The organism is Cyclobacterium roseum, from assembly GCF_010119225.1.
GTDB classification, from domain to species: Bacteria; Bacteroidota; Bacteroidia; order Cytophagales; family Cyclobacteriaceae; genus Cyclobacterium; species Cyclobacterium roseum.
In genome coordinates, this window is the sequence record NZ_WNKF01000012.1 from 1 (window position 1) to 57,671 (window position 57,671).

The window sequence follows — 57,671 nt, forward strand, 5'->3', positions numbered from 1 at the left end:
ATTTTTGGTGCATTCCTAATTACCATTTTTGGTGCATATTCAATTACCGACTACATTGTGTTGAAGACATGACTTTACCTCCTCTTGAGGCACAATTCCAACTGCTTGATGCTTCAGGTAATCCCACTATTTCGTTTAGAGAAGGGGAGGATATACTATTTGACTACCGAATTTTCAATTCAGGAAATAAGGATGTTACATGGGAAGGCACCAATGATGGACATTTACCCATATTTCAAAAATGATAAGCTAATTTTTATATTAACATTACAATAATATTATAATTTTTTCCAATATCTTTATTCTGGATTAGTATAGGATTTGTAGTGTCTGTCCTTTTTTTATCAGGAAGCGGTGTAATCCCAAGAAAATTATGCTATTTGAAGACTAAGGCATAGCCAGTTTGTGATGAAGTAGATAATAGCAAAGAACCTGTTTATTTTAAAGTGGCTCCACCAAGTTGCGGATAATTCATTGTATTATCTGGGTTTAATCATAAAATGACTTAATTATGTTTCTAAATCAATTCTTACTGACCAGATCTCATAATTTTAAAGAAAAATGGAACCAATTAAATTGGAAAAAGGAATCTATTGGAAATGGGGATTTTACCCTTTTTTGCCATCCAACCATCAACCTGGTTAAAAACTCCACGGGGAATCCAAGTTTATTTTTAATTGGGTCTCTATATGATTGGGAATTCCCTGAATTAACTGACCAAGAAATCATCGACGAATTGTCAAAAGGTTCAGCGTCAACATTGTTTGATAGGGTTTCAAAATATACCGGAGAGTTTATCATTATTTTTTCTTCGGATGAATCATTATTTATTTTTCATGATGCGACTGGTCAAAGAGAAATCTATTATGATTTATCGTTTGATAATGTTGCCTCACAAGTTACCTTGCTTGCTCAGGGAATGGAATTGATTCCTCATGACGATAAACATGCGATTGAATTTTTTAATTCAGAAGTATTTAAGAAACGAAAGCTTCTCCTTGGCGATTCGACACATGTTAAGAATGTTAAACATTTTAATTGTAACCATTTTATTGATCTTAAAAGAGGAAAGGTTACAAGATTTTATCCCAATAAATATTTGCCTGAAAGGTCTGTTAATGATGCAGGGAGGAAAGCAGCGACCATGATTAAAGGCTATTTAAAAGCAATCTCTAATAGACACGAAAAAATTGCCTTGGCAGTCACCGGAGGCTATGACAGTAGAATATTATTTTTAGCAAGTTTAGAGATTCCTGAAGAAAAATGCACCTATTACGTCTTGAAGCGTTTAAACATGCCTGATAATCATCATGATATTGTCCTATCCGGTAAATTAACTCGTGCTTACGGTAAAAAACGCGTCATTATAGATGCTTCTAAAATTCCAAAAATGAAGGATATACTAGATGTGCAAAAAAGCCTGGATTTTCCTCCAAGTGAAGTTTTAGAAGATGCTTTTAAAGGCCAGGTGTACATCAATGGTAATGTCTTTGAAATCGCAAGAAGCGTTTTTGGATATGCAGAAAATGTTACCGCTGAGGATTTGACTTTTATTACAGGGTATGGGAAATTAAAATTCCCTACGTTAGTATACAAGGAATGGCTAAAGAATACGTCGGAGTTTAAAAAGTTAGGTTATGATGTGATGGATTTCCTGTATTGGGAAGATCGGATGGGAATTTGGCTTAGCAAGGGTCGGACCGAACAATTGGCATTAAATAAAGCAATTAAATCTCCATACAATTCAAGACAACTCGTTGAAATTTTACTTTCTGTTAATAAAAAGCATAGAGGTTTGCACCATAATGTATTACAGAAAAAAATTATTGCCATTTTGTCAGAAAATAATAAGGAAATAACAAAATTACCCATTAATCCTACCCGACTAACAAAGTTTTATACACTATTATTCAAAATGAATTTATACAATACATTTAGGTATGTTGGGGTAAAGTTACGATTGCTAGGTGAATTCTAGAAATATAAATAACTTTTTTAAAATTTGTAATTTTAAATCTGGATTCGACGAATTTGAAAAATTACGGTATAATGGGTGAATCGTAGGATTGCGAACCCATATAGATAGAATTATGTATTGGGTTTGTAGTGCCAGTTCGGACTTCATGCGGGATAGGCTGTGATTACATGAACCAGTCTGTTTGGAGATTGGGCCACAGCAGCGCTATGGTGGAATCTTAAGCAGCTATGGCGTAGCGGATTTTGTCCGCCGTGGTAAGTTAGAAATCAAGGCATCAACACATCTTACCTACGACAGGATAAGGCACCTGGTGTACAATCCAGCGCCATTGGGATGTTCGATTAAAACCTACCATCAATCCATCAGATGATCAGCCTCCACTTTTTTTGCTGCCCCTACCGAAGCCCGACTCCGCTCAGGCACCCAAGGCAAGGCATCCAACCAGCAGTGGACCTTAATTGAAGTCAACGACGGTACCCTGTGTAAAATACCCGAGAATAAACGTCGAGCGTGGCAATGGTGAAAAATTTATACCCGGTGCAATTTATACGGATACACCCCATCGGCATTCCACTGGCAGACATACAGGTTTTTGTCCCGGTCCAGGCAAACATCGTGACAATGCCGGAATACCGGTTGTTCCTGTAGCATGAGTGTCAATTTTCCATTTTCATACTGAGGCTCGGTACCTCCCGGATTGGAGATTACCCGGTTTTCCTTGTCCAGAATGGTGACAAAGCCGCGGTTCAGTTGCATGTTATAATTGCCCTCCGTCATGCCAAAGCAGACCCCGGAATACAGGTTTTCTCCGTCCAGCACCGGCCGGCTGATAAAGGCTCCCGGCAGGTAATGCTCTTCCAAATACTCCCCGGACAGGGTAAATCGTTTGAAGGTATTTTTGATGCGGGCAGAAACCAGTAGCGTGGGATCACCGGGAGCCCGGTAATCGATGGCTACCCCGTGTGCCTGTTTGAATTTATCGGGTTGCAGAAAACTGTCGCCTCCAAATTTCCGAATAAAATTGCCCGTCGCATCAAATTGCAAGATAAATTGCGCCCCGTAACCATCCGCCACGTAGATGTCACCGTTAGGACCGATGGCGGTTTCCGTTGGTCGGTAAGGCATTTTTTCATCGTAGGAACCGATTGCTGCCGGATGCGGCAGTTCCAGGAGCACCCGGCCCTCCAGGCTGCACTTGACTACCTTTCCCTGGCCCGTGTCGGTGATGAACAAAAACTGTTCGCCTCCTTCATCGGACAAGGTCAATCCATGGGCACCCGGAAAATCCAAGGTCCAGCTATCCACTAATCTTCCCGAAGGCTCGTAGATCAGGATGTTGTTTTGGGGATGATCGGTTAGGAGGATCAACCGATTTTTCTGATCCAGCACCATCTCGTGACAGTTTTTGACCGGGAAGCGGCTGGATTCGGCCCGACTCCAGTTTTTTTCTACCCGGTACCGGAAATTGCCGTGCCCCAATACTTCTTCCTCCAGTTTGGGACGGCCGGGGAGGATATGAAACAGGGGTAGCCCCGAAGCCATCAACGTGGTGCTTCCTGCGATTGTTTGCTGAATGAATTTTCTTCGGCTGCGCATCGTATATGGGTTAGGCCAGGATATCATTTACCACCTGGCCGTGAACGTCCGTCAGCCGGAAGCGCCTGCCCTGGTGTTTGAAGGTAAGCTTTTCGTGGTCAATCCCCAGCAGGTGAAGCAGGGTGGCTTGAAAATCATGCACGTGAACGGGGTTTTGGGCCACGTTATAACTGAATTCGTCTGTTTCCCCATAGACCATGCCTTTTTTTACCCCGGCTCCGGCCATCCACATGGTAAAACATCCCGGATGGTGGTCCCGTCCGTAGTTGTCGGCTGTAAGCCTGCCCTGGGAAAAACTGGTACGCCCAAACTCTCCTCCCCAGACCACCAGGGTGTCTTCCAGCAATCCCCGTTGTTTGAGGTCCTGGATCAAGCCCGCCGTAGCCTGATCGGTGCTGAGCGCCTGCCTTTTGATGCCTTTGGGTAAGTTGCCGTGCTGATCCCAGCCCATGTGGTACAATTGAATAAATTTTACGTCCCGCTCAGCCAGCCGCCTTGCCTGAAGGCAATTGGAGGCGTAGGTGCCAGGGATCCGGGCATCTTCTCCGTACAATTCGTAGATGTAATCTGGTTCGTTTGAGGTGTCCACCGCATCCGGAACGGAGTTCTGCATTTTGTAGGCCATTTCGTATTGGCTGATTTTGGATTGGATTTCCGGGTCTTGCCAGATATCAAATTGCTGCTCGTTCAACTGCCGGATATGGTCCAGGGCTCTTCTTCGGTCATGGTCCTGTACGCCATGGGGATTGTTGAGGTACAGCACCGGGTCTTTGCCCGAGCGGAATTGGATGCCCTGATGGTGGGAAGGCAGGAATCCATTGCTCCAGGCAGTAGAATTCAGCGGTTGGGCGCCCGAACTCTTGGATAGCAGCACCACAAAGTTGGGCAGGTTTTCGTTATCACTGCCCAGTCCGTAGCTCAGCCAGGATCCGATGGAAGGCCTGCCGCTTAGCTGAGAGCCCGTCTGCATAAACATGACGGCGGGTTCGTGGTTGATGGCTTCGGTAATCATGGATTTGACGATGCAGAGCTCGTCCACTACCTGTGATGTGTAGGGAAACAAGTCGCTTACCCAAGCTCCGGATTGGCCGTATTGCTTGAAATCATAGATCGACTTCACCAGGGGGAAGGTGGATTGATCGGCCACCATGCCCGAATTTCGCTGGGTACCCTGTACAGACGGGGGGATTTCTTTCCCATGCCATTTGGCCAGGGAGGGCTTGTAATCAAAGGTTTCCAGCTGCGAGGGTCCACCCGATTGAAAAAGGTAGATCACGCGTTTAGCCTTGGCGGGAAAATGGGTACCCGACAGGATGCCTCCTGGTCCGGAAGTACCCAGGCTGCCGGCCAGGGAACCCGTTTGCCCCAAGAGACTGGAAAGGGCGATGGATCCAAAGCCCAGGGAAGCTTTTTTTAAGAATCCCCTTCTGCTTTCTCCAAATTCGGTATGATCGTATCGACTCATTTTCTTCGTGTTTATCTGATGGTGTATCCGTCCGTGGTATTCATGATGCCGTTGATAACGGTAGCCAGGGCTGCCACCTGAACGGGATCCAGGTTCGGTTTGGTGGGATGGCTCCCCGTGCTTAAATAGGCCAGCGCCTCGTTTTTATTTTGGGAAAACCGTTCGGTCTCCTCGGTATAAAACTGTTGTAAAATCTCTTTTTCTTTGGGCTTCGGCTGTCGGCCGGTACTCAATTGGAATGCGTTTTCCAGTCGCTGTTCCGGTCCATATTTTGTAATCAGCTTTTCTGCCGTCACCCGGGCTGCTTCCACAAACTGAGGATCATTAAGCAGCACTAAGGCTTGCAGAGGTGTGCTGGTTTCGGTGCGCTTTACGGTGCATTCGGCTCGGTCTCCCACATCAAAAATCATCATGGAAGGAGGACCGGAAGTTCGCTTCCAGATGGTGTAAAGGCTTCTTCGGTACAGCCCTTCCCCCGGTTCCTGCAGGTAGCGGTAGCGCCAGGACTTGGTGCTGATTTCGTCCCATAGCCCTTCCGGCTGGTAGGGGTAGGCACTTTCACCTCCAATTTTGGGGGCCAGAAGCCCGCTTATGGCCAGGGCATTGTCCCGGATCATCTCTGCCGTCATGCGAAAGCTGGGCCCCCGGGCCAACAAAACGTTTTCAGGATCTTTCTCCTGCAATTCAGGACTGGTTCCGGAGGATTGCCGGTAAGTAGCCGACATCGCTATCAACTTGTGCATTTTTTTGATGTCCCAGCCGGATTCACGGAAAGTCACCGCCAGCCAGTCCAACAGCTCGGGATGGCTGGGCAGGCTGCCCTGGCTGCCAAAATCATCCGAGGTTTTTACCAGTCCATTACCGAAATGCATCTGCCAGAGGCGGTTGACAAATACCCTTGCGGTCAGCGGATTTTTCGAATCGACCAGCCATTGGGCCAGGCCCAGCCGGTTTTGCGGGTAGTCGGTCGTTTCCCCGGGGATGACCGACTCCGGAACGTTGGGGTAGACCTGTTGGGTGGGGGCACTGTACAGGCCCCGGTCCAGGATATAAGTGGGTCTGGGTTCGGGAAGATCTCCCATCACCATGATTTCCGGGATGTCGTTGGTGTGCTGGGCCCGTTGCTTCCGGTATTCCCATAGCGATTTTCGAAGCTTTTTGGCCTGCTCGTTGGTAGATTTGAAAACATGCTGACGGATCAGTTTCCGGTCAGATTCATTCTGAGGGTTTTCGATCAGCATTTTTGCTTTTTCCGGGTCGTTGGCAAATTGCACTTCCAGCGCGGTCAACTCCCGCTTGTAAATCTTCAACTGATCCAGACCACCGTTAAGAAAGGTTTTCATCTTGTCCCGCACACCCAGTACAAAGCCTCTAAAGCCATAGGTATGGATATCCGGTTCAAACAGGATGGACTTGTAAATGTGATCCGCTTCCACTTCTACCGGCACTTTTTCTCCATTCAGGTAAATGCCGATACCGGAAGCCTTTCCCATGCCATCGTAGGTAATGCTGATATTGGACCATTCTTTTGGCGGGATGGGGTCCCGGGTTTTTACCTGCAGGGCATTGGTGGGCCAGCTGTAGGCTATGATGAAATTGAGGCGGTTGTCTTCCAGGAACAGCGAGTAACCTTTCAGCCCCAGTCGGATATCCTCGCAGTGGGTAAATAAGACGGCTTCTTTATAAACGGTATCCGGGAAGACGGAGAGGGAAACGGAAAAGGGATCTGTTTGGTCAAACCAGCCTACTTTTTCGGGAAGGGAAAGGGTGGTAAAATCGTTGATAAAGATGCCCTTACCGCGTATCCCTTCCGCAATATCGGGTTCGCGTATCAGTGCCGGTCCGGAGTTTCCGGACCAGCCGGGATTTTTAAAGGACTTGCCACCTGGCTGGGGCGTTAATTTATCAAAATCGTGGGAAGCCACCAGGCCCTGGGTTTGCAGCTGCTTTAGCCCCGCATGCAGGGCTTCGGGACTTGACTGCCGGTCATCCGGTTCCGTTTCAGCTAATTCCTGCAGTTCGGATTCCGTCGTGTGAATTTGCTTGTCCAGGTAGTCCAAAAGTTTATCCTGCTCTTCATTGGTCAGTAGCAGGGAAGGACCGGGTACCTGTCCCGGGCCGTAGACGGCTGTTCCCAGTTCGTTGGTGCTATTGAAATAGGCGGAAAACTCGAAATAATCCTTCTGGCTGATGGGATCGTATTTGTGGTCGTGACACCGGGCGCACTCCATGCTCAATCCCAGAATGGCTTTCCCAACGGTATTGGTGCGGTCGGCCACGTACTCTGCCCGGTATTCTTCAAAGACGATGCCTGCTTCGGAATTTCGTTTATGCAGCCGGTTAAAGGCAGTGGCGAGTATGCTCTCCTGGCTTGGATTTTCGATCAGGTCTCCCGCAATTTGCCAGGTAATAAATTGATCGTAGGGCATGTTTTGGTTAAATGCCTCGATCACCCAATCGCGGTAGGGGCTGAAATCCCGGTGTTTGTCATCCAGGTAGCCGTCTGAATCGGCATAGCGGGCCACGTCCATCCAGTCGGCCGCCATGCGTTCCCCGTAGGCTGGGGAGGCGAGCAGCCGGTCCACCAGTTTTTCGTAGGCATCTTCGGAAGTATCCGAAACAAACTGCCGGATCTCCTCCAGGCTGGGGGGAAGCCCGGTCAGGTCAAAGCTCAGGCGACGGATCAACATCTCTTTACTTGCCTCAGGAGCGGCTTGCAAACCGGAGGCCTGAAGCTTTTCGGCCACAAAAGCGTCGATTTCATTCCGTGCCCAATCATCGGTTTCGAGGTTTGGCTGGTTCGCTATTTCCGGTGGGATAAAGGACCAGTGGGGTTTGTACTCGGCACCCTGCTCAACCCACTTGGTGAGGATGGCAATTTCCTCCGTGCTGAGGCTGAGGTTGGAATCCGGTGGAGGCATGACGAGTTCCTTGTCCTCCGATAAGATACGGTTTACCAGCTCGCTTTTGCCCGGTTTACCGGGCACGATGGCATGATTACGTGTGTTGCTTTTTAGTGCGGAAAAGGCAAATTCCTCCCGGTCCAGCCGGAGATCGGCTTCCTGATTGGCTGCGTCCGGACCATGACAGGCAAAGCATTTGTCGGAAAGGATGGGCTTGACGTGGTAATTGAAGTCGATGGCTTCGGGCAGCTCCTGGTATGCCTCCTGGATTTTCTCCGGTTTTTCCCAGCCGCAACCGACCCAGCCCAGGGACAAAGCGATGAGCGGTAAAAGATGTTTGAAGCGGCGAGTTTTCATGGCTATTGGGAATTTGAATACGATTTTTGACTTTTGGGTATTTTCCAAATATACTTGGAAAAATCCGGGCAATGCAAGGCAAAAAACCGTTTTGTTAACTGTTAAAGTTATTGATTATCTTTAAGAAATAAAAGAAAAGTACGGGATGGAGAAGGCTGTTTTTCTGGAACTTACGGAAAAGATCATCAAGAGTAAGGGTTTTGGGCGATCCACTACCTATGCCAATTTGTTGCGGTTTCTGGTTCGTTGTTCCCTGGATGAGGATGCGCCCAAAGAGACGATTATTGCGGCCGAAGTGTTTGGTAAGCCGGATTTTGATCCTTCGGAAAGTACCCTCATACGGGTATATGTGTACAAATTGCGGGAAAAATTGCGCAATTATTACGCTGCGGAGGGTAGTGGGGATCCGTACCGGCTGCGCATACCCAAGGGAAGCTATGGTATCGTGTTTGAGAAGGCGAAGCATCAAACCAGACTTTTGCGCCACGTTCAGAAGAAAACCGTTCGGATCGGCCTGATCGGGGGGATTCTTACCAGCCTGTTGCTGCTGGCCTGGTTTCAGCTGGGGCGGGGCGAGGATGGCTCTCTACGGGAAAGTACCTGGTCTGATTTGGTCAACAATGGTTTTCCGACGGCGGTATTTTTGGGGGACTTGTTTATCTTCCTGGAGGAGGACAGTCTCGCCGGAATGAGCCGAACCATCCGTGATCCCGATATCAACGGCCTGTCTGATTTTGCTTTTTTTCGGAAGGATGATCGCCGGGAGGGTGTGCAAACCACCGCCTTGTCCTATGGCCTGCTCATTCGGGGCAGCTTGCAATGGATCAAGGACCTTACCCGTCTATTTGATGGAGCCGGGCATTTTTTTTCCATCCGGACCATTTCCCGTTTCAACCCCAAGGAATTGCAGGATCAGAATTTTGTGGTGGTGGGCATGCTCAAAACCCTGGGCCTATTTAAAGATTATTTTAGGTATTCGCATTTTGCCTTCGACGAGGAAGGGGAATCATTGATTCTGGAAGGGAAGGATGGTGGCGAAAGGCAGGTTTTTTCTCCCGCCGGGGATCCGGATGGCTACCATACCGATTACGGATTTATGGCCAAATTTCCGGGGCCCAACCAGAATACCGTTTACCTATTCGGTGGACTTTGGGATACCGGAGCGACGCAAAGCTTAAAGAATTTCACCGATGCGGCACTGCGGCAATCCATTGAAGCTGAAATCGCTGTGCGGTTGGGGGAAGTACCTCCGTATTTTGAAGTGCTGTTTGAAGTATCAGGAATTGACCGCACCGAGCTCAGCACCCAATTGATTCATGTATTTCCACTGGAAGAACCGGCTTCTTTCTGGGTGGATCCGGGGGGTGACATCCTAAACCGTTGAGGTCTTTGAGACCTCGACGGTTTTTTTCGAGCACGTTTTGCGAAAAGACCTTCGGGGCTGGGGAAACCCCAAAGGTCAGGATCTTTTTTTCTAAGCAAAGTGTAACTATAAAAATAAATTCAAGAACTCTTTGTGAAATACATTTTATATTCTATGTTTGTAGAAGTAACTCTAAAAATATAGAAAATGAACCTTTCAAATGCCGAAGAGCAACTTATGAATTTGATATGGGAAAAAGACAGGGCGTTTATGAAGGATATACTCGCCTCCTACCCGGAACCCAAACCTGCCAGCACAACCGTTGCTACCTTACTCAAAAGATTGCAGGAAAAAGGGGCCCTACGCTTTGAGGTATTTGGCAACTCCCGGGCTTACTTTCCTCTGGTAGACAAGAATAACTATTTTTCTAAAAAAGTGAATACCATGATCAAAAAATTTTTCAATGATTCACCGGCCCAATTTGCTTCGTTTCTTACAACAGGGACAGCATTGGACACAAAAGAACTGGAGGAACTAAAAAAAATTATTGAGGAACAACTTAAATCCCAAAAGCCATGATCACATTTATGCTAAAGGCTACGATTGCTTTGCTTATCTTTTATGCCTTTTATCGACTTTTTTTGATGAAGGAGCGCATGTTTGGCTTCAACCGTTTTTTCCTGATTTTTGCGCTCTGTTTTTCCCTGATGGTGCCTTTTCTTCAGGTACCCTTTAGCTTTCACATCGGGGAGGATTTATTTCCGGAAAAGGTACCTGCTGCATTCAGCAATGAAATAAGTTCAGGAAACGATACCTCCCCACCACAAAGATGGCAACAGGGTAAAGTGGAAGCTCCCCTTCCTGCACAATCGGATACTGTTGTCCCCTGGAATACCCTACTAATGGGGATTTATTTGTCTGGCCTTTTCTTTTTTTTAGTCCGGTTTATTATTCAGTTGGTACAGCTAATGCGGATGATTCGCAATAATCTTACCCTGAAAGCAAATGATTGTACCTACGTATTATTGAGGGAAAATACCCTGCCTTTTACCTTTTTACATTTTCTATTTGTCGATAATGCATCCTTCCAGCATAAGACCATAGAAAAAGAGATTTTATTTCATGAATTGACCCATATTCGGCAGCGGCACAGTTGGGACATATTGTTTGTGGAGGTGCTAAAAGTTGTCTTTTGGTTTAACCCGGTTTTTTTGCTTTACAAAAAAGCGATGCAGCTGAATCATGAATTTCTGGCCGATGCAGCTGTAATTGCCGAATTCCGCAACAAAGCGGCCTACCAGTGGCTTTTATTCCATAAGATTTCAGGGAACGAGGCTACTTTATCGATCAGTAGTCCGTTCAATTTCTCCGGCACCAAAAGAAGGTTAATCATGATGGGCCAATCCAGCTCCTACCTTAAGACCATGATGTTCAAATCAATCAGTGTTATTGTGGCAGGATTCCTGTTGGTTTTTTTGTCCTCCGGCCAAAGCTCCTTTGAAAGGACCCAACAAAACCATACAGTAAACGATTATGAGCAAATTCTTGCCAGCGCATTCAAGGAAGGAAATCCCTTTGAATTGGAATTGAATAAACTGGACCTTCCGGCCCTTCGAAGTGCTTACCTCTCCATGGATGAGCAGGAGAAACAGAAAAGTACATCATTTCCCTTTTTTGATGCCCTGGCATTTGAGAAACTGGAGGCCTTGCAGCAAGCCTATCCGGAAGTGAAAACGAATATTTATTTTGTAAGGCCACCCGATAAAATGAAGATTCAGGATGATGTTTTTGAGCGATGGAAAAAGACAAGGAAAATTTCATTCACCATTGATAACAGGGAAATTGAAAAAGCTGAAATAGAAAACTATCAGCCTGCTGATTTTGCTAAGTTTACCGTACGGGAAACCGAAGCGGGGGGTTTGTTTAAAAAATCCACCTACAGTGTAACCTTGATGACCCATGACTATTATGATGAGAAATACTATCAATCAAGGAAAACAGTCCATTCTATTGAAGCTGAATATCCCAACGATTTCAGGGTCCAGGTTGATTATTGGCTAAAGCAGGCTGCTAAAATAGAAGGGAAACTTCCCCGTTTCATACCTCCGAATTTTGAAGCATCCATTTTTCATGAGTTGAGGGTTATTGATCCTGTCCAATTGTATAAGGAAATCAAAAAGCCAACCAAATATGATTCATCAAAAAGTTTTCCAATTGCCATATTCGCCGGGGAGGGGAAGCCTATATTGTTTATGAAATTACCCACCATTTGATCAGGCAATCCAAATGGATGGGCCTGTTGTTTGGTGTTTTTTCAAATGCGGTGTTCCAATAAGATCTATGACCATTGAGGTCTTTGAGACCTCGATGGTTTTTTTCGTATACGTTCTTCGGAAAGACGGGGTTTGGGAAACCCCAAAGGTAAATGCCTTTCCATATTCCCCTTACCAGGAAATATCCATCCGGACAAAGCCCATTTCATCCTCGATATTTTCGAAAAGCCATAGCTTACCGTCTTTGGCAAAATAAAAAGGAGGATACTTTTTCATTGTGGTAAGTTGCCCTTCACTAAGAAGATTGAAATCCTTGTCCAAAACGGTCAGGAAAACAGTTGCTCCACTGGTTTCCCGCATAAAGCTCCCTTCAGGAATGGGTTTCGAGTCATCGAACTCCATCCGAAAAGCCAGGCGATAGTATACCTGCTTTTTTTCGTCCCAAACCGGAGCGGCAAAGTTGATGTCAGATTGGATTTTCTCATGAATGACCCGCATTTCGTTTTGACTACTGACCTCTGCCGGATAATCTCCGCTCTTTTCCGGAGGGAGGAGTTCACTGGCATAGCTTACCAGGCGGAATTCTTCCGCCTCTGGATCCAGTACATAAAGCTCATGCCCTACCCCGGTTCCGAAAATAAGCTTACCGTTTTCTACCTTTCCAAACCGGTAGGTGCCCAGCCCCATTCTCGTTTCCCCGTCATTGGGCATGATTTCAAATTTGGAGGCTTTTTCAATTTCCGGCGTCGCAAAGCTGGTGATTTGGTTCTGCTCCCGGTCAATTAAAACCAGTTTGGCGGTTTTCTTTTCCCAGTTGGTCACCATACCCGCAAAGCGCTCAGCTTTTCCATCAATACTCAGTGGGGCCAGGATATTATCGCGCTCCTCCAGCTTTTCGTCATCCGCACCCATTTTAGCGAACTCAAACTGCTCCAGCTTTTTGCCCTGATCATTTATGATATTGTCCTGCCCATAGCTGCAAAATAAAAAGCGGTCTTCCCCTATGAGCTCAAGGCTTCGAAAGTAGGCTCCCAACCCATTGGGTCCTTCTTTATCCAGGGTGATTTTGCTGACAAATTTCAGCTCATCCAGATCGATTTTTTCGATGCTGTATTCCTGGTAATTGAAGTTGTAGAGGTATTTTTTGTCCGGAGTCAGCTTGGCCTGCCCCAGGCCCCAATTCAAAAAAAGGATCTCATCGCCCGGATGAATCATGACCGTGTCCAGTTGAACGTCAAATTCCTGGCCAGATCCGGATTCATTGCCAGAAGATTGGCAGGCAGCGAGGGCCAGAGAAAGGCCCAAAATGAAGGAGTTTTTCATCGGTCGTTTAATTTGAGACTAAAAAATTAGCCGATAAATTTTAAATTTCCTAAGAAATCAAGGGGATTTTTAATCCTCCCCGAGATTTTTAGTAAAAGTAAGCAGCAGCATGTTGTCCTCATCCCTTAACTCCAGCGTATCCCCCTCCAGCCGGTAGTACCGCACCTGTTCCAAATAGGCGAAAAAGAAATTTTCCGCTTGCATTTCGTCCTGACAGTATTTTTGGGTCCTGCCAATCTTTCCCAGTTCCAGTCCATTTCCGGTTTTAAGCTCATATACGCCGAAAAAGTTATTGCAGCCTCCAAACCCGTGCAGACGGCTGCTCTCTTCCTCCAGAAAAACGAAGATCTCCCCGGGATTCCAGTCTTCATCCGGAAATTTCTCCATATCGGTGAGCACCCAATTGGCATCCAGCAAGGGGTGGTTGGTTTTGGCTACTACCTTTTTCAACACATAGTTGGCTGCCAGCGCTCCGGTAATCCGGTTGCCTTCACTGTCCAGGTGAAAAAGTTGGTTTTCTCCTACCAGGTATTGATTGGGCGCATCTGTAATGCCGGTAAGGCTGATGGTGTTGCCGGCTGAATTCCATTCAAAACGCCCTTCCTGCCGGTATTCCTCCCCACTCTTTCCCAGATACCGGGTGGTTTTCACGTATTTTCCTTCCCGGTCCAGGCTGATGGAGGTAGTGATCCCCTCGCAGTCCGCGCAGGGAAGGGTACCTTCGTAGGTTCCCTCCCAGTCCAGGGAGTTGGCACTGGTATCCCCAGTGACAGGAGCCTGTTGGGTTTTACAACCTGCCACCCAGCCCAAGCCCGCCAAAAGAAGTAAAAAAAAGAATTTTTTCATAAGTTCATCTGATATAATTGACAACTGAATTTACGAATTAGTTATAAATTAAGATGTATTTTTAGGAAAAAATGTCGGGGTCCAGCTTCGAGATCAAGAATCCAGGCCCTGGGTTTTATTGACCAGGTCCCAAAGGGCAATGCCCATGGAGACGGAAATATTTAAGGAATGTTTGGTGCCCAATTGCGGGATTTCCAACACCTCATCTGCATGCTCCAGGACTTCCTCTTCCACACCAAATACCTCATTACCAAAAACCAGGGCATAGGCTTGACCGGGTTTGGGTTGAAAATGATTGAGCGGGGTGCTATGAGATGCTTGCTCCAGCACGCAAATTTGATAACCATCCTTCCTGAGTTCCCTTACCAGTTCCACGGTGTTTTCCCGGTATTCCCAGGATACCGATTCAGTGGCACCCAGGGCGGTTTTGTGTATTTCCCGGTGGGGAGGGGTGCCGGTAATACCACAGAGGAAAATTTTTTCCACTAAAAAAGCATCTGCGGTTCGAAAGGCCGAGCCCACGTTATTCAGACTGCGAACATTGTCCAGTATCAGTACAATGGGATTTTTTGTGGCTTTCTTGAATGCCTCGACCGATAGCCGGTTAAGTTCATCCATGCTTCGTTTTCTCATGTTCGGATGGGGTTTGGGCTGCAAAGGTAGGGCTTATCCGAAATAGTAGAAAGTCCTAATTTCGGAGCGGTATTTTTGTTTATGGGAAGGATCAAGTAAATTCAGGGTTTATTTAAACAAGACACATTCACATGGCGAAAGCAGCGGTGAAGGAAACCCCTTTAATGAAACAGTACAACGCCATCAAGGCGAAGCATCCCGGAGCGATTTTGCTTTTTCGGGTAGGGGATTTTTATGAAACCTTCGGGGAAGATGCCATCAAAGCGAGCAAAATCCTGGATATTGTGTTGACCAAACGGGCAAACGGATCTGCTTCCCATATAGAATTGGCGGGATTTCCGCACCATTCCCTGGAGGCTTATTTGCCTAAATTGGTCCGGGCCGGCAACCGGGTGGCCATTTGCGATCAGCTCGAAGATCCCCGGGAGGTAAAGGGTATCGTGAAAAGAGGAGTGACCGAACTGGTTACTCCTGGCCTGGCATATAACGATAACGTTCTTGATAAGCGACGGAATAATTTTTTAGCCAGCATTCATTTCGCCGGGGAGCAGTTGGGAATTGCCTTTCTGGACCTTTCCACGGGCGAATTTATGTGTGCCGAGGGAAAGCAATCCTACATCGAAAAGCTGCTGCAAAGTTTTAACCCCTCCGAGGTGATCCATTCCAAGGCCTCCAGAAGCCTTGCCGGAGACCTCCTGAAAAACGATTTTACCACCTTCCACTGTGAGGATTGGGTGTATCAGCAGGATTACACCTATGAAAAACTCATCCGTCATTTTGGCACCAACAACCTGAAGGGCTTTGGAATCGAAAGCCAGGTATTGGGTACCATTGCAGCCGGGGCCATTCTGTATTACCTGGAAGAAACCGAGCACAAGGAAGTAAAACACATTGCTTCCATCTCCCGCATAGCGGAAGAAAAATACGTCTGGCTGGATAAATTTACCATTCGCAACCTGGAGCTAATTTATCCTCAACAGGACGGGGGGGTGCCGCTGATTCAGATTCTGGACAAAACCCATACCCCTATGGGCAGCCGGATGCTGAAACAATGGATGGTATTGCCCCTGAAGGAAAAGGAGCCCATTGAAGAACGGCAGCAGGTGGTGCGATTTTTTTACCAAAAACCGGAGCTCAGGGAGGAATTGTTTTCCCACCTGAAGCAAATCGGAGACCTGGAGCGGCTTATCTCCAAAGTAGCGGTAGGTAGGATCAATCCCCGGGAAATGAACCACCTTCGTAAGGCCTTGAAGAGCACCCTCCCGATCAAGGAATTGCTTTCCGGTCAGAAGAACGGGCCTTTGCAAAAACTGGCAGACCGGCTGAATACCTGCGCCTACTTGCTGGAAAAAATCGAGCGGGAGCTGCTGGAGGATGCCCCCATGCTGACCCATCAGGGAGGCATCATCAAAAACGGTGTCGATCCGGACTTGGACGAATACCGCAAGCTGGCTACCTCGGGTAAGGATTACCTGGTTCAGATCCAGCAGCGGGAAGTCAAAAAAACCGGCATTTCTTCCCTGAAGGTAGCGTTTAACAAGGTTTTTGGCTATTACCTGGAGGTGAGCAACACGCACAAAGACAAGGTGCCGGCAGAATGGATCCGCAAGCAGACCCTGGTCAATGCGGAACGCTACATTACCGAAGAGCTCAAAACCTACGAAGAAAAGATCCTGCATGCGGAAGAAAGGCTGCTGGTGCTGGAACAAAAGTATTTCCAGCTATTGGTGCAGGATGCGGGGGATTATGTGGTCCAGATTCAGCAAAATGCGCGGGTGCTGGCCTCCCTGGACTGCCTGTTGAGTTTTGCAGAAGTGGCCTCCGAGAATAACTACTGTGCGCCTAAAATTACCGATTCGGATACCATTGAGATTCGGGATGGGCGGCATCCGGTGATCGAAAAGCAGTTGGGTATCGGGGAGGATTACGTGCCCAACGATACCTTTCTGGATCATTCCACGCAGCAGGTGATCATTATTACCGGCCCGAATATGGCTGGAAAATCGGCATTGCTACGGCAGACGGCCCTGATCGTGCTGATGGCTCAGATGGGAAGTTTTGTACCGGCGACTTTTGCTCGGATCGGTATGGTGGATAAGGTTTTTACCCGGGTGGGGGCCTCCGATAACCTGTCCAAGGGAGAGTCTACCTTTATGGTGGAAATGACCGAGACGGCCAGTATTCTGAATAACTTATCCGATCGAAGCCTGGTATTGATGGACGAAATCGGAAGGGGAACGTCCACCTACGATGGCATTTCCATCGCCTGGTCCATTGTCGAATACCTGCACAACCATCCCAAGTGCCGGGCTAAGACCCTTTTTGCCACCCATTACCATGAATTGAACCAACTGGCCACGGATTTCCCGAAGGTAAAGAACTTCAACGTTTCGGTAAAAGAGGTAGGAAACAAGGTCGTCTTTATGCGCAAGCTGGAAAAGGGGGGTAGCGAACACAGTTTTGGTATTCACGTGGCGCAGATGGCGGGCATGCCCAATCCGGTGGTATTGCGGGCGGCCGAAATTATGAAATACCTGGAAAAGGACAAGAAATTGCAGCAGCACCAGGACAACATCCGGGACATGCCGAAGAACAATTACCAATTGAGTCTGTTTGAAATGGATCCGAAATTTAAGGAGGCCAAAGAGCTATTGGATGCGCTGGACATCAATACCATTTCTCCGGTGGAGGCCTTGTTGAAATTGAATGAGGTAAAGAAAATGCTGGAATAAATGTACCCGCTTTAGTTTCAGTGGAGTAGGGGTGTGGGAGCAAAAATTTGCACCGGAATATTGGAGATTAGAAATTATGGCGTAAATTTGCCCTCAGATTCACGGAAAACTTAACCATTTTGTGAATGATATCATCAGCGAAAGTAGCTCAGCTGGTAGAGCACGACCTTGCCAAGGTCGGGGTCGCGAGTTCGAATCTCGTCTTTCGCTCCAAGAAAAGCCCTGATGCAGGGCTTTCTTCTTTTGCGGGTTCTGGTAAGGGTAAAATCCCGGATTTTACCTAACTTTGGACTTGTTGTTGCCGGGATGGTGGAATAGGTAGACACGCAAGACTTAAAATCTTGTGGCCATTAGGCCGTGCGGGTTCGATTCCCGCTCCTGGTACACTGATTATCACTTAGTTAAGGCTTCTCAATAATGGGAAGCTTTTTTTGTTTTTTTATTGGTACAACAAAAACTCACAGAAGGGATTTTTCGTTTTTGGCTCAGACCAGAATAAAATCTATTTCTTATTTTAGGTCTATTGAAGTCATCCGAATCACCGTCAGAGCCGACGACCTTGGATTCTGCAAAAGATGCCAAGATCGCCGCATGTTCAAAAGGGCTCCAAGTACTCCCAATACAATTTTCCCATACATCACCGGCAGGATTATACCTTCATTTACCGGATTTTTCTCTAACACATACACCCGTATCATCATTAATTGAAGACTGCTCATTTCATGCATCCAGCATGCTGTTTTCCAATAGGGATCGTACCAGGTTGACTCGTGACAAAACCAAACCCCGTCTTAAAATCAAAAAATCACGTACAACCCTAAAGGCTAAACATGACGCAACACTAAAAGCTTGCTGGTTTAGAAATTAAATCAATATAGAATGTTTCAAAACAACAAATGGATCAAAAAAAAGAATTTGGTAAAGAATCGATAGAAAAAGTTGATATATCCCCTGACCTCCTCCGGACTTCACTAGGAACTTTTTCAGGTGTGATTGGAACAGGATCTGGGTCGGAACCAGTAGTATAACAGCTGCTTGTAAGCGCTATGGCGATACCCAAAAAGAAGTCGACATCCCATCTCTTTTTTTGCCTGCGTCCATTTCTTTCTTATTGCAGCAGATGGATAAAGTAGTACAATCCGTGTAGGTGGTCGATGTGGTCGGGAGCGGTATTGCCGGCAAAGGCGAGAATATTTAGTTTTCCTTGGGCCGATTCCCCTACCTGCTGCATGCCCAGTGGCCCTTCTTTCAGAACAGGCTTGCGGGGGATTCCGGTGGCCACCAGCAGAAAGTCGGCGCATTCGGTGGTGCTTACAAAGGTGCCCGGAAAAATGCTGCTATGGGTAAAAACAAAGGATTTTTTACCGGATAGTGCGTCTTTCGCCAGTTTTTCAAAGGCGGCCAGATCCTGCTCCTGTATGCGTCCGCCCATGGAGAGTGGTGTTTGGGCCGGAATATAGCTGGCGTGTAAACCGTCCAGCAGCAAGACACCGTCAATGTTTTCGTAATTGCTGGTTTTCAGGATGGAGCGAATGGCCCCGTACCCGGCGCTGAAGCCGGAAAGGTAGAGCTTCCTAATGGGCTGCTGCAGGTGTTGCCGGACGGCCTGAAGCAGGGAGTCAAAACGCTCGGTATCGGTCAGCGGTCCGCTATAGGCACTTGATCCATTCCCCAGGTTTACCGCCACGGCTACCCAACCTTCGTTTTCAGCCAGCGCATGGGCCACCACGCTTTCGTCCCCGTGAAAATGAATCAACAGGTTTACCGAATCCCGGGAAGTAGCATTTCCCATCAAAAGCAGCGGGTCTTTTTCAAAAATGCCCGGTAGGGAGATTTTCTTCCCTTCAAAGCCCGATCCGTCCACCCGCTCATGCGGGCGGATATGTTCCTCCATGGGGGAGGGATTTTGTGCCATCATGCTGTTCTTATTGGTGACCTTACAGGAAAGGCAGCATACGAGGCCAGAAAGCAATAGCATTCGACGCATGGGTTTTAGTAAATTCCTTAGCAAAATAGCTAAAAAAACCGCCAGGTGTTCAACATCTACCGAGTATTTCACGCCGTTGGGTGAGGCTAGGTTATTCCCGAAGTCGTTTGGGTAGTTTTTTCGAAAGGTCCTCGGGGTAGGTTGCGGACTTGCACCCGCTGGAATATTCTGGTATCTTCGATACTAGATGCCCATACTGGGCACACACTTCACCTTGCATACAGCCTGCCTTCCGCAGGCGGGCAGAACCGAATAAATATAAAAATCAGTATCTTTAGGAATGTGAAAAGCCTCAAGACCTTATACCCTGTTTTCATTCTTTTAACAACTCTTGGCATTTTAACCGGTTGCGATTTCAATAGTCCCGGTCCGGATGACCATGAAGAACAACAGAACGAACCCTATGAAGGGTTGATCCCGGATTTTCAGGGTCCGACCTATTCTGACGATTATACCCCTATTTCGTCATGGAGTGATCGTTTCATCTGGAACCTGGCAAATGTTCATGACCCAACCGTGATAAAGGATGACGACTATTTTTATATGTATCAAACAAATGCCTCCTATGGAAATGTTCATGAGGCTGGTGGGAATTATCCCGTCCGGCGTTCCACAGATCTGGTTAATTGGGAGTATCTTGGTGCTGTCTTTGATTCCGATCCTGCCTGGGTAAAAAATGCCCTGAATACCATCAGGGCTACTATGGACCCGCCATTACCACCCCTTGAGAATCCGGAATACGGGTTTTGGGCTCCGCACATCACAAAAGTTGGAAATACCTTCAGGCTGTACTACTGTGTAGTGGTTCTTAACCCGATTTTGGGAAATGACGGAAATGAATATTGGACAGAACGTGCCTTTATCGGCCTTGCCGAATCTACCGATCTCGCTAGCAATAATTGGGAGGATAAAGGAATGGTGATCCACTCGATGGCTGATGGTGAAGAAACGTATGCGCGTGATGGGGGTTCCGACTGGAGCGGGTATTTTAAGTTCAATGCGATCGATCCCTCCTACGTAGTTACTCCGGAAGGTGAACATTGGCTCATTTACGGTTCCTGGCATTCAGGGTTGGCAGCAGTAGAGGTGGACCCTGTCACGGGCAAGCCCAAGGAGCTGAATACCCTTCCCGATTTTGGCGTCCGAATAGCCGGCCGAGGTCGTGTACATTCTAACAGGTGGCAGGCACTTGAAGCGCCTGAAATCATCTATAATGAGGATACAGGGTATTATTACCTGTTTCTGTCCTACGATGAGTTAGCAGAGGCGTATAATACACGCGTGGCCCGGTCAGAAAATATAACCGGCCCTTATTTTGGTTTGGATGGCGGAAATGTCACAGAGGGAGCGGAAGCCTATCCTATACTCACACATCCCTATAAATTTGCAGGCAGTTATGGATGGGTTGGAATTTCACACCCCTCCATTTTTCAGGATCCGGATTCTGGAAAATGGTTCTATGCATCGCAAGGGCGTTTACCCCCGGATATTGCAGGAATTAATGTTTCTAATGCCGTTATGATGGGGCATGTGCGGGAAATATACTGGACGGAAGATGGCTGGCCTTTGGTTGCTCCCGAACGGTATGCGGATGTTCCGGATGTTACCCTAACGGAAGCGGATCTCATTGGTAAATGGGAAGAAATAACCCTCCGATATGAATACCAGGTTATGCAGCTTTCTGAAAAGATCACCCTACATGAAGATTATTCAGTAACGGGGCACCTGAATGGAACCTGGTCTTTTGATGAGGGCTCCCAAACGCTCACGTTAAATGGCACGAAACTATTGGTTGACAGTGCCTGGGACTGGGAAGCATCTCCGAGACGTACCACGGTTACGTATGCAGGCATCTCATCGGAAGGTTTTTCGATCTGGGGTAAGAAAGTTGGAAACCAATAGGAATACATGTGGATTTGCAAATTTTGAATGGTAAATGAATCTGGATGAGGGGGGAGCCGGTGCTATTGCATTGTCCCCGGATACTAAAAATCCGATCCCGATGGAAAGGCATTGCCACTTGCTTCGCTCCAGGCTGCCCCGATAGCATCAAGGTTATCCCCGTGCTTAAGGATACCGAGAGAAATCGGCAAAATGCTTCGGTACGGGTTTCACCCGTTGGAACGGTCAAGTTTTTGACCTATATTCACCATTGAAGGCACACACATTGTACATAATAAATAGGTGAAATATCCGTAAATCCAAGGGGTTTAGCTCGTATCAAACGCTGTGCTTAACAGAAGGTTTGGTGCTACGTAATCGCCTGATTTCGTATACTACTCGTTAGCGGAAATGTATGCTTAGCACCCTAAAATGAACCGTAAATATGAATAAGAAAAGAAGAAATTTCCTACGTAGTGCGGCATTTGCACCGATTTTAGTAGGTTCTAGCAGCCTCTTCGCAAGCCCATTAATGAATACCCCAGCCCCGTCCAGATTACAATATAGCATCAATGCGTATACGTTCAATTCCTTGCTAAGAAGCGGTGAAATGACCTTTTTTGATATGATGGCGTTTGCCTCTACGCTTGGTTTGAATGCAGTTGACTTAACAGGCTATTATTTTTCTGATTATCCTGAAATACCAGCCGATAAAACATTGTTTCAGTTAAAGAAGAAAGCATTACAATTAGGATTAAATATTTCATGGACAGGGGTAAGGAATAACTTTGTAAATCCGGATAAAACTTCAAGAGAATCGGATATTGAATTGATAAAAAATTGGTTGCAAGTATCATCAAAACTTGGAGCTTCCATTATGCGCATTTTTGCAGGCAATGGAGAACACGAAGGGTATTCCAGAGAGGAGGTGAAAGAATGGATGGTGTCAGACTTTAAGGTGTGTGCCAGATACGCTGAGGAAACAGGTGTTATGGCAGGCATGCAGCACCATAATGATTTTTTATACGAAGCGGATGAAATTATCGATATTTTAAAAAGAGTAGACTCGGATTGGTTTGGATTAATTTTGGATATTGGTAGTTTAAGAAGAGGCGATCCGTATAAAGAAATTGAAAAATTGGCACCGTATGCAAATTACTGGTTTATTAAAGAATTGGTTTATGTGGATGGGGTTGCGGAACCTGTTAATATGGAAAAAATTGCAAAAATATTAAAAGAAGTAAACTATACCGGTTACATTTCTTTCGAAAGCTTGACCGACGGCGACCCCAAACAAATTGTAACTTCTATGTTTAATGATTTTAGAACAGCGTATGAAAAGCGCTGAAATGAAACCAATTACCACCAATAGAACTATTGTTTTAAATCATGGAATTTGAGAAATACCGCTAATGGTGTAGACGGGCTGGCCAGATTCCTCTAACGGGGAGCGCCACTTACACCACCGAGGGTGCGGGTCTCGTAGCCTCCCAGGCCCCGGCCCTTCGCTAAAGGGATCATTTCTTTACGCTCAGTCCCAGTCACCGATGACCACCCTCCGGCCCCCTCCTGTTTTCAGGAGGGGGCCGGAGGGTGGTAATTTGAAGTCGCTCTTTCTTTTTTTTAATACGTTGATTTTTAAATGGTTAAAAGTAAATACCGTCATCCCGATTTCTGCGTTTTTTAAATGTTAAGTCTCGGAATGATGACGGTTCAACCTTTCCTCCCATTGACAACATAAAGTTGCATCCATGTACCTTCCAAATTTTAAGATGTACTTCGGTTAAAGTATTTCGAAATAAACGAACTACATTTCGAATGTTTCGTATATTTGCTGTAACAAAGCAAATTGACATGAACAGTATTGACGACATAGAAAGACCTACTAAAGAGGAACAAAAAGCAGCCATCAAATCCTATAATGCTTTAGCTGCGGCATTGAATCAAGTTCATACCGAATACCCTGAAATTGAGATAGAAGAGACTAAGGAAAGAATAAAGATTCCTGTGAAAGCTTTACAACTTTTAGTTAAAATTCTAAAAGAAACCAGCCAGGGTAAACCGGTATCTATCGTTCCAATTGCGACAGAAATTACTACTCAAGCAGCTGCGGAACTTATAGGGTGCTCAAGACCACATATGGTAAAATTACTTGAAAGCGGGGAAATCAATTTTACAAAAATCGGCAAGCACAGAAGAATCAAATATCAAGACTTAATAGAGTATAAAAGAAAAATGAAGGCCAAACAACGCAAGTTGCTTATAGAAATAATGAAGGCTGACGAAGAATCAGGGTTATATGATTCATAGTGTCAGATTTACTTGTGTTCTTGATACCAATGTGATTTATCCGATTGATATCAGGGATCTTTTATTTTGGTTTGCTTCCTACGATCTTTTCACTCCAAAATGGAGTAGGCAAATATTCAGGGAATGGGAAAACGTAATGAAACGAAAGGGCATTCCCGACGAAGAGATTAAAAAGAGAGTAAGCAAAGCCCAGCTTGCTTTCCCGGATGCATTGGTTGATAATTATGAACCACTTGTCAATTCATTAGAATTACCCGACGAAAAGGACAGACATGTATTGGCAGCGGCAATTAAGACCAATGCGAATATTATCGTTACGAATAATATTAAGGATTTTCCTGCATCATACCTGGCAAGTTTTGGATTAACAGCAAAGACAGCAGACGATTTTATAACGGACACCATTGATTTAAATACTGACCTTGCATTGGAAGCTTTTAGAGCATTGGTATTGAATAGAACTAACCCCAATTTAGATGAATTTGAAATATTGGATCGATTTCGTAATAATGGGCTGATTGATTCAGCCAATTATTTGCATGCTTTAGTTTAGGAAAAGGAAATGACGAAAGTACCGGCGTAGGTGTTGGCCTAGTATAGGGCAGTTCAATGGATTGAATATTTTTCAGGTTTTATCAGCTCTTAAATGTATACAAACAAATCAGACAGGTTTAGTCAAGGGCGGCCTGTGTTGCGCCTGCGGCAGGCCGTTATGACGGGTTCTGGCTGGCTGTTACCTTTGCATGGGAGATGAAAAAACCTATGCCACATTAAAGTTTCCGGTCACATTTATTTTTTCATGCTGGTACAGCAACCTTAAAAACCCCGGATGATCCCGGGGCAGGGGATAGAAAATGGCGAATGGGTTATATGCGAGCCGCCAGCGAGTCCGAATGGAGCCGTTCATCATCAATGAAGTTACCCACGCTCCTTGACCACTCTCCATTGATAGTAGTTATTATGAAAGCCCTCTTTGTAATTTCTACAAGTATTGCGTACATACCTTTTCGTATCGGAAACAAACAATAAAGCTTATGCTTTTCGCTTTGGTTATTGGTGGTTTCTATTCCTTTGAAATCAAAAATAACTGGTACCGAACTCCGAAGCCAGCCAGACGGAAAAATATCTTCTAGATAGTCAATTAAAAAAAATTCCGGATTTGCTGTATCTCTAAATTCTTTTTTCCCTTTAAGGAACCGAGGGTAGTCTCGTTTTAAGCGGGTGCCATCAACAACCCAAACCATATTGCGGTAAAACTTTTCTCGGGTCTCCCGCTCCTTTGGGTCTGTAGGGGAGTGTTGAAACTCAATCACAAGACCGTGAGCACTTCGAATATCCGCAATATGTTTTTCGCCTGTAGTTTCGTTTCGTCTAGTAACGAGACTTCCTGCCACTCATCAGGGTAATTATTTTTCCATGAGCGATGCTACTCGGTTTCCTGCTCCCACCAGGGATCGCAGTTTCGAGATGCTTTATGTGTCCAATGATTAATTTTCCGTTCCCCGCATTTTGCAATTAATTCTGCACCGCAACTGGGGCAAATTCCTTTAAACCCTTTAGTAGCTTCAGCTTTTGTACCATTTACTATTGCAAACTTCATTGTTTCTTTTTGATTGGAGCCAGTAACAGATAAAAAATCCAGGCAAACCAGGATATAAAAATCACAGCTAATACCCAAGCTAATTTTTCGCTTCCAGTGGTTTTACTGGAGCTGATTACGATTATTATTGGGAATAGCCAGATTAATCCAATTATAACTAAAAACATCAATCCACCTAGGCCGGAATTTTCCATCTCTTGTCGTTTTTAAAATTTAGGTTCCCTCACCAGCTTTCTTGTCCATTCATTTTTTTACCCGTAGATTGTTTGGTGTTTTCTAAACTTTGTTTTTAAAAGTACTACGTCTATCCAAAAATAGCAAGGTCAGACCTTTGAATTGATTGACTTTAATACCGAACCCTAAAAAAAATGCACATCAATACCAGGGCATATTAAGACCATAAGCCGTCAAGCAAAGCAAAGGCCGTCTGAAATCTCTCAGAGCCCTCAAGCCTTGCTTCTTAGCAATCAGGGCTACTGTAAGGAGGATTCTATATTATAGCTAGTGGGTAGGGCCAATGTAAACACTCATTACTTGATTAGATTCCAAGGGGCGGCTGCAAACAAAAAAAGCTACAGAAATTAATCTGTAGCTCTCTTTAGTTTTTAAAATGATGACAGATAATAAAAAATAATACTCTTTACCCGTACAACATTTTGCATAACTTACAGATATTCAGTTACGTCTGCTCCTCCTCTTGGGCTCGAACCAAGGACCCTCTGATTAACAGTCAGATGCTCTAACCAACTGAGCTAAGGAGGAATAGTTGCCATTTAAGGGCTTTTCCCTAAACGAGATGCAAACATAACAGCTTACTTATTTTTTTCCAAATATGGGCCCAAGGATTTTTCAGTAATTTTATCTCCTTTCATTCTTTCGCTTCAATACCAGATACTTAAATTCCAGACCAGGTAACCCATAAATGACGAAATTCCAATTCAGCCATTTCACACCTCATTTCTTTTAATTTTTAAATCCCAGCCCTTTTTTTTACATGAAAAAAGTATAAATTTGCGAGTCCATTGAAGGAAGGAATGTCCAAGAAAGCATTTCTTCTTCAATCTTGGAGAAATTTCATTTCAAATCTCGGGGTTTAGCGCAGCTCGGTAGCGTGTCCCGACTTGGGTCGGGAAGGTCGTTGGTTCAAATCTGGGATGGAAATTGAAATAATGAAAAGTTAAATAAAATCTCGGGGTGTAGCGCAGTCCGGTAGCGTATCCTGACTGAGGTCAGGAGGGTCGTGGATTCAAAACCCGGACTGAAATTGAAATAAAGAATAGTAATTAATAGATCTCGGGGTGTAGCGCAGTCCGGTAGCGTACTTGCATGGGGTGCAAGGGGTCGTGGGTTCAAATCCCGCCACCCCGACGAGAGTTAGGCCAGGCTGGATTCCCAGTCTGGCTTTTTTATGGAAAATTTTGTATACATACTGTACTCCGCTTCGCTGGATCGTTTCTACGTAGGCCAGACCCAGGATCTTGAAGCGCGGCTTCAGCGTCATAACTCCGGCCGGAACAAGTCCACCAAAGCAGGTGTCCCCTGGGAAATGGTTCATTTTGAAACCTGCGTGGACAGAACTGAAGCGGTCAGAAAAGAAACAAAGATCAAGAACCTTGGGAGTAAACGATACCTTCAAATGATCGGTAAAGATTTCAACCCTCAGCTGCCAGGTAGCGTGTCCTGACATTAGTCAATAAGGTCATCGGTTCAAATAGAGCGGACCCTGACCCAAGTCAGGGCACCCCGACGGGAATAAACCCTAATTATCTAAATATTAGATAGTTAGGGTTTTTTGTTTTGGTTATGGGGCTATTTGTGGGGCCATTTCATTGAGAATTTTTTTTAATTTAAAAATTATTTCTCTCTATATGCTTGACCAGGGGCCAGCTACCTTTTTGTCAATGAAGGGTGGTCTTCAAATGGTCAGGTTCTTTCACTTTAGGTTTTTAAAGTCAACTTTAGGACCTCATCAAATATTTTATGGGAAATATTATTTTGATCATCGGCCATTTTTAAATCAGGGCATTATTTACTTTTTCAAAATGACTGGGAAAATGAGGTTCCAGTGAGACCCGAACCAGGGAACAGACAAAAAATTGCCAAGGGTTTCACTTGAAAAATCCTGTGTTTTAGTCTGGCGAAGTGCAAATGTCCAATTCTTCTTTCGAATTATTCTTTCAAAATTTTGTTATCTTTGTGTGGATACAATGAAAAGTTCAGCGTCAAATAGTAAAGCCAAATCCCCTGTCGGAAAGAATGGAAAAGTTCGTCTTGCGGATTATTTTCCTAAGGCCTTATTTTGGGAGGTTGATTTAAATGAACTTGATTACAAGAAGGATGCTGATTTTGTCATTTCCAGGGTGTTGGATTGGGGGGATTATAAAAACGCTTGGGATAATTTAGAATTACTTTACCCTAAAGACTTGATTCAATATTACTGCGTGCATCAAGCACAGATTTTTGGCAATGAAAACATTGAGAAGCTGGCCAACAAATTTGGTCTAAAACCAGAGCAGTTTCCCAGATATGTCAAGTAAACCATGACTGTTCCCAAAGGTGTATCTGACTCTCTTTTTTCCCATATTAAATATTTAATGGAGTTGGAATGCTTTTTAGGGTTTAACCTTGGTGGTGGTACAAGCCTTGCAATTAAATATAATCACCGGGTCTCTACGGATATTGATCTATTTTCAGCAGATGTAGTTGGAACCAAGTCAATGCTTTTAATTGCAGAAACTATTAAAGGCAGCCTCAATCCTGCCTTTATTAATGTTCTAAATGAAAGCCAAGATAATTTATGTTTTATTAGGTCGATTCTACCACCAGATGAGACCAAAGTAGAGATCATCCAAAACCTCAAAAATATATTTCCCTACGAATCAATGCAAGGGATCCGGTTGATTCAAGATGACGACATTGGAGCACTTAAATTGCTATCTGCTGCAGGTAGGGGCGTTCAAAAGGACTTTTATGATTTACATTTACTTACAGAGATGAAACCCCTTTCCCACTATTACGAGCACCTGATCAGTTTCTACACCAAAAACAAAAACGCTCCGGCCAATATTTTTGACAATATTGGATCAATGGGGTCAAGGGTCGGTTTTGACCTGACTAAAGACCTTAGTCCATTGTGTAACTTCAATCATGCAGGTGATAAAAAGAATTCAAGCAACCGAATAATATTCACGGAAAATTCCCCGATCAACATTCCTTGGCCTGTGCTTCGTGACACGTGGAAAGCCAAAGTTACCAAATTGGCGAATGAAAAAGGAATTAGGTTTAAAGAGACCCCAAAATCAAACAAACCAAAATTTCCTGGAGGCTGGATAAATTAAAGTCTCTTTTTTTCAATGCTTCCGGTAGTTTGGTTACCACGCTATCCCCATCATTGTGGTTTCTTTCCTTCAAGATCTAAACTTAAAAATCCGAGTTGCGAGGTTTTTTCTCTCCCCTCCCTTTTCCAAATGGATGGAAAAGGGAGGGGCAAGTTCGTTTTTGGCAGGAAAAATCCGGTAGGTTTTTTGTCAGACAAAAACACAACTTGCAAGGAGCGCGCACAATAAATGGGTGGTACATCCAAGGGGCTGATTTGTCCCTGGATGTATACTATTCAGGACAGTTATATTGTTTATATATTGTTTTTCCCTACTCTGAATCGATATTATGTTGGTCAGACCAAAGACCCGGATGATAGGATCCTGAGGCATAACTCCGGCCGGAACAAGTCCACCAAAGGAGGAATTCCCTGGAAAACCGTGCATTCTGAACCAGGCAAAAACCGTGCGGATGCCATAGTTATGGAGAAGCAAATCAAAAACCAGGGCTTTGAGAAAGTAATAGCGAATACTCAGATGTCCCGAGTAAAGTAATTCAATGGGTTTCTTTTAATTTGTCAGAAATGAAAACTTTGATCAGGCTTTGTCGGGTAATACCTGATTTTTGGGCAGCACGATCCAGTTTCTGAACCATCCATTCAGGGAAATCAACACTCACCCGACGGGCTTTTAACCTAGGTTTCCTTGATTTTTTATCGAAAACAGAGGTCAGGCTTGTCTATCCATCAAGCATTATTTTACCCTATTTAACTGTTGCATTCCGCAACGTCAGACCAACCGTATGCGGACCCGCATTACGAATAGGAGAAAGGGATGCTATCTGAGGTAACATGAAGCCAATGGGAAAGCAGGCCCCGGTAGAATTATCCGCCAATTTCAAGGGTGGTTTACTTTTTTTTATTCCTAAAATAGTACCTTGCCTTGTGCATAATAAATTCCTGGTTGGAATTTTTTTGGCGCGCTATTCTTGTAACCAAACCAATACGGAACGATCAAATTGAAAATGGCATTCAAAGCAATTTTATTCACAGTGTTTGCAGGGGTTTGCTTTCAATCCCTGGCACAGGTCATAGAGATCAAACCCTACCTGCAGGATGTTGAGCCGAATGCTGCAATTGTCATGTGGCAAACATCCGAGGGAGAAGAAAGTATCGTGGAATGGGGTACTAGTCCCAATCTAAGCGAAGAAGCTACTGGTACTTCCGAAGCCATCAATTATGACGAGGTACGGGTTCATACCGTCAAAATTACCGGCTTGGAACGGTTTACCGAATACTATTACCGGGTACGTACCGGAAATGCGCGTTCAGATATTTTTCAATTCAAAACGCCTCCTTTTTCTAGTGACGGTAAGGATTTTAAGCTGGTTGCCATGAGCGACATGCAGTATGACCACAATCAACCTGATAAATTTAGTGAAGTGTTGAACGACGGGGTGATCGGATATCTTGAAAAAGAGTTTGGCGGATCCCTGCCCGATAACCTGGCCATGGTGCTGATACCGGGAGATCTGGTAGAAAATGGGGCTAAATTTTTTCAGTGGAAAGACCATTTTTTTAACCCGGCAGAAAAATTATTTGCCCAAGTGCCGGTATATCCTGTACCCGGAAACCATGAGCGCAATTCCGTATACTACTTTAAGTATTTTAGTTTGCCTGAGAATGGCACCCCTGCCTATGCAGAACATTGGTGGTATAAAGATTACGGAAACACCCGGGTCATTGGTTTGGACTCAAACGATGGGTATAGGGATTTGCGGGAACAATTGGATTGGCTAAAAGAATTATTAGCTGACACAGAAAAAGACGATAAAATTGATTTCGTTTTTGCGCAATTGCATCATCCGTTTAAGTCTGAACTTTGGATTCCGGGCGAAGAAGATTTTACCGGGCGGATCGTTAAGGAATTGGAACAATTTTCGACCAAAACGGGAAAGCCCAGTATTCACTTTTTTGGACACACGCACGGATATTCCAGGGGACAATCCAGGGACCACAAACACCTTTGGATCAATGTGGCCTCGGCAGGGGGGGCCATCGATAACTGGGGCGAATTTGAAGGCAGGGATTACGATGAGTTTACCGTTACGCAAGATGAGTACGGATTTGTGATGGTGTCCATAGACGGCGATCGAAAGGACCCAAAATTCACCATAAAACGAATCAGCCGTGGCAATACCATGGAGCACCGGGAGAACGAATTGAGAGATAGCATAACTGTATGGAGAAAAGAACGCAAACCGAATACCCCCGAAGCCATTTCGCCGACGGGAGCAGGGGTTTCTATCAGGGGGACCGTGTTGAAAGCCGGGCAATTCACCAGCGATTATTCGGGTACCTTTCACGCAGCTTCACATTGGCAAGTGTCAACATCCATGGGTTTCGAAACATTGGATTTTGAGAGCTGGCAACAATACCAGAACTGGTATTACAAAGAAAATCGGCAAAAGGACGATGATTTAACGGATGAAAAAACGGAGCGGCTAGCTCCGAATACTACGTATTATTGGCGGGTTCGTTACCGCGATCAAAACCTGAATTGGAGTAGTTGGTCAGACGTTAGGACCTTTCAGACAGACGACAAATAACCATTGTTCCGTTGCTTTCGCTCGCATAGCTATGCCGCAGCCGCATGCAGCTCCTTAATTTCACGGACCGTGGTTACCAAAAGGGTAAAGGAGTTGACCCGTCCTGCCTGTACACAAATTAGTCGGTTTTTCCCAAGTGGCGCTATTTCCCGAAGTTCCGTATGGGGTTTCGGTGCAAGGAATTCCTGCTTCGTTTATTCCTTGACGCCTTTGAAAGCTGCCAATCCCCAAAAAAGGCTGTTTTTGCGGAGGACAGTAATTCCGGAAAGAGTTAGCGCGTAGGATTGGTAGATGGATATAAATTTATTTGGTGGTAAGATTCACCTTATGGTTTATTGTTTTGATTAAAGGTTCAAAATAATATTTAGTAGAATAGATTTCTATCCACAAAATTTTTTATGGCATAGACATTGTCCTTTTCAGGGATGACAAACCAAAAATCGCTGCTACCATGCCCAAAACCGTGAATATCACCTGCGGATAGGAGCTGATTGGTGCTCATGCGCAACAAATTGGGATATTAAGCAAACAGTCAACTCTTTACAAGCACCTACCGATAGCTACGAACGTAAAAACAAGCATGACCACGAAAAAAATTAATGAGCTCATTAAATTAAACGATGAACTGGAAAATTATTTCAGGAATACCATCATCCCCCAACTCTTTGTGGATGCGGACCTGAGGTTGCGGAAATTCACTCCTCCGGCCATGAAACAATTTAATTTTTCCCAGGAGGATCTCGGGAAATCCCTGGAAGACCTGAATGATAACATCCGCTATTCTACCATTGTTGAAAATGTGACCATGGTCATTGACTCCGGCGAAATCTATGAGAAGGAGATTCAAACATCTGACTTCAATTGGTACCAGATGAATATTATACCTTATCTGGTTGATAAAACAAATAAGTCCAATGGGGTTATCATTACCTTTGTGGACATTACGGATCGAATCAGGGTATTGAAAGACCTGGAACGACTTATTGCTACCCATGAAACCTTTATATATTCGGTCTCACATGATCTGAAAGGCCCCCTTTCCAATATTGAAGGACTTGTAAACGACTTGATCAATACTGCGGGTCCGACCACGGAATGGAACGAGGAGGCCCTGGAGGACCATAAATTAACCAACTCCTTACTTTTGGAATCCATCGCTTCCATGAGAAATGTGATCAACGAACTCTCCGAAATTATTAAGATTGAAAGTAATTTTAAGGAAAAAGTGGAACTGGTTAAAATTGAAAACCTTATCAATCAGGTTAAATTGGTTGTCCGGGACGCTATCCATGAAAGCAAAGCCATCATTCACGTAGATATCCAGGTGCCAAAAATCAAATTTTCCAGAAAAAACCTTCGGAGCATCTTGTATAATCTTTTAAGCAATGCCATAAAATATAGGATTCCAAATACACCTCCCATCATTCATTTAAAAATTGAAAAAGCCGAAGGGTTCACCCATATCTCCGTAAAAGATAATGGCAGGGGCATGGATGAAGCGAAACAAAAGCTTATTTTCACTCCCTATACGCGACTTGTCAAAGATGTGGAAGGGACCGGCATAGGGTTGTATTTTGTCAAAAAGATCATTGAAAATGAGGGGGGAAGGATCACTTTTAAAAGCAGGCCGGGCGAAGGGTCGGAATTTAATATTTACCTAAAAAGTTGAGTCATGACCTCTATGGGATAGCTTATCCCTAACGGCAGCGATTGCAGAGCTTACCTGCTGGTAGCTTAGGCTGTTTCGGTGATAAAACCATGCGGGTTTCTATTAAACCTTTAATGAGTTTCCTTTAATTTATCAGAAATAAAAACTTTGATCAAACTTTGTCGGGAAATACCTAATTTTTGAGCAGCTTGATCCAACTCCTGAACCATCCATTCGGGAAAATCAACACTTACTCGTCGGGCTTTTAAACCAGGTTTGGAAATTTTATCTGTTTGAAGGTAGGGGACTAAATTCTCCTGTAATTCAAACTTTTCATCAAATTCAATAGCTGTAATAGATTTCTTTTTCATTTCCTCTTGATTTTCTGACCGATATAATCCTTACAAATTCATTTCTATGAGTATATACGGCTGACCAAACACTTTTGTCTAATCTGGCAATAAGTAAAAAGCGTTTTTCATCTGTTGTCCGAGCTTCAATAATTATTCTATTTGGGTCTTCCCATAATTTTTTAGCCTGTTCAAAATCAATTCCATGTTTGATTTTATTTGACTCGCTTTTTTAGGGTTGAATTCGAACATAATTCACTTAAACATCAAATTAAGTAATTAATACCATAAAATTAATTAAAAAACACACAAATATGGCCAAGGTAACGAAATACGTTTGCTTGGCTCTAATTTTTAGCAATCTACTGTCAGTTAGCTGAATCAGACCGATCAATGGGATTGTTTTACCTGTAATTGTCAGAAAGAAAACCCTTACTTCAAAAGAGGATGTTTCCTTAGCGTTGTTTCAGGATGCTCCGCTACCCCCCCCTTCGCATCCATTTTTCCACAGCCTCCCGGTATGCCTCTCCAATGGAAAACTCCTGATCTCCCAAAAAAAGGCTGTTTTTGCGGATGGCGGTAATCTCAGCCAAGGCTACCGCGTAGGATTTATGGATACGGAGAAATTTATCCGGAGGCAAAATCGACTCCAGTTCCTTAAAACGCATGCGTACCAGCAGCGGCTGCTCCTGGCCTTTTAAATGAAATTTGATATAGTCTCCATAGCCTTTCATCCACAGGATATCGTCAAATCTTATTTTTAGTTGACTGTAATCCACATTAGCAAAAAAATGATCCGGAGCATTTTTATCGGCTGCTACGGGTTTTGCCGCCTTCCATTCATGGCGTTCCCTGGCCCGGTTGCAGGCTTTGATAAACCGCTCAAGGGATACGGGTTTTACCAGGTAGTCCACTACATCCAGGTCAAAACTGTCTACGGCATATTGGTTATAGGCAGTAATGAAAATTACCATGGGTTTGTGCTGAAGGCTGGAAACAAACTGAAATCCTGACAGGCCGGGCATTTGAATGTCGGAAAATATCAGGTCCACGGGGTTTTTGCGCAAGGCTTCCATCGCCTCAAAAGCATCGCTACAAGCAGCTACCAGCTTTAAAAACGGCACCTTACTTATATTATCTTTAAGTAAGGCAAGGGCCAGGGGTTCATCATCTATTGCAATGCAATTAATCATGGCGTTAGCGTTAGTTGTAAGGTAACGATGTACCAGCCATCGGCTTTATGGATGCTAAGCTTTTGCTTGTCGCCGTAAAGCAATTCCAGCCTTCTTTTCACATTGGCAAGGTCAATTCCGGAGCCACCGTCCCGGGTCTCATCGGCCAGTGTGTATTTGTTTTTTACGGTAAATAGCAGGTCGTTACCGCTTGTGGTTAGGGAAATGTGAATGGCAGGATCGGGGATCAGCCCGGTACCGTGTTTAAAGGCATTCTCTACAAAAGGTATCAGCAGCATGGGCTCAATGGCATGCCAGTCCTCGCTGGGGTTCAAATCGATGACCAGGCTTAACCGGTCCCCAATGCGTTGTTTCTGAAGGTCAATGTAGCCCTTCAGGTATTCGAGTTCACTTTTCAGGAGTACTTTTTCCTCGTCCGTTTCGTAAAACATGTACTTCACCAGAGAGGAAAGTTTTAGTAAGGTTGGTTCCAGGGCATCGCTTTTCATACGCGCCAGTGCTACCGTGTTATTTATTACATTTAAAAAGAAATGAGGATTGATTTGAGACCGAAGAAAGGCCAGTTCGGTCTTCAGGTTTTCACGTTGTTTTTCGCTGGCCACCAGGTCGGATTTAATCTTGTCAGACACGGATTTAAAGGCAATCGCCGCCATCAGAATAAAAAGAAACGGAATGCCGTTGTAGAGCGCAGACCGGTAAAAAGAAAAAGATAAATCTGCCAAAAGCAAGCTGAACAGCATCCGGTGGAAAAAAAGAATGATGGCAAACAACAGCAGTTGGGTCAGCAGGTACCCCGCAAATTTTTGCTTATACAGGAGGGTAGGGATCAGCAGTCGTGTGTTTAAATAAAACAGGATGACCCAAAAGAAATTGGTAAGGGTATTCAAAAAAAGAAAATCAGTTTCATGGGCCGATCTGGGCCCCCTGCCGCCATAACCCTGATCCAAAATGATGGGCAGCAAGAAAAAAATAGACCAGGTCAGCACATGTAGAATGGTGGACTGGTATTTTTGAATCAAAGTAAAAGCGGGTCTCATTCTATCCGTTGTTTTTATAAATATAAGCAATAGTATTTGAACCTTTTTAAGCCCCTCACCGTCGGTGGACTACCCGGGCAAAAAAAAGAAACCGATTGGTTTACCGGTTTCTTTTGCCAAATCAGGGGATGCCTGGCTGGGAATTAGGAAGCTACTTCCACCTGTTGAAAATAGGTGGTTTGTCCATCTTCGATCGTAATGGTGTAGCTGTCTTTGACAGCCTTTTCAAAGTTGAATACCTTGTCTATGCTGCCATCGACTGTTTCAGACTTAGAGAATACTTCGGCGTTACTACTATTGATGATTTTTATATTCACCTTTTTCAGATCCTTTTTTTCCAATGTAAAGAATACCTTATTTCCATCTGTTCTAAAGGCCGAAGGGGCGGCATTCTGCTCCTTTTGAAGGATATTTACATTTCCATCCTTCAGGTTCAATGTGTAAACCAGGCTTGCCTCCGGATTGTCTACGGTAAAGTAATAGGTGCCATCGCCTAGTTGCTCCAGGTTGAACTTTTTCGCGTATGTTCCGTCGTACACATCGGCGAAAAACAGGGTGTTTTCCGAGTTATCGGTGATTGCAATGGTTGTTCCCCGTAACTGGGAATTCAATTGAATGAAGAGATTTTTTCCCTCATCCGAAATCACCAGGTTAGGCTTGGGTACAGGAGTCATACTCGTAAGCGATAAGAGAAACAAAACGGCTATTGCGGTACTTTTCATTAGATTTTTCATGGTTTTTGATGTTTAGGTCTGCCGTTTGACAGACAGGTAACAAATAATTTCTGTTACAAACATACCTTGAATACTCAGCCCTTTTTGGGGAAGATGACCAACTGGAAACGCACTGCGATGAAACCGGAAATTTCTGCGACGAAAAAAGTTTATCGGTTAAGAAATACAAGCAAATGGTGATCCCCGCAGTCTGTTCTTAGCGGACGAATGACCAGCGAACGGCTAACCTGCGTTCGGTACGAATCCCCTGAGATACTTGCCATCTGGTACGTTCCGTTCCCATGTGAATCGGTAATTCTCAGAAAAGGCAACCATCGAAGCATCCCATGCATTTCGCGGTGCCGGGAGAAGTAAGCGGGGTGGGGAGCCTGTAATTACCACCTAAAAGAAGATTTCGACGCATGGAGATATGCGAATTATTAATCACATCCAATCGCAATCGAAAAAACAGGCTGTGCACAAGCCCTCCCCTTTAAAAGAGAAAGGGAGGATTCCTCTACGATCGGGTTATCGGTTCCGATTACCGGGGCAGGTGGTAAAAATGCCCGTCTTCGGCACCTGCCAGCACCTCCCAAACCCCGTCTCCATTCCAGTCTACAAAGGTAGGACTGGTGGTGTGTCCGGCCAGCATTTGATCCGTAAAGGTGCCTTTGTGCTCGAAGACCACCTTGTCCGGGCTTTGACTGATATTCTCAAATAAGGATACGTTAAGGCTGTTCACCAGCAGGTCCAGATCCCCATCATTGTCCCAGTCTACGAAACTGATTTTCCTTCTGCCGCTGCTTCCGGCCTCGGCGATATTTAACCTCAAAAGTCCGTTTCCGGTATCCTGCACTTCATTTTTATTATTAAAAGTAGCTCCATTTTCTCCATAAAAGATTCTTTTTCCGGGCTGCAGGATGGTTTCACCCGCTTTGCTGTCGCCTTGATAGTAGGCCAAATAACCTTCCTGGTCCAGCATGATCAGGTCCATCACCCCATCCTCATTCCAGTCAATGGCATAGGGCGTAGTCCGCCACTGGGTGACTAACTCGTCCGCTGCCGGTTTCCACCAGTTCCAGCTTGGATAGGGCGGTGCCTGATTTCCCCAATCCACCTTTACAGGTTGAGGTGCCTTGAGTGCTGTTCCGGTATTCTGAATCCATTCCACCTTTCCCCAAATGGAGTTAAAGATAATGTCTTGGTGACCATCTCCATTCCAGTCGGCCACAGAGAGCGTGGTGTACCCCCACTTGGCTTCGGCCGGGCCTTGAATGGAGCCATTCTCTCCGGCCTGTATGCGGATGGCTTCTCCGTCGACTTCCAATAACTCGGGTTCCGCCCAACTTGGATTGGGGCCGCCGCTAAGGTTTTCTATAAAGGCAATGTACCCGGCTGAATTTCCGGCAATCAGGTCTTCATCACCATCCTGATCCCAATCCACACTTACGGGAGTGACCAGGGCACCAAATTTTAAATGATCGGCGGCTTGCCTGAAATACCTGGGAGCGGAAAATTCAGGAATTCCATTGTGCTGTTTGCCTGTATTCCTTACCCAAGCTACCCTACCGTCCTCGTCTCCGACGATCAGGTCCACATGGCCGTCCCGGTCCCAATCGATGGCCACCGGAATGATCATTTCCAGATCCATTTTAATCGTACCACCTTGGTTTTCTAAAAACACACCCGCTGCATATTCGGGTTTTTCGCGGGTACCCACGTTTTCGAAGTAAGTCATCCGGTCTAAAAATTCTCCGCAAATCAAATCCAGGTCCCCATCCCCGTCAAAATCGGCCAGGTTGGGAGAAGGAGCTCCATACACGTCGATTTCCGCTCCCCCGGCCTGAAGACGCCCGCGATTATGGTATTCCCCTTCTATGTTTTCCAGTAGGTACACGTATCCATGCAGGGGTCCGTTTACCCAATTTCCGGTGCTGTCAAAGGCATTGTCCCAGCCATAATCCGACCAGTCATCCATGCCTACCAATATATCCAAATCTCCATCCCCCTCGTAATCGGCCATTTTCCATTGGTTGAACCGGGGGCTTTTTCCCAGGTCTTTGGTGAGCTCTTCTATCGGAAACAAAGCCTCCGGCCGGGAATCCAGTGAGGTCTGGAAATCTCGAAGCAAGGCACCGGGAATGGTAACCTTCGGATCAGCCAGCCCGGTATGGGAAATCTGTACTTTAGGAATGGCATCGCCTAACCTTACGGGAGGGGCAAATACAGGAAAATCCTCTCCACTGGTGTTTTCGAAGAAATAAAGTCCGTTAAAGGGTTTGTCCGGACAAGACACCAGTAGGTCCATGTCTCCATCGCCGTCGTAGTCCATGGGCAAGGGCCAGGCCCAAAGCCCAACGCCCAGGTAAGCGGTAGCATCCGGCCGATTATAGTTAACCCGGTTGAATTCAGCGGGGATGGCTGCATCTTTTGGCTGCGGTTCCTGACAACTAGCCATCAGTAGCAGGCAGAAAATAAAAATGATTTGAGGTGGTTGAAATGGGCTTAACATGGCATTTTGGGTTGAGGGGGTATCTATAATCACGAAATTGAAAGGTAGTTTATTACTGGTTTTACCCCGAAGGATGAAAATCGGGCTATTAGCCTCTGCCCATAAAGGGCATGCCGTTGGCCATTAAGGTGATCCAGGGAATATTGGTACCCAGGGGTAGCCCGGCCATATAAGCGACCGCCCGACCCACCTCTGCCACGTCCATGGTGGGTTCTACCTTTTTCGTACCGTCGGCCTGCAAGATTCCATTTTCTATCCTTTTGGTCATGTCACTTTTGGCATTTCCGATATCGATTTGGCCACATACGATATCGTGAGCTCTTCCATCCAGGTTCGTGGAGCGCGTCAAGCCCGTGACCGCATGTTTGCTTGCGGTATAGGCTACTGATAAGGGTCGGGGTACCTGCGCTGAGATGGAGCCGTTGTTGATAATGCGTCCTCCTTTCGGGGATTGCTTTTTCATTAGCCGAAAGGCCTCCTGGGTACACAGAAAGGCGCCGGTAAGATTGGTGTCGATTACCGTTTTCCAATCGGCAAAGGCCAGGTCTTCCAGCGGTACTGCGGGTGCATTTGTTCCGGCATTGTTGAACAAGAGGTCCAGCCGTCCAAATTTTTCTTCCAGCGTGAAGAAAAGTTGCCTTACCCCCGCCGGATCGGTGATGTCCGCCGGAAATACCAGGTGCTGATTGCCTTCGCAGTGGTCGGCAGTTTCTTCCAAAGGTGCTTTCCTTCTGCCGGTTAGGATCAGGTGCCAATTGTCTTTGGCCAAAGCCTGGGCCACTGCCCTGCCGATACCTGAACCCGCACCGGTGATCAACGCGGTTTTAACATCTTTATTCATAGGCTTGAAAGTTTTATGTTTTCTTCCTGTATGTAATTTCGGATGATTTCTGTTACATCCTTGTCTGCAGTAAAGCCTAGTGTATCCGCTTTTTGGGTGTTAAAATGCGGAGGCCAGGTCAAAACAATGCTTTGCAGAAAAGCATCTGGTTGGTGGGTAATGAGTTGGGCTATTTCCGAACCAGCCACTTTTTCCAGGCAATCGATCATGTGCTGCACGGTGACCGTAAGCCCCGGCAAATTAATGGTACGATCGTCCCCAATGTGGGTTGCCTCCAGAGCGGCCGCATGGATAAAGTTGTTCACCACCTGCTTGGGAGAAAGGATCCAGAATTCCGAAGATGGATCGACGGGATAGCTGGCTTTTTCACCATTTAGCGGCTCACGTATAATACTACTTAAAAAAGAGGAGGTGGCGGCATTGGGTTTGCCGGGACGCACCGTGATGGTGGGTAGTCGGAGGCATCGTGCGTCCACAAAGCCCCGTCGGCTATAATCATTCATCAGAAGATCTACTATGGCTTTTTGAGTTCCGTAAGAACTCCTCGGTTTCGGGGCTGTATTTTCTGTGATAACCTGATCCACCTCCCCGCCAAAAATGCCACAGGAACTAGCAAACACCACTCGCGGCTGATGTCCCAGTTCCCTGCATTTTTCCAGCAGGTGCAAAGATCCCTTCAGATTGACCTGCATGCCCAGGTCGAAGTTTTTTTCGGCTTCCCCGCTTACAATCGCTGCGAGGTGAAAGATCAGGTCCGGCTTTTTTTCGAGAAGCGGATCTATGTGGGAGGGGTTGCCAAAATCGCCAGGAACACATTCCAGGCCCGGATCGTTTTTTAAGGCCTCTGGAAATTGGCGGTCAAATAAGGTTAGGGTAGTAGCGGAAGATGAATGTTGTTGGCGGTATTCAACCGCCAGGCGGCTGCCTATAAAGCCTCCTCCACCGATAATCAGTACATGCATAGATTGATGGGTTTATTTGTTAGATCAAAGGTATTAACCAGGACAATAGCCAAACCTGTACCATTCCTGTCAACGAAATAATGGCCAACAAAAAGGTCCAGGTTTTCAAGGCTTCTTTTTCGGTCAGCCCACTCATGCGAGCCACTACCCAAAAGGCACTGTCGTTCATCCAAGATACAAAAAGCGAACCAAAGCCCATAGCCATCAGCAGGTAAACCGGATGATAGGGTAGTGTGGCACCGTTACCAATAAGCGCAGAAATGATGGCTGCACTGGAAATCATGGCCACGGTGCCCGAGCCTTGGGCGGTTTTCAGGACCGCTGCAATCAGCCAGGCCAGGGGTACGTAGTGAATGTGGAAGTTTTCGGTTGCCAGGCGAATGGATTCCCCGATGCCGCTACGCCCGATCATGGCACCATAGGCACCGCCGGCACTGGTAATCAAAATAATCAGACCGCCAATTTCCAGCGGCTTTCCGATTTTCTGCCAAAGTTCGTTGGATTTCAATTCACGCGCATTGGCCCAGAGGTAGATAGCCACCCCTGTTCCAACCCCCATGGCCAGGTTTTTATTTCCAAGAAATCCGAGCCATTCGGGTACCTTTCCGGCAATGGCTTCAACCAGGGAGGCGGATCCGATCAGAACTATCGGCAAAATGATGGGCAGTAGGGAGGCGGGTAAGGAAAGTTTTTTGCTAACCTTAGCGGTATTTTCGGGAGCGATCCGCAGGGGAATGGATAGTTTTTGATTCAGTTTTTTGCCTATCAGGATGACTAAGATAGCCGGTAGGATACCCAGCAGCAATCCTGCACTGATGACCAGCCCCAGGTCTATTCCCAATGTTTCGGCCATAATCAAGGGGCCGGGAGTAGGAGGGACAATGCTATGGGTGATGGCGGCACCACCTCCAATGGCAATCACGTAAAGGACATAATCTTTGCCGGTTTTTGCCGCCAGGGTGATGCCCAAAGGGATTAGCAGGAAAAAAACGGTATCCAGAAATACGGGGATGGAGAGAATAAACGCTGCGACCAGAAGGGCAAGGGCAGCTTGTTTTTCGCCCAGTGTTTTTAATAAATAGGTGACGATTTGAGAGGCAGCACCGCTTTCCATCATGGCCGTACCAATAATGGCAGCAAGTGCAATCACCCAGGCAATTTTTCCGGCCATGATCCCCAATTCGGTCATGGGCAGTTCGAGCGCCGCCATCATGCCCTGCTCGCCCACCACTCCGGGGCTAAGCAAGCCAACAAATACCGCTGCTAAAACCAGGGCGATAAAGGGATGGAACCGCCATCTGGAAATCAAAAGGGCTACCAATGCCACGCTGAGCATAAGCACCAGAAAGGGCCAGTAAAAAGATTGGACCAGGGAAACCATTTTATAATTAAGAGAAAAAAAACGAAAAACGCCTACTTTTCCGTCAAGAAAGGGCTGTATTTTTCCAGTCGATTAAATAATTGGGAAGTTATTTGCTTGGTTTGGCTGAAACCACTATTTTCAGCCAAACTAGCAATGAGTCTGAAAGGGATTTTTTAAAATTATTTTAAGGTGTATTTGAAAGAGGAAGACAAGATTCGCAACGCATTCAAGGAGAAAGATTGGGCGGAGATTAAAAGTGCTGATTCCTGGGCGGTTTTTAAGGTTATCAGCGAGTTTGTGGAAGGTTTTGAGAAGCTGGCCAAAATTGGTCCCTGCGTCTCCCTTTTTGGCTCAGCCCGAACCAAGTCGGATAATCCTTATTATAAAATGACTGAGGCCATTGCTGCCAAATTGGTGCAGCATGGATTTGGCGTTATTACCGGTGGGGGGCCGGGCATTATGGAAGCGGGCAACAAAGGTGCTCACTCCCAAAACGGCAAGTCAGTAGGCTTGAATATTCTACTGCCCTTCGAGCAATTTAATAATGTATACATTGACCCGGATAAGCTGATCACGTTTGATTATTTCTTCGTTCGGAAGGTGATGTTTACTAAATATTCACAGGGATTTATCGTCCTTCCCGGTGGTTTTGGCACCCTGGACGAATTGTTTGAAGCGCTGACATTGATCCAAATCCGGAAAATTGGCCGGTTTCCAATCGTGTTGGTGGGTAAAGCCTATTGGGGAGGTCTGATCGACTGGATCAGGGATACCATGCTGTCAGTATATGAAAATGTTGACGAAGAGGATCTGGACCTTTTTGCCCTGGTGGATACGGCTGATGAAGCCGTGGCCGTCATTGATAAGTTTTACAGCAACTATTTATTATCTCCAAATTACTAAGCCATGAATACCAAACACCTTCCGTATGTGTATTTATTACTGATCCTACAGTTTCTTTTGATAGGTTATTTGTGGTATCGGGTTACGGGCACAACGCCCGTAGGACCTGCTCTGGATTCCCAGGCAAAAATCCAGGAAGCCAAGCCTGGTCTTTTGCCCCGAGTGCGGATTTTCGAATTGCCCTCCTCCCCGGAATTTGCCGGGGAAAAAGTACCTATGGAAGACCCGGAAGTATACGAACGCTACGAAAGGGAATTATACGTCAATTCCTACTGGGAATCCAATACCGTCCTGATGATGAAGCGGGCGGGGAAATTTTTCCCCTTCATTGAGCAGACGCTGGAAGAAAACGGCATTCCGGAAGACTTTAAATACGTGGCATTGATAGAGTCGGGCTTGATGAACGTGACATCGCCAGCAGGGGCCAAAGGTTTTTGGCAGTTTATGAGAGGAACCGCTGGCGATTTTGGGTTGGAAGTTAGCCGGGATGTGGACGAAAGGTACCACTTCGAGAAAGCCACCCTGGCCGCCTGCAAATACCTCCGCGACTCGTATGGGAAATTTGGCAACTGGACCAGTGTAGCCGCCAGTTATAACATGGGTATTGCCGGGATAACCCGCAGAAAAAACCAGCAATTGAGTCCGGATTATTACGACTTGTACCTGAATGAAGAGACCAGCAGGTACCTCTTCCGTGCCCTGGCACTCAAAGAGATCTTCGAAAATCCCGGAAAGTATGGCTTTGAATTGCAACAGGACGATCTTTACCAATTACCTCCCCTCCGGGAAATAGAGGTGACCGAAAGCATTTCCAACCTGGCCGAATGGGCCAAAGAGCAGAAAAGCACTTATAAGGAAGTCAAAACCTACAACCCCTGGCTCATCAACCGGCAATTGAACGTGAGAAGGGGCAGGACTTACGTAATAAAACTTCCTGTTTAATTATTGGATGCATTTTTATGATTATCTTGAGGGTAAATAATCCCTCATGAAGAAGACACTGATAATTTCCTTGGTGATTGCAGTTGGAATTTTTGCCCTGTTTAAGCTACTGCCCCTTTTTGTAAACAGTTACCTGAATCAAAATGCCGAGAGAATTGTCAGCAATATGATTACCAGGACCAACGATTTTGCCGGTCATGACGTACAGTTTGGGAATATTCATCTGGATTATGATTACCGCGGTACGTTCCTGAAAATGGAATCAGTGGATATTTCACCGGGACAGGATCTCGATGCAGATAATCAGATCCGGTTTCATCTTAGTTTTGAGGAGGCCAGCCTGACCGGATTTCGTTGGATTGATTTTTTGTTTTTTAACAGCATCCAGCTAGACTCGGCCTACATCGAAAAGGTGGTATTGGAAACGGTAACTCCAGATCTGGAAGAAATGCAGGAAGGACAAACAGCCACGAATCCAAAGGAAGGAAAGGACTATCGACTTATTGGTTTAAATCACCTGCGGGTAAATGGCGTGTCTTTTGAAAACCGGGATAGCCAAACCGATTCGATACGCTTATCCATGACCGATTTGTTTGTTTTTGCAGATGGCTTTAGCTTAAGTAAAGAGGACAAAGAAAATCCCGATGCCCTTTTTTCAGTAGAAAGTATCGAGGGATATTTAGCCGAAACGCAACTACACGTAAATAATGCCATCAATGTCATTCAGGCCAGGGATATATCCTTTAACACCACCGACCAGAGGATGATCGTGGAGCAGGTTTCCTTTAAAAATAAACTGGACAAGTACGAGTTTGTCAATCGGTACGAGAAGGAAACCAACTGGATGGAACTCAGCAATGCGCGCTTGCAACTGGATGGGATGGATTTTCAGTCCTATTTCAGAGAGGGCTTGATTTCAGTGGATACTATGCGCCTGGATGGCCTGGAGCTGGAAGTCTTTAGGGATAAAAGAAAGGTGGAAGATACCAGCAGACGGCCCAAAATGATCCATGAAATATTGGAGGAGCTGCCCCGGCAAGTTCGTTTACAGACCATTTCCCTGGCAGACATAACGATAACTTACGAGGAAAGACCGGATACCAAAGCTCTTTCCGCTGGCAAAATATATTTTGATCAGGTGAGTGGTGAGATTAACGGATTTACGAATATGGCGGAAGCATTATCCAAAAATGACACGCTCCAAGTGAGTGCCAAAGGACGGCTGATGGGCCAGGGGCTCATAGACCTACAGGCAAATCATTTAATCAGCAGCGATAAGGGTACGTTTTTTCTAAAAGGCAAGATTGGACAAATGGACCTCCCGACCCTGAATGATATGATCATGCCCGCGACACGGGTGGCACTTAAAAGCGGTAGGCTGAATGATTTGTTTTTCAATATTACGGCCAATGATACTGAGGGTACAGGAGAAGTGATCGCCAAATACGAAGACCTGGAAATAGAGATACTGGATAAAAATTACCAGAATAACCAAAATGTGTTACGAAGAATTGGGGCCTTCCTGGCCAATAAGCTTGTAATTCCCTCTCAAAACCCCAATAAATCCGACAATCTTAGTAAGGGACCGGTTTATTTTGAGAGAGAGCAGCATAAGTTTATTTTTCATTATTGGTGGAACCTGGTCCTGAGCGGTCTCAAGTCTACCATTACAGGTCAAACAGAGGAGGATATGAGGGAGCAATAAGAAGGAACTGCTGAATGAACCTTCCTGCCATTTTTCAGTTTATTTGAATTGGGTTAAGGCTTTATCAATCGATTCCTTAATTTTGTCTAATTAAACCAATTATTGCGCAAGCCGTTCGTATGTCAGCAGATAAAACACCTTCGCAGGATTACATTGAGATTTTTGGCGCCCGGGAACACAACCTGCAAAACCTAGACCTAACCATACCCAGAAATAAATTGGTGGTGATTACCGGCTTGAGCGGAAGTGGAAAAAGTTCGCTGGCGTTTGATACCATTTATGCCGAAGGGCAGCGGCGCTATATGGAAAGTTTTTCGGCCTATGCCCGGTCCTTTTTAGGAGGAATGGAACGTCCGGATGTGGATAAAATCAATGGATTGTCTCCTGTAATCTCAATCGAGCAGAAAACCACTTCCAAAAATCCCAGGTCTACCGTGGGAACGGTCACGGAGATTTACGATTTCATGCGCCTGTTATACGCCCGCTCTGCCGAGGCTTATTCGTATAAGTCAGGAGAGAAAATGGTGCGACAGACGGAAGATCAGATCATTGCCCAGATTTTTCAGGCGTTTTCCGGGAAAAAACTCTCCATTCTTGCGCCGGTGGTTAAAGGAAGAAAAGGGCATTACAGGGAGCTTTTTGAGCAGGTGCGAAAAATGGGCTATTCGAAAATCAGAATAGACGGAGAAGTACAGGATTTGCTGCCAAAAATGCAGGTGGACCGGTACAAAATTCACGACATAGAATTGGTAGTGGACCGGGTTCTCGCAGATGAAGCGGACCGTTATAGAATTACCCAATCCCTGAAAACCGCCCTGCAACATGGAAAGGGGATTGTGATGCTGCTTGAGGAAGGCGGGCAGATCCATCATTTTTCCAAGTTCCTGATGGATCCCCAGACAGGGCTTAGCTATGATGAACCGGCACCTAATTCTTTTTCATTTAACAGTCCCTACGGGGCTTGTCCCACCTGCAATGGCCTGGGAGTAATAGAAGAAATTACGCGGGAAAATATCATTCCAGACCCTTCCCTGAGTATCAGTCGGGGAGGAATAGCTCCGCTGGGCGAGTACCGGGATATTTGGATTTTCAAAAAGATTGAAGCCATTCTCAAGCGGTACAAGGGAAGTCTGGCCACCCCCATTGCCAAATTGGATGAAAAGGTGATTGAGACCTTATTGTACGGAGATAAAATGGAGGTAGCGGTGGATTCCGTTAAGTATCCGGGGACCAAATGGAACACGACCTTTGAAGGCATTCTTAATTTTCTGCAAAAACAGCAAGAGGGGGGCTCAGACAAATTGCGGAAATGGATCAGCGATTTCACGACCACCCGAACCTGTCCGGATTGCGAAGGGTACCGGCTAAAGAAAGAGGCTCTACACTTTAAAATAGCGGAAAGGCATATAGGCGAATTGGCGCAGATGGATATCCGCAGCCTTGGAGATTGGTTTGCCACCATTGAAGAACGGATGACGGATCGGCAAAAACTGATCGGGTCGGAGGTGCTGAAAGAAATCCGGAAGCGCATCGGGTTTTTATTGGATATAGGATTGGATTACCTCTCGCTGAACCGGCCCTTGCGGACCTTGTCTGGCGGGGAAGCCCAGCGAATTCGCCTGGCCACCCAGATTGGAACCCAGTTGGTTGGCGTGCTTTATATACTGGATGAACCCAGTATTGGATTGCATCAACGGGACAATGTGAAGTTAACACGGGCATTGAAAGACCTTCGTGACCTGGGAAATTCCGTAATCGTGGTGGAACACGACCGGGACATGATGATGGAGGCGGATCATGTGGTGGACATCGGACCGGGAGCAGGCAGGCATGGGGGCCATATTGTGGCCAGCGGAACCCCCGAACAATTGCTACAGGCAGGTAGCCTGACGGCCCAATACCTGAAGGGAACATTGCGCATTGCCGTGCCGGATAAAAGAAGAGCGGGATCTGGGAAAAAATTGAAATTAAAGGGAGCCAGTGGACATAACCTGAAGCAGGTAAACCTGGAGCTACCTCTCGGCACCATGGTATGTGTAACGGGAGTTTCCGGTTCCGGCAAGAGTTCGCTTATCCACGAAACCCTGTATCCCTTGCTCAACCGGCAGTTTTATAATTCCAGAAAAGAGCCTCTGGCCTACAAGGAGATCAAAGGACTGGAGCATTTGGACAAGGTCATAGAAGTAGATCAATCGCCGATCGGAAGGACTCCCCGGTCCAACCCGGCCACTTATACGGGTGTTTTCACGGATATCCGGGCACTTTTTACCGAATTACCAGAGTCCAAGATTCGGGGATACAAACCCGGCCGGTTTTCTTTCAATGTCAAAGGCGGTCGCTGCGAGGATTGCGAAGGGGGAGGAATGAAATTGATAGAAATGGATTTTCTTCCGGATGTGCACATTCCCTGCGAGACCTGCAAAGGAAAGCGTTACAATCGGGAAACCCTGGAAGTAAGGTTTAAAGGAAAATCGATCGCGGATGTATTGGACATGACCGTGGAGCAGGCTGTAGAATTTTTTGAAAATCAGCCAAAGATCCTCCGCAAGATCAGGACTTTGCATGAAGTAGGCCTGGACTACATTACCCTTGGGCAACATGCCACTACCTTATCCGGTGGTGAAGCACAACGGGTAAAACTGGCGACAGAACTTTCAAAGAAGGACACCGGCAAAACGTTTTACATACTGGATGAGCCTACTACCGGATTGCATTTTCAGGATATCGGCCATTTGCTGGAAGTGTTGCAGAAGCTGGTGGATAAAGGTAATACAGTATTGATCATTGAACATAACCTGGATGTGATCAAAGTGGCGGACCATATCATTGACTTGGGACCGGAAGGAGGAGAAAAGGGGGGAGAAATTCTTTATAGCGGTACGCCGGAGAAGATGCTGGACCATCCCGGAAGTTATACCGCCCAATTTTTGAAGGAAGAGTTAACACGAAAAGTGGATATAGAGGTCTAGGGACCTATTTTTAAAATTAATGTTAACATAAAATTAATTTTCGAAATATAATTTTAAAATTTGATAATTTCTTTTCCGAAGGGACTACGATTAAATAAGTCAATTTTGCAGCAGTAAAATAATCTGACTTACTAAATCTAATACCTAAATTATGAAAAGAGTTTTCAAAGGAATGTTGTTTTTCGTACTAGCGGCTGGCTTGCTGTCTGCTTGTGGCGAAGAGGAAGTACCCAATAGCTTTGTTTCCATTTCCGGAATACCTGCAACTGCTGTCATTGAGGCTGGCGAAACAGTGGGCCCGGTCACTGCGAATATCAGTGCAGCGGATGGGCTAGCCACGCTGGTTATCCGAAAGGATGGTTCTACCATAGAAACCATAAATTTCAACGGAGAGACTTCCGCCACACACGAGTTTTCGTATACCTCTGTTGATGAGGATGCCAACAAAAATGTGGTGTTCGAATTTGTCGCTACCGATAGCAACGGGGACAGCCAGACGGTTACCCACGTGCTCACAGTGGGCGAGATCGCCACTGTAATCCGAATTGCGGAGAATATCACCTCCGATCAAACCTGGGAAACAGGTAAGACCTATATATTGGGGGATCGAATTGTGGTTACCGATGGTGCTACCTTGAAAATAGAGCCAGGTGTGGTTGTAAAGGGTGAAGCAGGTTCGGGACCCAATGCTACTGCCCTGATTATTGCCAGAGGAGGGAAAATAGATGCTCAGGGAACGGAAACGGAACCCATTATTTTCACTTCCGTGGCCGATGAGATTGAGCCGGGTATGATCGCAAGTCCTAACCTGGATGCCGATCTGGATGGTTTTTGGGGAGGATTAATTGTTTTGGGAAGAGCGCCAAGTTCTTTTGAAGGGGATGTGTCGGAAAAGCAAATTGAAGGTATTCCTCCTTCTGATACCAATGGACTTTATGGAGGAGATGATCCTGCCGATGATTCTGGAATAATAAAATATATCTCCATCCGGCATGGCGGATCCAATATCGGTGAAGGTAATGAGATCAATGGACTGACACTGGGAGGCGTAGGATCTACCACAATAATTGAAAACGTTGAGGTCATTGCCAATCAGGATGATGGCATCGAATGGTTTGGAGGTACTGTAAACGTGAAGAATGCCTTGGTATGGAATTCTGGAGACGATGCATTGGATACGGATCAGTCCTGGGCTGGCACCATGGATAATTTCATCCTGCTCTGCGGTCCTACAACCGATCATGCGCTGGAAATTGATGGACCCGAAGGATCATTCAACGCTGCCCACACCCTCAGGAACGGAACTGTGAGAGGACACCCTGAATCTGAGTTAGGAGATTTCAGAGACGGTGCCAGGGGTACTTTTGAAAATATTTATTTCTTCGGATTCTCAGATCCGGCTGATCCCGAGGCTGAAGGAAGAGGAGATTTGTCTCTAAGCGGGGATGCAAGCCTCGAAAACTTCGAGAATGGCATTCTGAACTTCAATAACCTGGAGGTTACCCTGCCAGCGGGAGTGTCTTTATCTACTGTTTTCCGGAATGGAACGGACGTACACGCCAGTGAAGTGGCCCTCGGTGAAAATACCGTTGGTGCAGATAAGTCTGTATTCGCCGGCTGGACCTGGGCCGCTGTGGCTGGAGAACTGGATGATTTATAATCACAACCACTAAATCATTTTTTGAAAGGGATGGGGATACCCCATCCCTTTCCTTACTTTTTTATCTATCTATCTATATGTCGCTGTATATCTAAAATTATTAATTCAATGAAAACATTAATCATAAGCTGGCTTTTCTTTGGAATGGCGGTTTTGTCAGGCGCGGCGGTGGCGCAAACAGGTACCATCAGGGGTACTATTTATGATGAGGCATCCGGCGAACCCTTATTTGGGGTAGCGGTGTCTATAGTAGGCACCCAAACAGGAGCCGTAACCGATTTTGATGGGGATTTTGAAATCCAACTATCCCCGGGTACTTATACCCTCTCGGCTTCCTTCATATCCTATAATTCCCTAAACCTGGAGGGGATTACCGTTGCCTCGGGGGAAGTGACCATTCTGGATAATTTGAGATTGACGGAGTATACCTCTGATCTGGAAACCGTGACGATTTCTGCAGAAGCCATTCGAACGACCGAGGCGGCCCTAATGACGGTAAAGAGAAATGCAGCCCAACTCATGGATGGCATTTCTTCGGCTGCCTTTCGGCAAATCGGAGACGGAGATGCGGCTGCTGCCATTAAGCGGGTAACGGGCGTTTCTATCGAAGGCGGAAAATACGTGTACATTCGTGGGCTGGGGGACCGGTATACCAAGACAGTACTCAATGGAGTGGATATTCCCGGGCTGGATCCGGATAGAAACAGTATCCAAATGGATATTTTTCCCACCAATATTATAGATAACATCATCGTTTCCAAATCCTTTACCAGTAACCTCTCCGCAGATTTTACCGGAGGAGTGGTGGATATAGAAACCAAAGATTTTCCGGAAGAAAAGACGCTGCGGATTTCCCTCAGTGGAGGCTATAATCCCTCCATGCATTTTAACCCTGATTTTTTACGTGCCGGAAGCAGCAGTACCGATTTTCTGGGTTTTGATAATGGATACAGGGACATTCCTACAAAAGGAGTGAACGATATCCCCCAATTTGTGGACGTCATTGGAAATCCTTCAGGAGAGAGAGGGCAGTTGTACCAACGAATTTTACGGGATTTTAATCCTGAATTTGGTGGAATGCGAGATCAGAATGCAATGAATTTTGGGGTTGGTATTTCACTGGGGAATCAACTGGCCCTCGGAGATAATACCCTGGGCTATAATTTTGCCCTTACCTACAAAAACGCCTCGGAATACTTTCAAGATGCGGAATATAACCTGTATGCTAAACCCAGGGATAACAGTGAATTGGAATTGCAACCACTGGAGAGATCCATGGGTAGCTTTGGTGTCAATAATGTGATGCTGGGAGGTTTATTTGGCCTGGCATACAAAACCGATCTGTCTAAATTCAGACTAAATCTTATTCGGTTGCAAAACGGAGAATCCAAAGCCGGCATTTTTGACTTTGAAAACACAAACCTGGGTGCGGTATTTGAAGCCGATCAGTACAACATCGAATACAGCCAGCGCTCGTTGACCAATCTGATGCTCTCCGGTGCCCATTACTTGAAAGACGGAGATTGGGAGGTTAATTGGAAGGTTTCGCCGACCTTATCCACCATTGATGACCCCGATGTTCGTGTACTACGTTTCCGAAAACCAACTCAAAACATCTCTACAGAGGTGGGGTTACCGCAGCGAATCTGGCGTTCACTGGAGGAACAAAACCTGGTAGGAAAGCTAGATTTAACCAATAATCACCAGCTTTTTGGGAAAATGGCCAAACTCAAATTTGGTTCTTCTTACGTGTACAAAGAAAGGGATTTTGTGATACAGGATTTTCAGTTTTCCACTGGCAATACCTCCTTCACAGGGGACCCGAACCAGGTCCTTCGGGAAGAAAATCTTTTTTCCGAGACGAATCGCAATGGAGTGCGGTACAATCCACTGTTTATTCCCAATAATCCGAATAGTTTTCAGGCAAACCTAACCAACCTGGGGTGGTACGTACACAGCGAGTTCTCGCCTGTGGAAAAGTTAAAGGCAATCGTTGGGCTTCGGGCTGAAAAATTTGACCAGCGTTACACCGGAACCAATCAGACGCAAACCATCGTTTTCGATAACGAAAAAGTGCTGGATGATATGGACTTTTTTCCAACCATCAATCTGATTAACAGCATCAGAGAGGACCAAAATATCCGTTTTTCGTTTTCCCGTACCATTGCCCGCCCTTCCTTTAAGGAAATGTCTTTTGCCGAAATACTTGATCCCATTACCGGCCGGACCTTTGTTGGCGGTTTATTCGAAGAAGTCACGAATGGAGGTACAGAAGTTTTGTGGGACGGACAATTAGAAGCTACCCGGATCAATAACTTTGATCTGAGATGGGAGAAATTCCTTCCCGCCGGACAGTTGTTTTCGGTAAGTGCTTTCTACAAAACCTTTGATAAGCCCATTGAAATGGTGCAGTTCTTGTCCGATCCCGGAGCCTTTCAGCCCCGGAACGTAGGAAATGGTACCGTGGCAGGATTGGAACTGGAATTGAGAAAGTCGTTGGCTTTTCTTGCCCCAAAATTAGAAAACCTGTTTTTCACCTTTAATGGGACCCTTACCGAATCCAGCATTCAGTTGTCGGAGTCGGAGTTGAGATCCCGGCAATTGACTGCCAGGGAAGGACAGGAAATTTCAGCGAAACGCGATATGGCGGGACAGGCGCCGTATATCCTCAATTCAGGTATTGCCTACAACAATTTTGTGAGTGGATTGGAAGCGGGATTGTTTTACAACGTACAGGGATCAACGCTGAATTACGTAGGCTTCGGCAACCGTACCGATACCTATACTGTTCCATTCCATGCCGTCAACCTGAGTATCAATAAAACCTTTGGACTGGAAGAAAGGATAAAAGCCGGATTGAATGTTCAAAATTTACTGAACCAATCCCGTCAGGAAGTATTTCGTTCTTACCAGGCAGAAGATCAGATTTTCTCTAGTCTCAATCCGGGAACACTGATTAATTTTAACTTCTCCTATTCGCTCTAATAGCGAAAACACGCAAAAAAATATCCTTTCTAAACAGAAGGGATATTTTTTTTGTTTCTATATTAAGAAATTGTTAACTTATGTTAACATTGGATTAATCTATAGAAATGCGTTGGTTTCTTTTATGTATAGGGCTGTTTTGCATACCGGGGCTGTTGTTTGCCGGGAAGGGGAAGGAGTCTGCATGGATGACCTCCACTCCTCCAGAAAACGTGCAACCCCTGATTCAAGCTTGGGTAGCCGAAAGTGACCCCTTTGCCTCCCTGTATCAGAAATTGGAAAGGGATTTTGACCGTTTTGGCAATTCGGAAAGGATGGTACGATCCATTTTTTATCGATCGCACCAACATTTATTTCACAAATACCGGCAATTTACCCTGGATCAGGATGCCTTGAACGAGGGGCTTTACGACTGTGTCAGCGGTTCACTCATTTTAGCGGCGCTGCTGGATCATTTCGAATTTTCTTACGAAGTAATCGAGACTTCCTATCATGTGTTTTTACAGGTGGCCGTGAAGGATAGGCAATTGCTGCTGGAAGTGACCGACCCTCAGGGCGGTTTTATTGCGGATCCGGTCCAGAAAGAACAATACCTGAGCGGTTATTCCGGGAATAAAACGTTGTGGGAAGAATCTAAAAATGCTGCGTCTTTTTCCTCCCCTGAAATTTACCAGAAAATCAATCTTGAAAATCTCCTGGGCCTTCAATATTTTAACCAGGCGATCCGGTATTTTAACGAAGGCAATCCGCTGGTAGCCTATCAATTTTCCATCACTGCCCTTAAGTATCATGATTCGGAGAGAATCCGGGATTTTAGCCAATTTTTAAAGCAGAAAGTGGTACTTGCCAACAAGTAATTTTTTCACTGAGAACACAGAGAACAATATTGATAACCGTTGAGGTCTTCGAGACCTCGACGGTTTTCTTCGTGCCTAATACGCAATAAAACCGAATGCCCTGTTGGCAGGCACCGGGTAGGCCAGCGCAAGAGCTACGATCCCGAGTAAAATAGCGTAGGTGTTTTTAAAACCGACAGCAAGCCCAACAAAGGAACCGGCCTTTCGTCAATGCCAGCGGCACTTGATTTTTCTTAACTCGCCGAATAGAGCTGATAGAGCAAGAGCTCATCCCTTCAATACAGCATCGAACATTAATCTAATCTGTCAGTACTTCACAGCGATCGTATTGGGGATCAATGTCTATAAATACTTCCTCTTTGGCCAATACAAACCAATTGGATAATATCTCCTCTTCCTTTTTCCTACGGGAGGCTGCTTTTAATTTTTCGTAATCGTCCGAAAGATTAGCCCTGTGCGCGGGAAATCGCTCTTTGTAAAACAGAAGGCGCACACCCGCTTCGGATCGGCCTGTTCGGGGATCTTCGTCCTCATAGCGTATAGGCTTAGTGAGGGTTCCTACCTCCATACTGTCCAGGGTAAAATAAAGTACCGGATCTTCCAAGGTTCGTAATGTCAGTTTATTGGAGCCGTTTCCGGGATCGGTAAAGAAACCACCGTTGTCAGAAGTTTCCCTGTCGTCTGAGTATTCTTTAGCCGCTTTGGCAAAGGTGATTTTTTCTTCCACGATCAATTGTCGCAGGCTGTCAAGATACCTTTCGGCCTTTTCAATGTCGCTTTCAGATGGCGTAGGGATGCGTAAAATATGCCGGGAATTAAAGGTATTTCCTCTTCTTTCCAGCAGTTGGATCATGTGAAAGCCGAACATGGTTTCCACCGGATCACTGATTTCTCCCGGTTTCAGTTCATAGGCGGTAGCTTCGTATTCCGGAGCCAGTTCCCCCCTTTTGAAAAAGCCCAAATCACCACCCTGAGCAGCAGAACCCGGATCTTCGGAATATTGGGTGGCCATGCTCGCAAAATCAGCATCCCCATCCAAAATTCGTTGCTTGATGGAAAGTAGTTCCTCCACCACCTTGTCTTTCTCAGCCTGGCTTACTTCGGGCTTTTTGACTATTTGGCCCACCGTGACCTCAGCCGAGAAAAAGGGAAGCGAATCATTGGGTATGGATCCGTAAAATTTCCGGACATCATTGGGAGATACTTCCAGGCCTTCGGTTATGACTCCCTGCATTTTCTGTACCACCATCTGTTCTTTTACCGCATCCTGTATTTCACTCTTTAGCTGATCGGCGGTTTTGCCATAGGCTTCAATCAGGGTCTCCTCGTCTCCACCGAATTGCTGAAGCACCATATTGAACCGTTGGTCGGTTTGGATGATCACTTCTGCTTCCGACACGATTACCGAATCGATTTCTGATTTGGCCATCATCAGCTTATTAATAAGAAGGGACTCAAATATCTGGCATCGCGTGGGTGTTTCCATGCCTTGCTGGGCCTGAGAGATGGCTTCCAGATACGCTTTCTGCAAGTCGGACTCCAGAATGATGTAATTGTCCACTTTGGCAATAATTTTATCTAACACCTGCCCACTGGGCTTTTCTTCAGAAGGCGGTTTTTCACTGCTCGCCAGGGTGCTATCGGTATCTTGTGCCCAGGTGATTTGATTGAATACAAGTCCTGTAAGCAATAGTACGGTTAATTTTCTGGACCAGTTATTCATAAATGGTAAACTCATTATTTTCAAGTGCATGGTTGTAAATATCTCTTTTTAATTTGTCGGCTAACTCCACCCTCCTCTTGTTAACGATAATCTTGGAAATTTCGTCTCTGACAAATTCAAGCGGCGGAACCTGATCCTGCAAACGGTACTCCAGAATCTTAAAATAGTACGAGTAGGTTTCGTCATCTACATTGATCAATCGTTCGTTTTGAAGCAGTTGTACCTGGTTATTGTTCTGAGTAAGGGGCGTATTGATGATAATGTCATCGAATTTAACCCAGGTAGAATCCTCAATGAAATAATTGTTGGCATAACGAATAGCAAAGTCCTTTAGTTCATCTCCTTGCTCTTCCCGGTCATTACCCAACAAACGCTCCAGTTGCCGTTTTTGGGGCAGGGATTTTTCCAATTTGATATAATTGGTACGGACGATTATTTCTTTCAGGGCAAAATTCTGCTTGTTGGCTTCGTAGTAGGTTGCAATTTCCTCAGAAGTGACTTCTCTGTCCAGACTTTCCTCCACGAAATTTTTTTCGTATTCATAAGCAATCAGTGCATAACGATAGTCCAGGAGTTTGCGATTTATTTCGGCTTCGTCCAGGGTTATATTTTCTCTTGCCTCCCGGATCATCAATTGCTTTTTTATCCAACTCTGTACGTACCGGTTTACCAGGTCTGCGGAATCCAGGCCGGAGGCCATTTCTTTGCTGATATGATCAATATCGGTCAGGTATAGATTGGCGGTTCCAACCGATGCCACCACGGGGTTGTCCGGGTCTTCTTCTTCGGTCTTGATCCGAAAAAAGTCACAGGAGGAGCTAAGCAGCAGTAAACTACTTAGGGCCAAAGCCGCTTTACTTCGTAAGTTCCCGATAGGTAGTTTCTTTTTCATCCTCGTTGATTTGGATGGTGTATGTATCTCTTAATGTAGCCATAAGCTTTTTTTCCAGAAACTGCTGGTAATCCTGAATCAATTTGCCCCTGGTTTCTTCAAAGGCTTTCCCTTGTGCCGGGATTTTTTCTCCAGTGACTAGCAGTATCGTTTCGCCATCTTTTGAAATCGTATGAAAGGATTGTGCTGGATTCAGGTCAGAAAGAATTTCTTTCCCGGAAATCTCAAAAACCCCTTGTTCGATCGTGAATTTTAAAGGGTCTTCGGAAAGAAATTGCTTTTTTACCGTTTCTTCCAGACCCTCCTTATAGGACTGGGTAGAGAGCCAGCTTTTGACCTCCGAGAGGTCCTTACCTGCATCCGCTTTCAAAATAAAGGCGGGTTGGCGTTCTCCCCAGCGGTATTTCTCCCGGTGTTCCCCAAAATAATCTCGTTGTCCCAGACTGTCGTCGACTGCTTTTTGCCACACCTCATTATTCATCAGCTCAAACAGCAACATGCCATTCCGGTATTCATTTACCAGTTGCCGGTATTCCTGATTGGAAGCATATAGCTGCGCAGCTTCCCATTCGCTAAGCAACGTGGTCATAAACCGTTCGTACCAGAACTCAAAGGGCTGCTGCACCAGCGAATCAGCAGATCCAATTTGGGATTCTAGGAACCGGGCAAAGTCCTGAGGGCTTGCCTGTTTCCATTCCGACCAAATAAGGCTGTCTTGCTTCCATTCGGCAGTTTCGAGGTTGCCCAATAATTCGGAGATCGCTTTTCCCTGGCTGCTCTTTACTGTTTCCTCGATTTTTTTCCAAAGGCTGGAATTTTCACGTACCCCCAATTTTGATTTTTGCTGTGCCATCACCTGGCTGCGGAGCATCTCCGAGCGGCTGTCGCGCAGGATTCTGGATTTTATTGTGGGCATGAGCTCCTCGAAAGGAGGTACCGGCCGTTGGTCTTCCAATCTCAGCAAGTGATAGCCATATTGGGTTTTGACGGGCTTGGAAATAGTTCCGGGCTCGTCCAGGGAAAAGGCGGCCTGTTCAAATTCAGGAACCAGGGAACCCACTCCAAACCAGGGTACCAGTCCCTTGTTGGACTTACTTCCTGCATCTTCTGAGTAGGTACTCACCAGTTCCGGCCATATTTCAGGGTTGCTTTGTACTTTTTCGAAAAGTTCTGCAATTTTCCGTTGGGCGAGTGCCTCGCTTTCGGGCTGCTCCGGATCAACTCGGAGCAAGAGGTGGGATACC

The 57,671-nt window shown here is 45.7% G+C and carries 47 protein-coding genes and 4 tRNA genes (1 of these 51 running past the window's edge); 26 read left to right on the forward strand and 25 right to left on the reverse strand.

What is annotated here, in order from left to right:
* Both GJQ68_RS23385 and GJQ68_RS16240 read left to right on the forward strand, forming a co-directional pair.
* On the forward strand, positions 1-245 hold a 245-nt coding region (locus tag GJQ68_RS23385; RefSeq protein ID WP_235941627.1), incomplete at its 5' end, for a hypothetical protein.
* Positions 246-511: 266 nt separating this feature from the next.
* Entirely contained in the window at positions 512-1,978 is a 1,467-nt protein-coding gene (locus GJQ68_RS16240) for a hypothetical protein (RefSeq protein ID WP_162418364.1), read from the forward strand.
* A 528-nt stretch (positions 1,979-2,506) separates the two neighbouring features.
* On the opposite strand, the gene GJQ68_RS16245 is transcribed toward GJQ68_RS16240, so the two are convergent.
* From GJQ68_RS16245 to GJQ68_RS16255, 3 genes are read right to left on the reverse strand one after another with little or no spacing between them, the layout of a single operon-like run.
* Positions 2,507-3,574: an NHL repeat-containing protein gene (locus GJQ68_RS16245; protein ID WP_162418365.1), complete on the reverse strand. Its 1,068-nt coding sequence runs from the start codon at positions 3,572-3,574 to the stop codon at positions 2,507-2,509.
* 10 nt (positions 3,575-3,584) lie between these two features.
* On the reverse strand, positions 3,585-5,039 hold the full coding sequence (locus GJQ68_RS16250) for a DUF1501 domain-containing protein (RefSeq protein ID WP_162418366.1): 1,455 nt from the start codon (positions 5,037-5,039) through the stop codon (positions 3,585-3,587).
* Between the two features lie 11 nt (positions 5,040-5,050).
* Positions 5,051-8,299: a DUF1553 domain-containing protein gene (locus GJQ68_RS16255; RefSeq protein ID WP_162418367.1), complete on the reverse strand. Its 3,249-nt coding sequence runs from the start codon at positions 8,297-8,299 to the stop codon at positions 5,051-5,053.
* Between the two features lie 145 nt (positions 8,300-8,444).
* Between GJQ68_RS16255 and GJQ68_RS16260 the strand changes: the two genes are divergently transcribed.
* The 3 genes from GJQ68_RS16260 to GJQ68_RS16270 all read left to right on the forward strand — a co-directional run bounded on the left by GJQ68_RS16260 (position 8,445) and on the right by GJQ68_RS16270 (position 11,935).
* Positions 8,445-9,683: a hypothetical protein gene (locus tag GJQ68_RS16260; protein ID WP_162418368.1), complete on the forward strand. Its 1,239-nt coding sequence runs from the start codon at positions 8,445-8,447 to the stop codon at positions 9,681-9,683.
* Between the two features lie 186 nt (positions 9,684-9,869).
* Positions 9,870-10,241 (forward strand): BlaI/MecI/CopY family transcriptional regulator, encoded by a 372-nt coding sequence (locus GJQ68_RS16265; RefSeq protein WP_162418369.1) that lies wholly within the window; start codon positions 9,870-9,872, stop codon positions 10,239-10,241.
* The gene (locus tag GJQ68_RS16270) at positions 10,238-11,935 is read left to right on the forward strand and encodes a M56 family metallopeptidase (RefSeq protein WP_162418370.1); all 1,698 of its coding nucleotides are present in this window, start codon (positions 10,238-10,240) and stop codon (positions 11,933-11,935) included. The genes GJQ68_RS16265 and GJQ68_RS16270 overlap by 4 nt, the downstream gene beginning before the upstream one ends.
* 171 nt (positions 11,936-12,106) lie before the next feature.
* Here the strand turns inward: GJQ68_RS16270 and GJQ68_RS16275 are convergent, their stop codons facing one another.
* From GJQ68_RS16275 to GJQ68_RS16285, 3 genes are all read right to left on the reverse strand, one after another.
* Positions 12,107-13,258, reverse strand: coding sequence for a DUF4221 family protein (locus tag GJQ68_RS16275; protein WP_162418371.1), 1,152 nt, complete (start codon positions 13,256-13,258; stop codon positions 12,107-12,109).
* Positions 13,259-13,327: 69 nt separating this feature from the next.
* Positions 13,328-14,104 carry a copper resistance protein NlpE N-terminal domain-containing protein gene (locus tag GJQ68_RS16280; RefSeq protein ID WP_162418372.1) on the reverse strand — a complete coding sequence of 259 codons (777 nt, stop codon included), beginning with the start codon at positions 14,102-14,104 and terminating at the stop codon, positions 13,328-13,330.
* Positions 14,105-14,197: 93 nt separating this feature from the next.
* Positions 14,198-14,737: an RNA methyltransferase gene (locus GJQ68_RS16285; RefSeq protein ID WP_162418373.1), complete on the reverse strand. Its 540-nt coding sequence runs from the start codon at positions 14,735-14,737 to the stop codon at positions 14,198-14,200.
* 131 nt (positions 14,738-14,868) lie between these two features.
* Here GJQ68_RS16285 and mutS point away from each other — a divergent pair, with 131 nt between their 5' ends.
* From mutS to GJQ68_RS16300, 3 genes are all read left to right on the forward strand, one after another.
* The gene (gene mutS / locus GJQ68_RS16290) at positions 14,869-17,469 is read left to right on the forward strand and encodes a DNA mismatch repair protein MutS (RefSeq protein WP_162418374.1); all 2,601 of its coding nucleotides are present in this window, start codon (positions 14,869-14,871) and stop codon (positions 17,467-17,469) included.
* Positions 17,470-17,606: 137 nt separating this feature from the next.
* Positions 17,607-17,682, forward strand: a tRNA-Gly gene (locus GJQ68_RS16295).
* A gap of 87 nt (positions 17,683-17,769) precedes the next feature.
* Positions 17,770-17,853: transfer RNA gene (locus tag GJQ68_RS16300), tRNA-Leu, on the forward strand.
* Between the two features lie 724 nt (positions 17,854-18,577).
* On the opposite strand, the gene GJQ68_RS16305 is transcribed toward GJQ68_RS16300, so the two are convergent.
* Positions 18,578-19,456, reverse strand: a complete 879-nt coding sequence (locus tag GJQ68_RS16305) for a hypothetical protein (RefSeq protein WP_235941635.1) — start codon at positions 19,454-19,456, stop codon at positions 18,578-18,580.
* Positions 19,457-19,738: 282 nt separating this feature from the next.
* On the opposite strand from GJQ68_RS16305, the gene GJQ68_RS16310 reads away from it, so the two are divergent.
* From GJQ68_RS16310 to GJQ68_RS16325, 4 genes are all read left to right on the forward strand, one after another.
* Complete coding sequence (locus GJQ68_RS16310) at positions 19,739-21,358, forward strand: arabinan endo-1,5-alpha-L-arabinosidase (protein WP_162418375.1); 1,620 nt, start codon at positions 19,739-19,741, stop codon at positions 21,356-21,358.
* A 424-nt stretch (positions 21,359-21,782) separates the two neighbouring features.
* On the forward strand, positions 21,783-22,685 hold the full coding sequence (locus GJQ68_RS16315; RefSeq protein ID WP_162418376.1) for a sugar phosphate isomerase/epimerase family protein: 903 nt from the start codon (positions 21,783-21,785) through the stop codon (positions 22,683-22,685).
* Between the two features lie 506 nt (positions 22,686-23,191).
* Positions 23,192-23,647: an excisionase family DNA-binding protein gene (locus tag GJQ68_RS16320; protein WP_162418377.1), complete on the forward strand. Its 456-nt coding sequence runs from the start codon at positions 23,192-23,194 to the stop codon at positions 23,645-23,647.
* Positions 23,637-24,200: a PIN domain-containing protein gene (locus GJQ68_RS16325; protein WP_162418378.1), complete on the forward strand. Its 564-nt coding sequence runs from the start codon at positions 23,637-23,639 to the stop codon at positions 24,198-24,200. Before GJQ68_RS16320 ends, GJQ68_RS16325 begins: the two co-directional genes overlap by 11 nt.
* A gap of 313 nt (positions 24,201-24,513) precedes the next feature.
* On the opposite strand, the gene GJQ68_RS16330 is transcribed toward GJQ68_RS16325, so the two are convergent.
* From GJQ68_RS16330 to GJQ68_RS16335, 4 genes are all read right to left on the reverse strand, one after another.
* Positions 24,514-25,041, reverse strand: coding sequence for a competence protein CoiA family protein (locus GJQ68_RS16330; protein ID WP_202927957.1), 528 nt, complete (start codon positions 25,039-25,041; stop codon positions 24,514-24,516).
* Between the two features lie 32 nt (positions 25,042-25,073).
* Complete coding sequence (locus GJQ68_RS23685) at positions 25,074-25,247, reverse strand: competence protein CoiA family protein (RefSeq protein ID WP_202927958.1); 174 nt, start codon at positions 25,245-25,247, stop codon at positions 25,074-25,076.
* Positions 25,244-25,441, reverse strand: coding sequence for a PLDc N-terminal domain-containing protein (locus GJQ68_RS23690; RefSeq protein WP_394351319.1), 198 nt, complete (start codon positions 25,439-25,441; stop codon positions 25,244-25,246). Before GJQ68_RS23690 ends, GJQ68_RS23685 begins: the two co-directional genes overlap by 4 nt.
* 494 nt (positions 25,442-25,935) lie before the next feature.
* Positions 25,936-26,009: transfer RNA gene (locus GJQ68_RS16335), tRNA-Asn, on the reverse strand.
* 532 nt (positions 26,010-26,541) lie between these two features.
* Between GJQ68_RS16335 and GJQ68_RS16340 the strand changes: the two genes are divergently transcribed.
* The 5 genes from GJQ68_RS16340 (at position 26,542) to GJQ68_RS16360 (ending at position 29,119) form a co-directional block, all read left to right on the forward strand.
* Positions 26,542-26,615 (forward strand) — tRNA-Pro (locus GJQ68_RS16340).
* Between the two features lie 40 nt (positions 26,616-26,655).
* On the forward strand, positions 26,656-26,931 hold the full coding sequence (locus tag GJQ68_RS16345) for a GIY-YIG nuclease family protein (protein WP_162418379.1): 276 nt from the start codon (positions 26,656-26,658) through the stop codon (positions 26,929-26,931).
* Between the two features lie 523 nt (positions 26,932-27,454).
* Entirely contained in the window at positions 27,455-27,784 is a 330-nt protein-coding gene (locus GJQ68_RS16350) for a DUF6922 domain-containing protein (protein WP_394351322.1), read from the forward strand.
* Positions 27,785-27,787: 3 nt separating this feature from the next.
* Positions 27,788-28,585 (forward strand): nucleotidyl transferase AbiEii/AbiGii toxin family protein, encoded by a 798-nt coding sequence (locus GJQ68_RS16355; RefSeq protein WP_162418381.1) that lies wholly within the window; start codon positions 27,788-27,790, stop codon positions 28,583-28,585.
* A 228-nt stretch (positions 28,586-28,813) separates the two neighbouring features.
* Positions 28,814-29,119: a GIY-YIG nuclease family protein gene (locus GJQ68_RS16360; RefSeq protein ID WP_235941637.1), complete on the forward strand. Its 306-nt coding sequence runs from the start codon at positions 28,814-28,816 to the stop codon at positions 29,117-29,119.
* A gap of 1 nt (position 29,120) precedes the next feature.
* Here the strand turns inward: GJQ68_RS16360 and brnA (GJQ68_RS23695) are convergent, their stop codons facing one another.
* The gene (gene brnA / locus GJQ68_RS23695; protein WP_394351323.1) at positions 29,121-29,297 is read right to left on the reverse strand and encodes a type II toxin-antitoxin system BrnA family antitoxin; all 177 of its coding nucleotides are present in this window, start codon (positions 29,295-29,297) and stop codon (positions 29,121-29,123) included.
* Positions 29,298-29,588: 291 nt separating this feature from the next.
* Here brnA (GJQ68_RS23695) and GJQ68_RS16365 point away from each other — a divergent pair, with 291 nt between their 5' ends.
* On the forward strand, positions 29,589-31,172 hold the full coding sequence (locus GJQ68_RS16365) for a fibronectin type III domain-containing protein (RefSeq protein ID WP_162418382.1): 1,584 nt from the start codon (positions 29,589-29,591) through the stop codon (positions 31,170-31,172).
* Between the two features lie 364 nt (positions 31,173-31,536).
* Here GJQ68_RS16365 and GJQ68_RS16370 read toward each other — a convergent pair whose 3' ends face one another.
* Entirely contained in the window at positions 31,537-31,674 is a 138-nt protein-coding gene (locus GJQ68_RS16370; protein ID WP_162418383.1) for a hypothetical protein, read from the reverse strand.
* Positions 31,675-31,752: 78 nt separating this feature from the next.
* Between GJQ68_RS16370 and GJQ68_RS16375 the strand changes: the two genes are divergently transcribed.
* Positions 31,753-32,841, forward strand: coding sequence for a sensor histidine kinase (locus GJQ68_RS16375; protein WP_162418384.1), 1,089 nt, complete (start codon positions 31,753-31,755; stop codon positions 32,839-32,841).
* Between the two features lie 110 nt (positions 32,842-32,951).
* Here the strand turns inward: GJQ68_RS16375 and brnA (GJQ68_RS16380) are convergent, their stop codons facing one another.
* The 9 genes from brnA (GJQ68_RS16380) to GJQ68_RS16420 form a co-directional block, all read right to left on the reverse strand.
* A complete protein-coding gene (gene brnA / locus GJQ68_RS16380) occupies positions 32,952-33,191 on the reverse strand; it encodes a type II toxin-antitoxin system BrnA family antitoxin (protein WP_162418385.1) in 240 nt (79 codons plus the stop codon).
* On the reverse strand, positions 33,163-33,384 hold the full coding sequence (locus GJQ68_RS16385; RefSeq protein WP_162418489.1) for a BrnT family toxin: 222 nt from the start codon (positions 33,382-33,384) through the stop codon (positions 33,163-33,165). Before GJQ68_RS16385 ends, brnA (GJQ68_RS16380) begins: the two co-directional genes overlap by 29 nt.
* Positions 33,385-33,649: 265 nt before the next feature.
* A complete protein-coding gene (locus tag GJQ68_RS16390) occupies positions 33,650-34,363 on the reverse strand; it encodes a LytR/AlgR family response regulator transcription factor (RefSeq protein WP_162418386.1) in 714 nt (237 codons plus the stop codon).
* Positions 34,360-35,400, reverse strand: a complete 1,041-nt coding sequence (locus GJQ68_RS16395; protein WP_162418387.1) for a sensor histidine kinase — start codon at positions 35,398-35,400, stop codon at positions 34,360-34,362. The genes GJQ68_RS16390 and GJQ68_RS16395 overlap by 4 nt, the downstream gene beginning before the upstream one ends.
* Before the next feature lie 143 nt (positions 35,401-35,543).
* The gene (locus GJQ68_RS16400) at positions 35,544-36,134 is read right to left on the reverse strand and encodes a hypothetical protein (RefSeq protein ID WP_162418388.1); all 591 of its coding nucleotides are present in this window, start codon (positions 36,132-36,134) and stop codon (positions 35,544-35,546) included.
* 520 nt (positions 36,135-36,654) lie between these two features.
* The gene (locus GJQ68_RS16405; RefSeq protein WP_162418389.1) at positions 36,655-38,625 is read right to left on the reverse strand and encodes an FG-GAP repeat domain-containing protein; all 1,971 of its coding nucleotides are present in this window, start codon (positions 38,623-38,625) and stop codon (positions 36,655-36,657) included.
* Positions 38,626-38,713: 88 nt separating this feature from the next.
* A complete protein-coding gene (locus GJQ68_RS16410; RefSeq protein ID WP_162418390.1) occupies positions 38,714-39,466 on the reverse strand; it encodes an SDR family oxidoreductase in 753 nt (250 codons plus the stop codon).
* Positions 39,463-40,428: a D-erythronate dehydrogenase gene (gene denD / locus GJQ68_RS16415; protein WP_162418391.1), complete on the reverse strand. Its 966-nt coding sequence runs from the start codon at positions 40,426-40,428 to the stop codon at positions 39,463-39,465. Before denD ends, GJQ68_RS16410 begins: the two co-directional genes overlap by 4 nt.
* A gap of 19 nt (positions 40,429-40,447) precedes the next feature.
* Positions 40,448-41,809: a GntP family permease gene (locus GJQ68_RS16420; RefSeq protein WP_162418392.1), complete on the reverse strand. Its 1,362-nt coding sequence runs from the start codon at positions 41,807-41,809 to the stop codon at positions 40,448-40,450.
* A gap of 171 nt (positions 41,810-41,980) precedes the next feature.
* On the opposite strand from GJQ68_RS16420, the gene GJQ68_RS16425 reads away from it, so the two are divergent.
* The 7 genes from GJQ68_RS16425 (at position 41,981) to GJQ68_RS16455 (ending at position 53,812) form a co-directional block, all read left to right on the forward strand.
* Positions 41,981-42,694, forward strand: a complete 714-nt coding sequence (locus tag GJQ68_RS16425) for an LOG family protein (RefSeq protein ID WP_162418393.1) — start codon at positions 41,981-41,983, stop codon at positions 42,692-42,694.
* 3 nt (positions 42,695-42,697) lie between these two features.
* Positions 42,698-43,636 (forward strand): lytic transglycosylase domain-containing protein, encoded by a 939-nt coding sequence (locus GJQ68_RS16430; RefSeq protein ID WP_162418394.1) that lies wholly within the window; start codon positions 42,698-42,700, stop codon positions 43,634-43,636.
* Between the two features lie 46 nt (positions 43,637-43,682).
* A complete protein-coding gene (locus GJQ68_RS16435) occupies positions 43,683-45,341 on the forward strand; it encodes a DUF748 domain-containing protein (protein ID WP_162418395.1) in 1,659 nt (552 codons plus the stop codon).
* A 119-nt stretch (positions 45,342-45,460) separates the two neighbouring features.
* A complete protein-coding gene (gene uvrA, locus GJQ68_RS16440; RefSeq protein WP_162418396.1) occupies positions 45,461-48,310 on the forward strand; it encodes an excinuclease ABC subunit UvrA in 2,850 nt (949 codons plus the stop codon).
* Positions 48,311-48,461: 151 nt separating this feature from the next.
* Positions 48,462-49,970 (forward strand): hypothetical protein, encoded by a 1,509-nt coding sequence (locus GJQ68_RS16445; RefSeq protein WP_162418397.1) that lies wholly within the window; start codon positions 48,462-48,464, stop codon positions 49,968-49,970.
* 108 nt (positions 49,971-50,078) lie between these two features.
* Positions 50,079-52,955 carry a TonB-dependent receptor gene (locus tag GJQ68_RS16450; protein ID WP_162418398.1) on the forward strand — a complete coding sequence of 959 codons (2,877 nt, stop codon included), beginning with the start codon at positions 50,079-50,081 and terminating at the stop codon, positions 52,953-52,955.
* A gap of 107 nt (positions 52,956-53,062) precedes the next feature.
* Positions 53,063-53,812, forward strand: coding sequence for a hypothetical protein (locus GJQ68_RS16455; RefSeq protein ID WP_162418399.1), 750 nt, complete (start codon positions 53,063-53,065; stop codon positions 53,810-53,812).
* Positions 53,813-54,110: 298 nt separating this feature from the next.
* Here the strand turns inward: GJQ68_RS16455 and GJQ68_RS16460 are convergent, their stop codons facing one another.
* The 3 genes in view from GJQ68_RS16460 to GJQ68_RS16470 are tightly spaced (each overlapping or abutting the next) and all read right to left on the reverse strand, a layout consistent with a single transcriptional unit that may run on beyond the window.
* Positions 54,111-55,550, reverse strand: a complete 1,440-nt coding sequence (locus GJQ68_RS16460) for a peptidylprolyl isomerase (RefSeq protein ID WP_162418400.1) — start codon at positions 55,548-55,550, stop codon at positions 54,111-54,113.
* Positions 55,528-56,427: a peptidyl-prolyl cis-trans isomerase gene (locus GJQ68_RS16465; protein ID WP_162418401.1), complete on the reverse strand. Its 900-nt coding sequence runs from the start codon at positions 56,425-56,427 to the stop codon at positions 55,528-55,530. Before GJQ68_RS16465 ends, GJQ68_RS16460 begins: the two co-directional genes overlap by 23 nt.
* Positions 56,390-57,671, reverse strand: the 3' portion of a protein-coding gene (locus tag GJQ68_RS16470; protein ID WP_162418402.1) for a peptidylprolyl isomerase. 722 nt of this gene lie beyond the right edge of the window; the window shows 1,282 of its 2,004 coding nt (coding positions 723-2,004); its start codon lies beyond the right edge, outside the window; the stop codon is at positions 56,390-56,392. Before GJQ68_RS16470 ends, GJQ68_RS16465 begins: the two co-directional genes overlap by 38 nt.

Coding starts and splice junctions, on each gene's coding strand:
- GJQ68_RS16240 (WP_162418364.1), top strand. CDS start 512: ATGTTTCTAAATCAATTCTTACTGACCAGATCTCATAATTTTAAAGAA.
- GJQ68_RS16245 (WP_162418365.1), bottom strand. CDS start 3,574: ATGCGCAGCCGAAGAAAATTCATTCAGCAAACAATCGCAGGAAGCACC.
- GJQ68_RS16250 (WP_162418366.1), bottom strand. CDS start 5,039: ATGAGTCGATACGATCATACCGAATTTGGAGAAAGCAGAAGGGGATTC.
- GJQ68_RS16255 (WP_162418367.1), bottom strand. CDS start 8,299: ATGAAAACTCGCCGCTTCAAACATCTTTTACCGCTCATCGCTTTGTCC.
- GJQ68_RS16260 (WP_162418368.1), top strand. CDS start 8,445: ATGGAGAAGGCTGTTTTTCTGGAACTTACGGAAAAGATCATCAAGAGT.
- GJQ68_RS16265 (WP_162418369.1), top strand. CDS start 9,870: ATGAACCTTTCAAATGCCGAAGAGCAACTTATGAATTTGATATGGGAA.
- GJQ68_RS16270 (WP_162418370.1), top strand. CDS start 10,238: ATGATCACATTTATGCTAAAGGCTACGATTGCTTTGCTTATCTTTTAT.
- GJQ68_RS16275 (WP_162418371.1), bottom strand. CDS start 13,258: ATGAAAAACTCCTTCATTTTGGGCCTTTCTCTGGCCCTCGCTGCCTGC.
- GJQ68_RS16280 (WP_162418372.1), bottom strand. CDS start 14,104: ATGAAAAAATTCTTTTTTTTACTTCTTTTGGCGGGCTTGGGCTGGGTG.
- GJQ68_RS16285 (WP_162418373.1), bottom strand. CDS start 14,737: ATGAGAAAACGAAGCATGGATGAACTTAACCGGCTATCGGTCGAGGCA.
- mutS (WP_162418374.1), top strand. CDS start 14,869: ATGGCGAAAGCAGCGGTGAAGGAAACCCCTTTAATGAAACAGTACAAC.
- GJQ68_RS16305 (WP_235941635.1), bottom strand. CDS start 19,456: ATGCGTCGAATGCTATTGCTTTCTGGCCTCGTATGCTGCCTTTCCTGT.
- GJQ68_RS16315 (WP_162418376.1), top strand. CDS start 21,783: ATGAATAAGAAAAGAAGAAATTTCCTACGTAGTGCGGCATTTGCACCG.
- GJQ68_RS16320 (WP_162418377.1), top strand. CDS start 23,192: ATGAACAGTATTGACGACATAGAAAGACCTACTAAAGAGGAACAAAAA.
- GJQ68_RS16325 (WP_162418378.1), top strand. CDS start 23,637: ATGATTCATAGTGTCAGATTTACTTGTGTTCTTGATACCAATGTGATT.
- GJQ68_RS23685 (WP_202927958.1), bottom strand. CDS start 25,247: ATGAAGTTTGCAATAGTAAATGGTACAAAAGCTGAAGCTACTAAAGGG.
- GJQ68_RS23690 (WP_394351319.1), bottom strand. CDS start 25,441: ATGGAAAATTCCGGCCTAGGTGGATTGATGTTTTTAGTTATAATTGGA.
- GJQ68_RS16345 (WP_162418379.1), top strand. CDS start 26,656: ATGGAAAATTTTGTATACATACTGTACTCCGCTTCGCTGGATCGTTTC.
- GJQ68_RS16350 (WP_394351322.1), top strand. CDS start 27,455: ATGAAAAGTTCAGCGTCAAATAGTAAAGCCAAATCCCCTGTCGGAAAG.
- GJQ68_RS16355 (WP_162418381.1), top strand. CDS start 27,788: ATGACTGTTCCCAAAGGTGTATCTGACTCTCTTTTTTCCCATATTAAA.
- GJQ68_RS16360 (WP_235941637.1), top strand. CDS start 28,814: ATGGGTGGTACATCCAAGGGGCTGATTTGTCCCTGGATGTATACTATT.
- GJQ68_RS16365 (WP_162418382.1), top strand. CDS start 29,589: ATGGCATTCAAAGCAATTTTATTCACAGTGTTTGCAGGGGTTTGCTTT.
- GJQ68_RS16370 (WP_162418383.1), bottom strand. CDS start 31,674: ATGAGCACCAATCAGCTCCTATCCGCAGGTGATATTCACGGTTTTGGG.
- GJQ68_RS16375 (WP_162418384.1), top strand. CDS start 31,753: ATGACCACGAAAAAAATTAATGAGCTCATTAAATTAAACGATGAACTG.
- brnA (WP_162418385.1), bottom strand. CDS start 33,191: ATGAAAAAGAAATCTATTACAGCTATTGAATTTGATGAAAAGTTTGAA.
- GJQ68_RS16390 (WP_162418386.1), bottom strand. CDS start 34,363: ATGATTAATTGCATTGCAATAGATGATGAACCCCTGGCCCTTGCCTTA.
- GJQ68_RS16395 (WP_162418387.1), bottom strand. CDS start 35,400: ATGAGACCCGCTTTTACTTTGATTCAAAAATACCAGTCCACCATTCTA.
- GJQ68_RS16400 (WP_162418388.1), bottom strand. CDS start 36,134: ATGAAAAATCTAATGAAAAGTACCGCAATAGCCGTTTTGTTTCTCTTA.
- GJQ68_RS16405 (WP_162418389.1), bottom strand. CDS start 38,625: ATGTTAAGCCCATTTCAACCACCTCAAATCATTTTTATTTTCTGCCTG.
- GJQ68_RS16410 (WP_162418390.1), bottom strand. CDS start 39,466: ATGAATAAAGATGTTAAAACCGCGTTGATCACCGGTGCGGGTTCAGGT.
- denD (WP_162418391.1), bottom strand. CDS start 40,428: ATGCATGTACTGATTATCGGTGGAGGAGGCTTTATAGGCAGCCGCCTG.
- GJQ68_RS16420 (WP_162418392.1), bottom strand. CDS start 41,809: ATGGTTTCCCTGGTCCAATCTTTTTACTGGCCCTTTCTGGTGCTTATG.
- GJQ68_RS16430 (WP_162418394.1), top strand. CDS start 42,698: ATGAATACCAAACACCTTCCGTATGTGTATTTATTACTGATCCTACAG.
- GJQ68_RS16435 (WP_162418395.1), top strand. CDS start 43,683: ATGAAGAAGACACTGATAATTTCCTTGGTGATTGCAGTTGGAATTTTT.
- uvrA (WP_162418396.1), top strand. CDS start 45,461: ATGTCAGCAGATAAAACACCTTCGCAGGATTACATTGAGATTTTTGGC.
- GJQ68_RS16445 (WP_162418397.1), top strand. CDS start 48,462: ATGAAAAGAGTTTTCAAAGGAATGTTGTTTTTCGTACTAGCGGCTGGC.
- GJQ68_RS16450 (WP_162418398.1), top strand. CDS start 50,079: ATGAAAACATTAATCATAAGCTGGCTTTTCTTTGGAATGGCGGTTTTG.
- GJQ68_RS16455 (WP_162418399.1), top strand. CDS start 53,063: ATGCGTTGGTTTCTTTTATGTATAGGGCTGTTTTGCATACCGGGGCTG.
- GJQ68_RS16460 (WP_162418400.1), bottom strand. CDS start 55,550: ATGAGTTTACCATTTATGAATAACTGGTCCAGAAAATTAACCGTACTA.
- GJQ68_RS16465 (WP_162418401.1), bottom strand. CDS start 56,427: ATGAAAAAGAAACTACCTATCGGGAACTTACGAAGTAAAGCGGCTTTG.